This window comes from Thalassospira alkalitolerans (assembly GCF_002115745.1).
Classification (GTDB): domain Bacteria; phylum Pseudomonadota; class Alphaproteobacteria; order Rhodospirillales; family Thalassospiraceae; genus Thalassospira; species Thalassospira alkalitolerans.
Genome location: NZ_JFKB01000006.1, coordinates 57,672 through 115,342, shown reverse-complemented (window position 1 = coordinate 115,342; position 57,671 = coordinate 57,672). Strand labels below are relative to the sequence as shown.

The following is a 57,671-nucleotide window of genomic DNA, read 5'->3' as shown; positions in this document are numbered from 1 at the left end:
TTGCAGATGTTCCGACATTGCCTTTTCCGAAGCATCCGGGTCGCGCGCGGCAATGGCTTCGACAATCGCGTAATGATGTTCCTGCACCATCCGATCAAATGACGGGCCGGACAGGTTATTGAACCGGATTTCGGTCAGGGCGGCCTGCAAGACATCATGAAGCATTTTCATGACGTGGTAATAGATGATCGATCCGCTGGCGCGTCCGATCATCATATGCAGGCGATGGTCATCATCGGCACGGTATTTCGGCGCGCGCCTTGGGTCATGTGCCTGACGATAGGCAATGCGCAGAAGTTCGATATCTTCATCGCTGGCATTGATTGCGGCGCGTCTGGCGGCCCAGGTTTCCAGCGTGCAGCGGATTTCCTGAAGATCGCGCAGATTGTTTAGTGAATCGCGCACCAAATCGGTCATGGCGGTGTCCATTTCGATCCCGGTCGAGGATAAAACCTCTGTCCCGCCACCCTGTACAGCGCGCAAATATCCACGTGTTTTAAGTTTTTGCAAGGCCGCACGGATTGATACGCGGCTGACTTTCATATCCTCGGCCAGCTGGCGTTCACCGGGCAGGCGATCACCGGGCAGGAATACGCCAGCCGTGATCATGTCGAGCAGCTTGTCGGCAACCTGATCGGCAATCCGTTTTGGGCGGTTTGCATCGACTGCGTCCGAAGACGGTACAGGTTTGGCAGGCTGCATGTTTTTGACACTCCTGTGGCCATATTTCACGACCGGAAAATGCGTTTGATTATTATTGGTCATACCACTTTACGGGATGTTGGGGCTTCCTGCAAAGTGTCCGTTCAATTCTTGTGCCCCGGGCTTTGGCTGTGCTTGTCAGTTTGGCAATAAGTTGTTAGTTCAACAGGAGCCAATGTTGCCGGTGCGCCGCCGGTTTTAGAGCTTAAACGATCATATCGCCCCAATCTCAGGAGAATTCGCGTGAGCCACCATACCGGGTCGCTGCTGGACCATAATGATCCCGCACCGTTTGAGGTTTTGAATGAAAACGGCAAGGGGCATTCGCTTTTTGTCTGCGATCATGCTTCGCGCGAAATTCCCAAAAGCCTTGGTACGCTGGGCCTGCCCGAGGAAGAACGCAAACGCCATATCGGTTGGGATATCGGCGCGCGCAAGGTGACCGAAATTCTGGTTGATCGGTTTGATTGTCCGGCTGTTCTGGGCGGGTATTCACGATTGGTGATTGATTGCAACCGCCAGCTTTGGGACCCGACCGGTATGCCCGAAATCGCCGATCAGACGGTGGTGCCGGGCAACAGAAATGTTTCCCCGATCGAGCGTATGAAACGTATCCGCGAGATTTTCCTGCCCTATCACTGGGCGATAGAAGAACGCATTGCCAATTTTCATGCCCACAAGATTGTGCCTGCATTGCTGGCGATCCACAGCTTTACCCCGGTTTTTCAAGGGTATGAACGCCCTTGGGAAATCGGCATTTTGTGGGATCAGGATGATCGTATTCCGGTGCCGTTGCTTTCCAAGTTGCGCGAACAGAACCCGGATTTGACGATTGGTGATAACGAACCCTATTCCGGGCAGCATATGGCCGATTATACCATTGATCATCACGGCGAAGCGGCTGGTTTGCCTTGTGTGTCGATTGAAATTCGTCAGGATCTGATTGATACTGATGCGGGATGTGAAAAATGGGCAAAAATCCTTGGCGATGCCTTTGCCGACATTCTTGCCGACCCGAACCTTTATAAAATCAGGAGAGACTGATTTGGCGGTGCTTCTTTCGCGTGAACCGGGTTTTTCCATCGGGATTGAAGAAGAATTCTGGCTGGTTGACCGCGAAAGCCGCGATCTTGCGACGGACCCGGCGGCGGGCTTCCTTGCGGATTGTAAGGTCGAGCTGGGCGATCAGGTTTCAAGCGAATTCATGCGGTGCCAGATCGAAACCGGGACACGGGTTTGCCACAGTGCCGATGACGCCCGCCAGCAATTGACCCATATGCGCACAACGCTTGCCGATATTGCCGGACGTTATGATATGGCGTTGCTTGCGGCATCGACCCATCCGTTTGCGCAATGGGACAGTCAGAAACATACTGAAGGTGAACGCTATAGCACTATCGCGCGTGATTTGCGCACGGTGGTGGACCGGTTATTGATTTGTGGCATGCATGTTCATGTCGGGATCGAGGATGACGACCTTCGGATTGAATTGATGGCGCAGGCCAGTTACTTTTTGCCCCATCTTCTGGCACTGACGACCAGTTCACCGTTTTGGCGCGGCCGCGATACCGGGCTTCAGACATTCCGGCTTTCGGTGTTTGATAATTTGCCGCGCACCGGCCTGCCGGAAATCTTTGGGTCTTGGGCGGAATATCGTCGCCATGTTGATATGTTGATCCAGGCGGGCGTGATCGAAGACGGTACCAAGCTTTGGTGGGATTTGCGGCCCAGTGATCGCTGGCCGACGCTTGAAATGCGGATTGCCGATGTTTGCACCGATGTCGAAGATGCAATTTGTGTGGCATCCATTACCCGGTGCCTGATGCGGATGTTATATCGCCTGCGCCGCAATAATCAGCGCTGGCGCATTTATGCCAATATGCTGGTGCGGGAAAACCGCTGGCGGGCGTGCCGATATGGCAGTGATCCGGGTGAAAAGACCGGGTTGATTGATTTCGGGCGGGGGGAAATCGTTCCTTATGCCGATCTGCTTGAAGAAATTATTGAATTGATCCGTCCCGATGCCGAATATTTCGGCTGTGTGGCGGAAATCGAACATGCGCGCAGGATCATTACGCGGGGCACCAGTGCCCGCCAACAGCGCGAAGTCTTTGCCAATGCGGTGGAAAATGGTGCAAGCCCAAGGGATGCCTTGGTTGCGGTGGCGGACCATCTGATCGCGCAAACCGTGCCGGGTGAAAAATCGGCGCTCTAACGGGTCTTGTCATGGCAAAGCGCATTGAGTATCGTCGCGCCGCATTGATATTCCGCGCACCGGTTTCCGCTGCGCAAACATGATCGGAGAATACCAAAAATGACCGAAGTCGGTGGAATCGCAGCCGATCAGCTTGCGAGCTATGTTGAACGCATCGAACGCCTTGAAGAAGAAAAAGCCAACCTGATGGCTGATATCAAGGAAGTCTATGGTGAAGCCAAGGCCCTTGGCTATGACGTGAAAATCCTGCGCCAGATTGTTCGTCTGCGCAAAATGGAAGACCACGAACGCACCGAACAGGAAGAAATTCTTGAAGTCTACAAACGTGCACTGGGCATGAGCTAGACTTGGTTTGTAAGTAGTTGAAAGGGGTCGCATCGTGCGGCCCCTTTCAGGTTTCAGTATCGGTTTCCGATTATTCTGCGGCTTTAAGGTGTTCTGGTGGGCTGCGGAATTGGTCAAGAAGTTCGGCTTCGCGCTTTTTAACCTTGTCGATATTGGCGTCTTTGATGTGTCCGTAACCGCGGATCTTTTCGGGCAAGGACAACAAGGCATTGGCAATCCGGGCATTGTCGTGGTTAAGCCCGCTTAAGATTTCGCCCACCAGTGTTTCATATTCTGCAATCAACTGGCGTTCCATTTTGCGTTCATGGGTGCGACCAAACGGGTCCATCGCGGTGCCGCGCAGGAATTTCAGCTTTGCCAAGACACCAAACGCACGCATCATCCATGGGCCAAAGACCTGTTTTTTCAGATGACCGGTTTCAAGATCCCTGTCGGCAAAGGCCGGGGGGGCCAGATGGAATTTGATCTTGTAATCGCCGGTAAAGTTCTTGGCGACCTTGGCGATGAAAGCCGGATCGGTATAAAGGCGGGCAACTTCGTATTCGTCCTTATAGGCCATCAGTTTGAAGTAATATTTCGCTACTGTTCGCGCCAGATCATCACCATCGTTAAGGCGTTTTTCAGCACTTGCAACCTGATTGACCAAGGCTTCATATCGGTTGGCATAGACCGCGTTCTGGTAGTTGGTCAGGAAGTCCTTGCGCTTGGCAATGATGTCAGAAAGTGTGGTTGCAATCGGGTGGGCTTGGGCCTCGTTCGGGCCGATCACATCAAAAACACGTTTTGGATCATGGGCAAACAGGCGTCCCCAATGGAAGGACTGCTTGTTCATATCAATCGCGACACCGTTCAGGTCAATGGTCTGCATCAGGGCTTCTTCTGTGACGGGGATCAGGCCGCGCTGCCATGCAACGCCCAGCATGAACAGGTTGGTGGCGATTGAATTGCCCATCAGGCGGGTTGCGATATCGCTGCCTTCAACAAAATTGACTGCATCCGCGCCACAGGTATCGGAAATAACTTTCATATGTTCGTTTGATTTCAATTCGAAATCGGGATTGCGGGTAAAGGCACCGGTGACGGTTTCATGGGTGTTGATCACGGCCTGGGTAAAGTTACGGCGCATTTTGGCCAAGCCTTCGTAACTTGCCGCAACCAAAAGATCACAGCCCAGAACCACATTGGCTTCGCCCGCGGGAATGCGGGCGGCATGCAGTTTGTCCTGTTGATCGGCAAACCGGATATGGCTAACCACGGCGCCGCCTTTTTGGGCCAAGCCCGCCATATCAAGCCCGACAATACCTTTGCCTTCGATATGGGCGGCCATGCCAAGTAACGCACCAATGGTGACGACACCCGTGCCGCCCACCCCGGTAATCAGAACCGACCAAGGTTCGGTGATATCGGGAAGTGTTGGGCGCGGCAGGCTGGCAAAGGTTGCATTGTCGCTTTTATCGCTTTTTGCGGCGGCTTCGGGTTTGCGCAATGAACCGCCTTCGATGGTCACAAAGCTTGGGCAAAACCCGTTCAGGCACGAGAAATCCTTGTTACATGCGGATTGGTCAATCGCGCGTTTGCGGCCAAATTCGGTTTCGACCGGGACAATTGCCAGACAGTTGGATTTTTCACCACAATCGCCGCAACCTTCGCAGACCAGATCATTGATGAAGACCCGTTTGGCCGGATCAACCATCAATTTGCGTTTGCGACGGCGGCGTTTTTCAGCCGCACAGGTTTGATCAAAGATCAGGATGGTGACGCCTTCGATGTCACGCAGTTCTTTTTGGGTGCTGTCGAGTTCGTCTCGATGGCGGATATCAACCCCATTGGCGAAATGCGCATCAATCGGATATTTGCCGGGTTCGTCCGACAGGACGACGATGCGTTTAACCCCTTCATCGGCCATCTGGCGGGTGATTTGCGGCACGGTCAGCGGGCCGTCAACCGGCTGTCCGCCGGTCATGGCAACCGCATCGTTAAACAGGATTTTATAGGTGATGTTGACACCGGCGGCGACGGCGGCACGCACGGCTAGCGATCCGGAATGGTAATAGGTGCCATCGCCAAGGTTTTGGAAAACGTGCTTTTCATTGGTGAAGGGGGCCTGACCGATCCAGGTTGCACCTTCGCCGCCCATATGGGTGAATGTTTCGGTGGATCGATCCATCCAGTTGACCATGTAATGGCATCCGATACCGGCCATTGCGCGGCTGCCGTCGGGCACCTTGGTTGAACTGTTATGCGGGCATCCCGGGCAGAACCATGGAATACGGGCTGCATCGGGGCGCGGTTCGGCGATTTCAAGTTCCTTTTGTGCCAGCCACTCGATGCGTTCATGGATTTTAGGACTGTCATAAAACCGTTTGATGCGGGCCGCCAGAACGACGGCAATCCGTGCGGGGGTCAGTTCGTCCATCGATGGCAGGATCCATTCGCCTTTTTCGTCGAACTTGCCGATTACTTGCGGGCGGACATCTTCGCGCCAATTATAAAGCTGTTCCTTGACCTGATTTTCCATCACCGCGCGCTTTTCTTCGACGACGATGATTTCCTCGAGCCCCATGGCGAATTCGCGCACATCGTCTCGGTTCAATGGCCAGCTCATACCAACCTTAAGCACGCGGATACCGATCTTGGCGGCGTCGGACTCGGAAATGCCAAGGTCATCAAATGCCTGCATGACATCCAGATAGGCCTTGCCGGTGGTGATGATACCAAGGCGGGGATTGGGGCTGTCGATGACGGTTTTGTTCAGTTTGTTTACGCGTGCATATGCCAGCGCGGCATAGAGTTTGTATTTCATCAGGCGGTGTTCTTGTTCCTTTGGCGTATCAGGCCAACGGATATGTAAACCGCCTTCGGGCATGGCGAAATTATCGGGAATGATCGGGATGATACGATCGGGCGCCACATCGGCGGCGGCCGAACTTTCCACCGTTTCAGCGATGGTTTTCATCGCGACCCAGCACCCGGAATAGCGGCTCATGGCCCAGCCATGGATACCGAAATCAAGGATATCCTGAACACCCGACGGGTTCAGAACCGGAATTTGGGCATCAATAAAGGCATATTCGGTTTGATGGGGCAGGGTGGATGATTTGCAACTGTGATCATCCCCGGCCAGAACCAGAACCCCGCCATGTTCGGACGTTCCGGCATGGTTGGCATGTTTGAAAACATCGCCCGACCGGTCAACACCGGGGCCTTTGCCGTACCACATGCCAAAAACGCCATCATATTTGGCATCCTTGTACATATTGACCTGCTGGCTGCCCCAGACGACGGTAGCAGCAAGGTCTTCGTTAACGCCCGGCTGGAATTCGATCTGTTGTTTGGTCAGGAACTTTTGAGCGCGCCAAAGCTGTTGATCAAGCCCGCCCAGTGGCGATCCGCGATAACCGGAAATACAGCCTGCTGTATTTAGCCCCGCGCGCGCATCAAGTTGTCGCTGCATCAGGGGCAATCGAACCAACGCCTGAATGCCGGTCATATAGACCCGGCCTTCTTCAAGCGAATATTTGTCATCAAGGCTAATTGCCGCCAATTGTGCCATGACCAAGTCTCCCTCGGGATCTCTCTCTGATTGCGGGGTCGTATGGGCCGTCTGCACTGCTTTTATGAGTCTTAGTTTACGCGCAGGTTTTTGGTATGGCCCGTAAAATTCTTTGGTTTGTCATTGGCAGTCTGGGTGGCGTGTCTGATCGGGAAGATTGATCGGAACCGACTGCTGGCTGACATAATAATGGTAATGAATACTGACCTTTTTTCAAATCAACTCGCAGTGCAATGTGTAAAACGCCTGATTGCGCTGGTTGACGTTGGGTCAACTTATTATTTACTTATTCCGGTACCGATTTACGCGCAATATAATTGCGTGTCTGCTGCGGTGCGAAATTGCCGCGTCATCCGAGTCTGGTCTCGGCGCCTGTAAAAATGGGTGCTATCTTTGTTCCGGGTTTTGGGTGCGCAATGCGCAGGAGACTAAAATGGATCAACGCGTATCTTTGATTACGCTGGGCGTGGCAGATCTTGATCGGGCACGGCGTTTTTACGAAGATGGTCTGGGCTGGAAAGTAACTCAGTTGGTCGAAGGGCAGGTGGTTTTCTATCAACTGTCCAATGGCTTGGCGCTTGGCCTGTTTGGCCGGGATGATCTGGTTAAGGATGGCCGGTTTGATGATGACACAGGGGCCCGTTTCGCCGGATTGACATTGGCGTTTAACGCGCGCAGCGAGGTCGAAGTTGACGCGGTGATGGCCGAGGCCGAGAAAGCCGGGGCGGTAATTCAAAAATCGGCCGAAAAGGTTTTCTGGGGCGGGTATTCTGGCTATTTCCGTGACCCGGACGGGCATGCTTGGGAAGTTGCCTTTAACCCGTTTTGGCAACTTGACCCGCAGGGGAACCTTACCATCCCTGAACCACCCGCATCCTAGCACTGGTCCCATACCAACTGATAACGGCAGATTACAGTAAACTGTGGATGGGCTTAGCCGAAATACGGGCTTGCATTCCCGAACGTGAGCGGATTCAATTACATTGAAAAAAATGTAATTAAGATCGCGTCGATCCGATGTGTTGCCACAGTCCGGATATGGCGGGTCATCAAGGGGGTGTCATTGTGTCTTGGGTTGATCAGTTTCCGGGATTGTCCCAGCTTCCGGCACCAGTTCGCGACCATCTGATTTCGGGCAGTACGGTGGTCACTGTTCCCGAGGGGACGGTAATTTTCGGTCCGGGAAAACCACCGGCAAACTTGTTGTTGCTGATTGATGGCACCGTGCGCGTTCAGCAGACATCGGATTCCGGCCGAGAGATCGTGCTGTATCGGGTTCACGCCGGGGAAAGTTGCGTTCTGACCACGGCCTGTCTTTTGGCGTATGAAGATTATTCTGCCGAAGGCATTGCTGAAACTGCCGTGCGGGCAGCGGCGATCCCGCGTGAGATTTTCGACAGGCTTGTTGCAGAATCAGTAGATTTCAGGCGGTTTGTCTTTACGGCCTATTCCAAGCGGATTACCGATTTGTTTCTGGTGATCGACGAAATTGCCTTTCGGCGTATGGACATCAGATTGGCGCAAAAACTGTTGGAGCTTGCCGACGTGGATGGAAGCATTGCTGCCACACATCGGAAACTGGCGACAGAGTTGGGAACCGCACGCGAAGTTGTTTCGCGGCAATTGCAGGAATTTCAACGCCGCAACTGGATCATGCAATCGCGCGGGATAATTCAGATTTTGGAACGAGATCCTTTGGTCAAGCTGGCGACGGGCTGAAACATCGTCGGTTATAAAATCTTGTTTGGTTGATCGGACCAATGCCCCCGATTTTGGCAGGTTTGAGGTCTTTTTGATTTAATTAATTAAATAATTAGAATATTTTAATGTTGCGGGCGATGTTTGGTGACAAGGTCACCGAACCTAGTTTCCTTAATTGGTACAATTCCAGATCAGATATCGATTGCCGTCCCGGAAAAATGTACTGCGCGGGGCGAAATGCCAAGTCGATCCCGCGAATTTCGTGTGCCGGATGAGTGTAATTGATCCTTGCAATATCGAACCACGCGGACAGATCGGAACAACAATAAGGCGGGAACCCCCGCAATCAGGAGGAAAGCATGCCCAGTTACCCGATTGATATGAATGTAAAACCCGATGTGAAAGCGTTCTTCGATCCGATGACGAATACCATCAGTTATGTGGTCAAAGACCCGCAGAGTGCGTCGTGCGCCGTCATTGATTCCGTGATGGATATTGACTATGCCGCCGGGCGGATCAGCTATACGCATGCTGACGAGATCATTGCCTATGTTAAAAAATCCAAGCTTGATCTTGAATGGATTATTGAAACCCATGTTCATGCCGATCATTTGTCGGCGGCCCCCTATATCAAGGAAAAGCTGGGCGGCAAGCTGGGGATTGGCAGCAAGATCAAGGTTGTTCAGGATACCTTTGGCAAGATTTTCAACGAGGGTACCGAGTTCCAGCGTGATGGCAGCCAGTTTGATGCGCTGTTTGAAGACGGAGATACCTATCAGGTTGGGACGATGACCTGTGTTGCGATCTATACGCCGGGGCATACACCGGCTTGTATGGTGCATGTCATGGGTAATGCGGCCTTTACCGGTGATACCTTGTTCATGCCTGATGGTGGTTCGGCACGTGCCGATTTCCCGGGCGGGGACGCTGGGACGCTTTATGACAGCATTCAAAAAGTGCTGGCACTTCCCGATGATATGCGGCTTTTCATGTGCCACGATTATGGCCCAAATGGTCGTGATATCCGTTGGGAAACCACGGTCGGAGATGAAAAGAAGCTCAACATCCATGTGGGCCAAGGCAAGACCCGCGACGATTTCATCGCGTTTCGCACAGAACGGGATGCGCAATTGGATATGCCGCGTCTGATCATCCCGTCATTGCAAGTCAATATGCGCGCCGGTGATGTGCCCAAAGATCCGTTTGGGCGCAAGATGCTCAAAGTCCCCGTCGATAGCTTGTGATCGGAGCAGTCAAATGGAACCCAGAAAAATTTCAGAAGCACTTTCGGTCAGCCCGCAGATTGCAATCGCAGATGTTGCCGAAATCAAGCGGCTTGGCTTTCGTTCCGTGATTTGTAATCGGCCGGATGGCGAGGGCGCAGATCAGCCGTCCTTTGATGAGATCAAAGCCGAGGCCGAAGCCGCAGGACTGGCAACGCGCTATATCCCGATTGTTGCGGGCAAGGTCCGTGATGAAGATGCTGCCGATTTTGGCCGCGCACTTGATGAATTGCCCAAACCGGTTTTCGGCTATTGCCGGACCGGTACGCGGTCGGCGACCCTGTGGTCGCTTAGTCAGGCGTCAATTCTTGACACCAGCGAAATCCTGCGGGCGACCAAAAGTGCCGGTTATGACATGGCCGGTGTGGTGCGCCGTATTGTCAACGGGGGTAAAACCCCGACCGATCTGGCCGATGCGACCTATGATATTGTCATTGTGGGTGGCGGGGCCGCCGGGATTGCTGTGGCCTCCAGCCTTAAGACCCGGCGTAGCGATCTGGAGATTGCCCTGATTGATCCGGCTGATATCCACTATTACCAACCGGGCTGGACGATGGTTGGCGGCGGGATTTTTGATGCCAGTACGACAGCAAAAACGATGGGGTCGCTGATCCCCAAAGGTGTCACCTGGATCAAATCCGCCGTGGCGGCGTTTGAGCCGGGCGATGATGCTGTCATTCTTGATGGCTGTCGGGTTGTTAAATACAAACGCCTGATTGTGTGTCCGGGGCTTAAGCTTGATTGGCACAAGGTCGATGGGCTGGTGGATACGCTGGGCCGCAATGGTGTGACGTCGAATTATCGATATGACCTTGCGCCATATACCTGGGAACTGGTCAGGGGGATGCGCGAAGGCAAGGCCGTGTTTACACAGCCGCCGATGCCGATCAAATGCGCCGGTGCGCCGCAAAAGGCGATGTATCTTTCTGCTGATCATTGGCGTCGTCAGGGCGTTCTCGATCAGATGGATATCGGTTTTTACAATGCCGGTGGCGTGTTGTTCGGGGTTAAGGATTATGTTCCCGCCCTTGAAAGCTATGTCGAGCGTTACGGCGCCAAACTGAACTTCTTCCACAATCTGGTGGCGATTGACGGACCGGCGAAAAAGGCCTGGTTCGACGTGATTGAACCGGAAAAGGAAGTGCGCCGGATTTCTACAGACTTTGACATGATCCATGTCTGTCCGCCGCAAACGGCCCCTGATTTTATCCGTGTTTCACCATTGGCCGATGCGGGGGGGTGGATCGATGTTGATCAATCATCACTGCGCCATAAGACGCATACCAACATTTGGTCGCTTGGCGATGTGATGAATGCGCCTAATGCCAAAACTGCGGCTGCGGCCCGCATGCAGGCACCGGTCGTTGCGGCCAATTTGATTGCCGATATCGATGGCAAGTCACCGGTCGCGCAATATGACGGATATGGATCGTGCCCGTTAACCGTGGAACGCGGCAAGATCGTTCTGGCCGAGTTTGGTTATGGCGGGGCGCTTAAACCGTCCTTCCCGACATGGTTGATTGATGGCACCAAGCCATCGCGTCTGGCGTGGCTGCTTAAGGAAAAACTGCTGCCGCCGATTTATTGGAAGGCCATGTTGCGCGGTAAGGAATGGTTGGCTTCGCCGGAAAAAGTGTCCGCCAGCCGCAAGGTTTAGTCCCGCAAAACTGTGATTTTATGCAAGTGCAAAGCGAGAGACTTGGTTTTCGCTTTGCACCTTATCCTGACGAAAGTTTGCAAAGGTTCCGATCTTGATGATGAAATACATTCCCATTCTTGATTGGGGTAAATCCTATAACCGGGATGCCTTGACAAACGATTTGATCGCGGCGGTGATTGTGACAATCATGCTGATCCCGCAATCATTGGCCTATGCCCTTTTGGCGGGCTTACCACCCGAGGCGGGGTTATATGCTTCGATCGCACCGATTATTCTTTATGCCATTTTTGGAACCAGCCGTGCCCTTGCGGTCGGGCCGGTGGCGGTTGTATCGCTGATGACGGCGGCGGCCATTGGCAATATTGCCGAAACCGGCACGATGGGCTATGCGCTGGCAGCCCTAACATTGGCGGCCATGTCCGGGGCTATTTTATTGCTGATGGGGGTGTTCAAGCTTGGTTTTCTGGCCAACTTCCTATCGCATCCGGTAATTGCCGGTTTTATCACTGCATCGGGCATTATCATCGCCGCCAGCCAGCTTAAGCATATTCTTGGCATTGATGCATCGGGTCATAATCTTTTTGATATTGTCGTATCGCTGGTAACTCATCTGCCTGAAACCAATCCGGTGACCCTGACCATTGGTGTTTTGGCGACCGGGTTTTTGTTCTGGGTGCGAAAGGGGCTGAAACCGGCATTACGTAAAATGGGACTTGGCCCGCGGATGGCGGATGTCTTGACCAAGGCCGGGCCGGTTGTTGCCGTGATGGCGACCACTTTTGCGGTTTGGGGACTTGATCTGGCCGGATCGGGGGTCAGAATTGTTGGCGCAGTACCACAAAGCTTGCCGCCGTTGACCATGCCGGATTTTTCGCCCGGATTGCTTAAGGAATTGCTGATCCCGGCGATTTTGATTTCAGTGATTGGTTTTGTGGAATCGATTTCTGTTGCACAGACCCTTGCGGCCAAACGTCGCCAGCGGGTCAACCCGGATCAGGAACTGATCGGTTTGGGGGCTGCCAATATTGGGGCGGCATTTACCGGTGGTTATCCGGTAACCGGCGGCTTTGCCCGGTCTGTTGTGAATTACGATGCCGGTGCGGAAACCCCGGCGGCCGGTGCCTTTACCGCCGTTGGGTTGGCGATTGCCGCCCTTGCCCTGACACCGCTTGTTTATTTTCTTCCAAATGCGACGCTGGCGGCCACCATTATCGTGGCCGTACTATCGTTGGTCGATTTCAAGATTTTGCGGACCAGCTGGGATTATTCCAAGGCCGATTTTATTGCCGTGTTAGCAACCATTTTGCTGACCCTTGGTCTTGGGGTGGAAGTTGGTGTTTCGGCTGGTGTGATCCTGTCGATTGGGTTGTTCCTGTTTCGAACCTCGCGCCCGCATATTGCCGAGGTCGGGCTGGTACCAAACACCCAGCATTTTCGCAATATCAACCGCCACAAAGTGATCACCGATCCAGCCGTTCTGACCATCCGGATTGATGAAAGCCTGTATTTTGCAAATGCCCGTTATCTTGAAGATTACGTCTTTGGACGGGTGGTGTCGGTCTGCGAGATCAAGCATGTCATCATGATGTGTTCAGCGATCAACGAGATTGATCTAAGCGCGCTTGAATCGCTTGAGGCGATTAATCATCGTCTTCATGAAATGGGGATCAAACTTCATCTGTCCGAGGTCAAAGGCCCGGTCATGGACCGCTTGAAACAGGGGCATTTTCTAGACGATCTGTCAGGACGTGTCTTTTTGTCGCAATACGAAGCGATGGAGCAGTTATCCTCGTTGGACAGTTTCCATCCGGTGACGAGGACACGCAAACAGGTGAAATAGGTCGACTAGGTGCTGCGGGTCCTCTTTAGCTTTGGTTTTTTTGACGCTATTTTCTGTTGGGCCAGCGCGATAGAAAATAGACTGCCATTCCGGCCAAAAGACCCCAAAATGCACCTGAGATGCCAAAAAATGACAATCCGGCTGCGGTGACAAGGAAGGTCACAGCAGCGGCTTCGCGGGCGGTTTCGTCCTTGAAGGCGGCAACGACCGAGCCTGAAAATGCACCGATCAGGGCAAGTCCGGCGACGGCTTCGATCAGGATTGACGGGGCCAGACTGACAAAGGCGGTTACAAGCCCGGCCAGCAATCCAAACAGGATGTAAAACACACCGCCAAAGGCCGCAGCCCAGTAACGCTTTTTCGGATCGGGGTGGGCGTCTTCCCCTGCACAAAGGGCTGCGATGATGGCGGCAAGGTTAACCGCATGTCCCCCGAACGGTGCTGCCAACAGTGAAAATACGCCGGTCACGGCAAAAAGCGGGCCGGGGGGCGTGTCATAATTATTGGCCCGCAGGACAGCTGTTCCGGGGATATTCTGGGATGCCATGGTGACGATAAACAATGGCAGGCCAATACCAACCAGTCCGGCGAATGTGAATTGCGGGATGACGAATTCGACCGGTGGAATGATTGAAGCGCTTAGGCTTGAAAACGCATTGTCGGGAAACTCGACCCCGATCACCATCACAATGATGAACGCCAAAAGGGCGGCGGGCACGGCAAAAAGCCGATTAATTCGCCCGACCACCAGCCAGGCGATGACAATTGGCAAGCCAAGCAATGGATCAAATGCCACTGCCTTGATCGGGGCCAGACACAGGCCAAGCAACACACCGGCCAGCATCGCATTGGCAAGCGGTGCTGGGATGGCGGCAACGGCACGACCAAGTGGTTTCCATATGCCGCAGATAATGATCAGTATTGCACAGATGATAAAGGCTCCGACGGCAACGGGAAACCCACCTTCGATTGCACCGGACGTTGCCAGCAATGCCGCACCGGGGGTGGACCATGCAATGCTGATTGGCATACGTGTGCGTAGCGACAGCAAAATCGAACAAAGTCCCATTGCAATCGATAGGGCCATCAATCCCGATGCTGCCTGATCCGGTGTTGCACCAACGGCACTTAACCCTTGAAGAACCACGGCAAAAGAACTGGCCGACCCGACAAAGGCCGCAAGGATACCCATGAACAGGTTTTGGGCTGAGATATCGCGCAGCATGGGAACTCCGTGGAACACATTGATGATGAAAGTCGTGCAAGTCGTCGGGTAAGGCGCAAAGTTTGCCGACCTTAGCGGGCAGATGTTTGGTGAACCAGAAAAAACAAAACACCCCGCCGCGAAAACGCAAGCGGGGTGAATGACATGAAACAGAAACGCCAGTTGCCAAAACGGTTACGAGACGGCCGTCCACGAAGCGTTTAACCTATGATGTAAGGTTGAATTTTATTTCACGCTTTTGTGCATCAAAGCCACTGCCTGTTGTTTTTCCGTCAGGTTTTTTCTGCCAAATGCCGGTAGCGGAAAGGCCGTTTTCACAGGTAAATTTCCATCTGCCTGTTGATTTGGATGACGTTGCGGTGACGGATGTTCCTTCGCAATCAGTATCTTGCTCGTTAATGTGGAACTTGAAGCTGCTTTGCGCGGCACCTTTTTGTTCGACATCACCGGAAATGTTGTCGGAAACACCATCCCAAGAGGCGTTGAAATGCAATTCGGGTGCGGGTTTTTTTGACAAGGAAATCGCCGAAAGTGGACCTATTTTTGCATATTTTTGTGCAAGCTCGGCTTTTTCCGTTTTGGTGATCAGATCGATCTTTTGGGCAATGGTTTCTGCCGATGCGATAAGGTGGCTGCAAGTTCCAAATTGAACGACAGAATCAGATAATCCGCGATCATTGTCATATGCGGAAAGCCCCTTCATCCGTTTGGCAAATCGGCCAATAGAACAATCCCCTTTTGATGCGATCCATCCTTTGATACGCGGCGACACCTGATCTATTTCAGTGAAGTTGGATTCTGGAATGCCAAATTTGTTGGCAAGCTTAATGAACTGCGATTTATCGAGCATTCTGGCTTCGGTTGATTGTGCGTACCAGGCGTCGGTATTGAGCTGTATGTCAAAGAAAGAATATTTCCCATCCCAAGCGATGACTTCTGACCATGCCCGACCATTATCGCGCTCATATGCATCGGTGCTATAATCCTTGGATGGTTCAAGAAATACGAAGGCGTTGAAGCGGCTGTCAGCAGGCGAGAAAGGGCCTTTTGCTTCCAGACTCATCGAACGACCACCGGCATCGGTCAATCCCTGATTCGTTACACAACCGGTCACAATGGTCGCAAGACTGATGGCAAATATTTGTCTGATCAAAAAACTATCCCCTTGAACGTGTAATCGATCAGTTTTAATTTTGCAAAAAGTAACATTAAGTTCTACTTAAAATGGTGGTAGGCGACAAAAAAAGAGCCCGTTAGATGGGGCTCTTTTTAGAAATGTTTTTCTGGAACTTATCGTTCGGTGATCTTGAATTCGATACGGCGGTTGCGGCGGTACGCGATTTCGTCGTCGCGGTTATCAAGTGGCTGGTATTCGCCAAAGCCAGCGGCAACCAATCGATTTGGCGGGACTCCACGTTCGATCAGGAATTTGACAACCGAAATTGCACGTGCCGATGACAGTTCCCAGTTCGAGGCGAATTTCAGATTGCGGATTGGCACCTTGTCGGTATGGCCATCAACACGCATCACCCAATCAATGTCATCGGGAATTTCCGATGCAATGGTCGTAAGCGTATCGCCAAGCTTGGCCAATTGTTCCTGTCCTTCAAGGCCAAGATCAGACGAGCCAGAGCCAAACAGAACTTCGGATTGGAAGACAAAGCGGTCCCCGACGACCCGGATATCCTGGCGATCACCCAGAACTTCGCGAAGCCGGCCAAAGAATTCCGACCGATAACGCTGCAATTCGGCAACCTTGGTCGCCAGTGCTGCGTTCAGGCGTTGACCAAGATTGACGATCTGGGCCTGTTTGTCAGAATTTTCGCGTTCGGATGCTTCAAGCGCGGCTTCGATTTTCTGAAGCTGCTGACGCAGGGCGAGCATTTGCTGATTAAGGGCCGCGACCTGTGCCTGTGCTTCGGTACTTAGCTTTTTCTCGTCGTCAAGTTCGGCAGCGCGGGATGCCAGCAGGGCGGCAAGGTCGTTGATGCGGGTTTCCTGATCGGCAATCTGATCATTGGCCTTTTCGCGTGCAGTACTTAGCTCAGCTTCTTTGTCCTCAAGCGAGGCGACGGCTGCCAATAGCTTTTTCTCAAGCTCGTCGGTGGACATTTCGGCATTTGCAAGCTGGCTTGCCAGTGCGGCGGCCCGGTTTTTCAGGTCGTCACGCTGATCACTGGTGTTGGAAAGCTCGGTGCTCAGCTGGGTCAGTTCAAGTTCCATGCGCTGATTGTTGGTGCGTTCAAGCGACAAAAGATTGGTCAACTCGTTCACCTGTGCAGTCAGATCGCTTAATGCCTGATCGCGACCCGAAAGGGCTGCGCCCAGATAAACCTGCGCGACAACAAAAATCATCAGCAGGAAAATGATCACCATCAACAGCGTGGCCAAGGCATCTACAAAGCCCGGCCAGGTGTTGACGTCGCGATTGCGGCGGCGTGACAACCCGGACATACGATCAGCCCTCCTCGGCGATCGCGGCGATGGTCCGGGCTAGAAGCTTGATTTCGCTTCTGATTTCCTGGGTCGATTGTTGGCGGCCCAGTGTCAATTCTTCGCCAACCCGGCCAAGGGTGTTGTCAAGTGACCGGATATGGGCACGTGTATTGTCATCAATGCCAAAGCTGCCGATTTTCATCGAATCGGAAAGCTGATCAAGTACTGGCTTCAGATGCATCTGATTTTCCGCCAGCTTGACCATCAATTGCTGTTCGGCCTTCATCTGATCGGTCAGGGTCGAAAGCTTGTCCGCAAGATCAATCAGAGTGTTGTGTGATTTGATCTGGGATGTTTCGGATCGCTGGATCGAGTTTTGCAACCCTTCCATATTGTCAGCCATCTGTTCGATCAGAGCCGAAAGATAAGCTGGAACCGATTGTTCGCCATCCGAAATCGGACCACCCGATGACAGGCGGGTAAAGCCAGAAAGCCATTCTTCAAGTTCGTTAAAGAACCGGTTCTGTGCCTGACCGGCCTGCATATCAATCAGGCCAAGAGATAGCGACCCGGCAAGACCGAACAGGGATGACGAAAACGCCGTTCCCATGCCGCCAAGCGGTTCTGCCAGACCTTGTTTTAGTTCGTTGAACCACAGATCGATGTTCTGGCCCGACCCGACATTGACGTCACCAATCACATTGGCGACCGAGTTTACGGTCTGAAGCAGCCCCCAGAAGGTACCAAGCAGGCCAAGGAAAACCAGAAGCCCGACGACATAGCGCGATAATTCGCGGCTTTCATCCAGACGTGACCGGATCGAATCCAGAATGGTACGGGTCGCCATGGTCGACAGTTGCGGGCGGTCACGACGCTGTTCGGCCATCATGCGTGCCATCGGCAACAGAAGTTTCGGCGGAACCTGTGATGTCAGGCCCGGACGATTACGTCGGAAATCCTCGATCCAGGTGACTTCCGACGATAGGGCTGCAACCATACGGAAAGTATAAATCACGCCAACCACAAACACGCCAAGGATCAGACCGTTCAGGACGGCATTGGCCATGAACGCATCAGACAACGCCGGAAACAGCAATGCGCCAACACCAACAATGATGGCGGTAAAAATCGCCATACGCGTCAGATAGCTTCCCGGTTTGGTAATGGCAGGAAGGTTTGCCATGCCATTGGCCGAATTATTGCTCATGACGGATTAATCCTAGCGTTGAACGGTTTTGATATCGACACGGTCAGCCGGACCGGACTGCACATTCGCGCCCAGCGCCCGGACATCAATGCGGGTGGACCGCACACCTTTATCGATTAGATAGGAACGGACCTGCAATGCACGCGAAAGCGAAAGTCGGCGTGCCTTGCTGGCGTTGTTTGAATCGCCTTCGGCATAGGCCTGAAGCTGAATGCGCAGGCTGTCATCGCTGCCCATAGCTTTGACGATGTTGTCAAGCTGGCTGCGGGCTGCGTTGTTCAATTCGAAACTGCCCGAACCAAATGCCAGACTGTATTCGCCACTGCCCGATGGGACAGATGTAACCGGGTCCTTGGTCGCAGGCGGAACCGATGCGGTTTCAGCCACCGGTTTTGGTGCCGGAGCAACAGGTGCCGGGGCAGCTGGTACCGCGTTCGATTGCTGTTCAAGCATCTTTTGCGGCGATGTGGTGGTATCGGGTGCCGGGCTTGGTGCCACGGGCACGTTCGATTTATTCGGAATTACCTGGGTTGGTGCCGGGGGCGGCGGTGCCGGTTTGGTTTCCTTGGCCGGAAGTGGCGGTGCCTTTGGTGGTTCTACCGGTGCCGGTTTGGTTTCTACCTTTGGGGCGGTCGGAGCCGGTTCGGCCATTGGTGCTTCGGCCAATTCAGCTGCCGGTTTCGGCGCGGGTTTGGCAAGAGGCATCGGCGCATTGCCGGTGTTTTGGGATGTTGCAATTTGCGCAGCCGGAGCGGCCTGTTTGGTTGGCTTGGCCCGAGGTGCAGCAGTTGGTGTTGGTTGATGCAGGGTGATGATCTGGTTTGCGCCATCATCAAACGGCTGTGCGGTTGCAATACCCGGAACGCCATAGAACTGTGATTGGGACGGGATACCATTTTCGCCCGAACCGTCAATTACCACGGTTTCGAATCCGTCATCATAAGACGTGCCACCGACATTCTGCGCAAAGCGATCTGCGGCAAGGAATTCGGAATGCGGACGGGTTTGCGGAAAGATCAGATCGCTGCCGGGCACCGAAATATGATCACGCGAAACCGAGGGTGAAAGATAGTTAGGTACGGTTGGCTGCCCGCCAAATCCATCCGCAACGTCCCAGTTTACCTGAACGCTGTCATTGACAGAAACGGGGGTGTATTGCTGCGCAGATGCGCTGCCGCTGGCAATCAGGTTGCCACCCAGTGCTGTCATTAATGCCAGCACCGAAATCTTGGAATACCCCATCATCAAATCGCAGGCCCCTTAATACCCTGTGTTTGAACACATTATTTTATAATGCACAGTTTTGTGTCGATCTTTTGGCACAGTGTTCTTTGTTCATTGTGCCATCCCTGTTGGTCAGGCCCGATATTTTGATCAGAAGACCCCAAGCACCATAGCTTAGAGCAACATAATGAACAACCGCTTTGACCTTGTCTGTGAGCCTGAATGTAAAAAGGGCATCCGTGCCAATGCAGGGATGCCCTTTTAAAAAAACGGTAACAAAAGCTGATACTTACTCGGTAACAGCCTTTTTCAGTGCTTTGGCCAGAACCGGTTGGATATAGTCGTTGGCGGCAACGACGCTTCCGGTGCCAAGCATGTTGGTGCCACCTTTGGCGTCACGGACATAACCACCGGCCTCGGTGATCATAAGCAGGCCTGCTGCAATGTCCCATGAATTGATATGCGATTCCCAGTAACCATCAAAGCGACCGGCCGCAACATAGGCCAGATCAAGCGATGCGGCACCCATACGGCGAACACCGGCACAACGATCCATGATGGAATGCAGTTGCTTTTCGAATACGGCGTGATCGCCATGTCCGATATGGGGCACACCACAGGCCAGAACGCATTCGCTTAGGCGGCGACGGCCCGAAACGCGCAGGCGACGGTTATCAAGATAGGCGCCAACGCCTTTCTCAGCCCAGAAGAACTCATCTTTGGCGACATCATAAATGATGCCAGCGATGATTTCGTCACCCTTTTGCAGGGCCACGGAAATCGCAAAATGCGGAATGCCGTGCAGGAAGTTGGTGGTGCCATCAAGCGGATCGATGATCCAGCGATGCTCCGGATCGGAGCCCTTGATTTCGCCGCCTTCTTCCAGAAGGAAACCATAGCCCGGACGCGCACGTTCAAGTTCTTCGCGCAGGCGTTTTTCTGCTCGCAGATCGGCCGACGATACGAAATCTGCCGGGCCTTTCATTGAGACCTGAAGGTTTTCGACTTCACCGAAGTCGCGTTTAAGTCCATAGGCTGCCTTTTCGACGGCCTTGAACATGACATTGATATTTGCTGAACGACGGGCGGCACCACGCACGGTTCGTCTCCCGGTGTTTAAAAGTGAAAAGTGTCGGCCAGATTAATCTTTGGCGCGCTCGACATAGGTGCCTTCGACGGTGTTCACGACGATGCGCGTACCGGATTCAATATGCGGCGGCACCATAACGCGAACGCCATTCTCAAGAACGGCTGGCTTGAACGAAGAAGATTGGGTTTGACCTTTGACGACGGCATCGGCTTCGACGATCTGGAAAACAACCTGTTCCGGAAGCGTCACCGCAAGCGGTTCGTCGTCGAAAGATTCGATTGTAACAACCATGCCATCCTGAAGATATACAACCGGTTCGCCAACAAGTTCGGAATTAACTGTGATCTGGTCATAGGTTTCGCTGTCCATGAAGGTGATCATGTCACCATCGGCAAACAGATAGCTGTATTCTTTCTGTTCCAGACGAACGCGTTCGACGGTTTCCGTTGCACGGAAACGTTCGTTCAGCTTGGTGCCGCTACGAATGTCTTTGAGCTCAACCTGGTTAAACGCACCGCCTTTACCCGGCTTCACAGCCTGGCATTTTACCGCACGCCACAGGGCACCTTTATGTTCGATAAGGTTACCCGGACGGATTTCGTTGCCGTTGATTTTCATGGCACCAACCGTTCTTTCAGATCACAGATTCACGATGTAAGCAGGGTACATGCCCCATTAAAGTCGCGCCTAACTACCAGTTTGGTGAATTTGCTGCAAGCAGATTGATCAGGATTTGCGCGCATGGCAAACCGTCATTCGCGCATGGCTGGTGTCAAATTGTCCAAGAAAAAAGCCGTTAAGGCGCCAAAATACGCGATCGCTTACAGATCGTCAAAGGCCGTTGCAATTGCGAGTTTGATTGCTTTTGCCCCGGCTTCCGGACCATCTGGATGGTTCCAGACACCGGCGGTTACCGCAATGAAATCGGCACCTGCGGCTACGATCGGGCCAAGGTTTTCGGCGGTGATGCCACCAATGGCAACACAGGGAACGGTGGTAAAGGTCGTCCAGATTTCAAGAATTTCCGGGGTGACGCTGGTTTTGGCTTCTTTGGTTTCGGTTGGATAGAACGCCCCGAAAGCAACGTAATCAGCACCCTTTTCGCCCAGTTCCATCGCGCGATGGCGACTGTCATAGCAAGATACGCCAACGATATGCTCGTCGCCCATGATGGCGCGGGCTTCGTCGTAACCGGTGTCGTCTTCACCAATGTGAACCCCGTCGCAGCCCGATTTTTTTGCAATATCGGGACGGTCATTCAGGATCAGCGGAATATCGCGATCCGAGCAAAGCGGCAGGATTGCATCAATGGCCTTGCGGACATCGTCATCGGAAATGTCTTTCAGGCGCAGCTGCAAACAATCAATTGCCCCGGTATCGAGTACGGATTTCAAGCGGTCTGAAAACACAGCCAGATCGATTTTCGGCGGGGTCAAAAGATAAAGGCCAGTTTGGTCGTCAGCGTTCACAATGGTTATTCCTGATCAAAAACTGCGTATCATGTAACCCTTGGTCACGCTTTTGGCAATCACCGAGCCAAAAATGCCGCCAACCGCCGATCTAGTTCCTGTGCTGGCAGGTAATCATCGCCGGTTTCATAAACATGTTCTGTTGCGGGCAGGTCGCGCATAACCGTGCATCCCGATTTCGCGCCAAGGCTTTCGATCTGTGCCATCAAATCATGCGAACCGGCGTCGATCAGAACGGCATCAATGCCGGTTTCCATTGCCGCCAGTGCAGAGGAAAGGCGCCCCCGGCAGTCAAGGGTGCCGTGGATATCGCACGTTGGAAAAGCTTTGCGCAAATTGGTCAGGATCGTTGCAAACCACTGTGCACCAAGTGCAATTCCGGCGTTTTCTGGCGACAGGAATTTGATTTTTCCATTCTCGATGACCCGGCAGGCCGATTGCCCCCCGGCCATGCCGTGAATGCGGATAAGCAAATGGTTGTCTGACATCATTTTGCAAAAATTATCATGATGGGTACCGCATACAAGTGCGATGATCCGTGATGTGTAATCCGTTCCGCTTATGCGGCTTTGCGGGCGACATAAACCGTATTGATATCTTCGCGGTCCAGAACCGGATGCTTAAAGGTAATAACATCGGACCGATAGGTGGCAAAGGCCGTTGCGAGCTTGGCCTCGAACGCCGGGTCAGGCAGTTCGGTTGACCACAGGGCAAAAATCCCCCCCGGGGTCAGATGGCTTGCAAGTTGTTTTAGGCCATCTTCGGTATAAAGCCGTGCATGATCGGGATGCAGGACATTTGCCGGGGAATGATCAATATCAAGCAGGATCGCATCGTGGCGGGTATCGGGCCGGGCCGGATCCATACCAAGCGTTTGCGCCAGCGATGCAGCAAAAAAGTCGCCATGTACGAGTGAACAGCGCGGATCACCTGAAAGCTGTGGTCCAAGGGGCAGTAATCCGTTTTGATGCCATTCAATGACTTCGGCCAAGGTATCAATGACGGCCAGTTTGCCAACCGCCGGATTATCAAGGGCCGCCTTGGCGGTGTAGCCAAGACCAAGTCCGCCGACCACGACGTCAAGATTGTCGCCTGAAAGTTCGGCAAGGCCAAGATCGGCCAGCGCAATTTCGGCATCTGTAAACAGGCTCGACATCAGATATTCGTCATCAAGCTTGATTTCATAGACGTCGATATCAAGGGTCAATTCACGCCGCCTGCGCAGACTGAGAACCCCCATTGCCGTCGGCCGATAGTCGAGTTCTTTAAACAACAGGCTCATGGGCGGGGTCCTTTCGGGCGGGTGGGCAGAAACGAAAATGCCCGAAGCAGTCACGACTTCGGGCATTTCCAATCAGATCATCTGCCGGAAGATTAAAGGAACTTCGCCATGGCGACAGCGGTGTCGCTCATACGGTTCGAGAAGCCCCATTCGTTGTCATACCAAGACAGGATGCGAACAAAGTTGCCACCGATAACCTGGGTCTGGGTCGCATCAAAGGTCGAGCTGTTCGGGTTGTGATTGAAATCAATCGAAACCAGCGGCGCTTCATTGACGCCCAGAACGCCTTTAAGCGGGCCATTGGCAGCGGTTTTGATCGCAGCATTGATTTCATCAACCGTGGTATCGCGACCGGCAACAAAGGTCAGATCGATCATCGAGACATTCGGGGTCGGAACGCGGACCGAGGTGCCATCAAGTTTGCCGTTCAGTTCCGGCAAAACCAGACCAACAGCCTTGGCAGCACCGGTCGAGGTCGGGATCATCGAAAGCGATGCCGCACGCGCACGGCGCATATCCTTGTGCAGGCTATCGACCGTGTTCTGATCGCCAGTAAAGGCGTGAACGGTGGTCATAAAGCCCTTGGTGATACCAACGGTCTTGTTCAGAACGTCTGCAACCGGCGCAAGGCAGTTGGTGGTGCAGGAAGCGTTTGAAACGATGATGTCCGATGCGGTCAGGCTGTCGCTGTTGACACCGTAAACAACAGTTTTGATATCGCCTTTGGCCGGGGCAGAAATCAGAACGCGTTTTGCACCTGCGGTCAGGTGTTTACCAGCGCCGGCTTCGTCAAGGAAGATACCGGTGCATTCAAATGCGATATCAACTTTCAGTTCGGCCCAGGGAAGGTTCGCCGGATCACGTTCCGAGCACACCTTGATGGCTTTGCCGTCGATCACAAGGTCATTGCCTTCGGCTTTGACGTCGTTGGCCAGAACACCGTGTACGGAATCGTATTTCAGAAGATGTGCATTGGTATTGACATCGCCAAGGTCGTTGATGGCAACGACTTCAACATCGGTGCGGCCGCTTTCAACGATGGAACGCAGAACCAGACGGCCAATACGGCCAAAACCATTAATCGCTACGCGAATAGCCATTCATTCCTCCAAAATTATAGTGATTGCTACCATGAGTGTATCAATCACGACTTAGGGTTCAAACCCAAAGGAAAAAAGGCCAGATCAGTAAATCGCTGATCCGGCCCTTTGAATTAAACGAGTTCTTTGGCCGCTTTGACCAGCGCCTCGGCGGTGATACCGAAATGCTCGTAAAGGACAGGGGCAGGGGCCGATGCACCAAAGCCGTGCATGCCGATCACCTTGCCGGTGTCGCCAACGTATTTTTCCCAGCCAAAGACCGAAAGGGCCTCGATGGCGATACGCGGGACGCTGCCAAGGACTTCTTTGCGATATTCCGGCGATTGTGCGTCGAACAGTTCCCAGCTTGGCAGGGAAACAACAACCGCATTGATGCCTTGGGCTTTGAGTTTGGCCTGCGCATCAACCGCAATTTCGACTTCGGAACCGGTCGCGATCAGGGTGACCTGACGATCACCATCGCAATCGGAAATCACATAGCCACCGCGTGCGACAAGGTTGTCATCGCGATATTCGGTACGAAGTGTTGGCAGGTTCTGACGGGTTAGTGCCAAAACGGTCGGGCCGGTTTCATTGGTGATGGCCATGGCCCATGCTTCGGCGGTTTCAACCGCATCGGCGGGGCGGATCACGGTGACATTTGGCATCGCACGCAGGGCGGCGACATGTTCGACCGGCTGATGGGTCGGGCCGTCTTCGCCAAGACCGATGGAATCGTGGGTCATGACATAGACAACGCGCTGGTTCATCAGGGCCGACAAGCGAATGGCCGGGCGGCAATAATCGGTAAAGACCAGGAACGTGCCGCCGTATGGCAGAATACCGCCATGCAGCGCCAAACCGTTCATTGCAGCAGCCATACCGTGTTCACGGATGCCGTAATAGATATAGGCCCCTTTATAACCGCCTTCGGCGGTGATCGGAGCCTGTACGGCGGTTTTGGTGTTGTTCGACCCGGTCAAATCGGCAGAGCCGCCGATCATTTCCGGAATTGCCTTGGTCAGGATTTCCAGAACGTTCTGGGATGCTTTGCGAGTCGCGATTTTCGGCAGGTCGGCTGTGATCTGCTTTTTATAGTCGGTGAACGCGTCGATCCAGTTTTCCGGCAGTTTGCCTTCAATACGACGTTCGAATTCGTCTTTCAGCGATGCTTCAAGACCTTCGAAACGCGAACCCCATGCGCTGAAATCAGCTTGGCTGCGTGAACCGGCAGCTTTCCATGCGTCTTTCACATCAGCCGGGATTTCAAACGGCGCTGCTGTCCAGCCGAGTTTTTCACGTGCACCGGCCAGCTCAGCCGCGCCAAGTGGCGAACCATGCGTTGCCGAGGTGCCACCCTTGGTCGGGGCGCCAAAACCGATTTCGGTTTTGCAGGCGATCATCGACGGGGTTTTGGTGGTTTTTGCCTTGGCGATTGCAGCTTCGATCGCAACCGGATCGTGACCGTCAATTTCCTGAACGTCCCAGCCAGCGGCCTCGAAACGTTTTTTGTGGTCTTCCGAGGTCGAAAGCGAGGTCGGACCATCAATCGAAATGCCGTTGTCGTCAAACAGGACGATCAGTTTCGACAGTTTCAAGTGGCCAGCCATCGAAATGGCTTCCTGGGAAATACCTTCCATCAGGCAGCCATCACCCGCAATCACATAGGTAAAGTGATCGACAACATCATCGCCAAAGCGCGCATTCATGATGCGTTCGCCCAGTGCGAAACCGACCGAGGTCGCAATACCCTGACCCAGCGGGCCGGTGGTGGTTTCGATACCCTGGCCGTGGCCATATTCCGGATGGCCTGCCGTGCGCGAACCCATCTGACGGAAATTCTTGATCTGATCCAGATCGAAATCTTCGTAACCGGTCAGGTGTAAAAGCGAATAAAGCAACATCGAACCGTGACCTGCGGACAGGATAAAACGGTCGCGGTCCGGCCAGTTCGGGTGCTTCGGATCGAATTTCAAGAATTTGGAGTAAAGAACAGTCGCGACGTCTGCCATGCCCATCGGCATGCCGGGATGTCCGGAATTGGCTTTTTCGACTGCGTCGGCCGAAAGGAAGCGGATGGCATTGGCCATGCGGTTGTGTTCTGCTTGCGTCGTCATGTGATGCGGTTCCTGGGGGTTTCGCGGTCGGGCGATGAAAACACTTTTAAGACGGGTATTTCATATAAACGGAATTCGCGCGGAACATGCCCGCAACAAGGGGTATTCGTCAACCGCTTCTGTCGAAAAATTGCGCCGGTTGCTGCAATTGCAGTTAACGTAATCGACAAACACCTTGTAGGGTATCGGTGCATGTTGACGCATTGGGATGTCAGCCCCTATGTTGCCAGACGGTGCTGCACGTCTGGTATCGGATCGGTCCAAGGGGGCGGCAGATAGGTGCCTTTCTTGTCATGATGCGGGTTTCCAAACGGGTTTCGGGGATCCATTGTGCCGGGTGATCTATCGGACGATGGTGTTTTGATCCGCTATAAATCGGCCTTTTTCGTGACAAAGTCGGTTGGCAGGATCACCCGTCTTGTGATCGGGTACGGGGTTTATGCCCGTGCCAATTGGGTAATTTAACAAAGCTGGATATTGAATATGTCGCGTTTGCTAGAAGCGAGTGAACGACTGAAAGCGGCCATTAACAGCCTTGAAGCCGTTGCGGAGTCGCGTTTGGTGCAGGAAAGCGGAAATCAGTCCGCCGCATCCGACGAAGTCGACGCCCTGCGGGGGCAATTGGCCGCCTTGCGTCAGGATTATGATAAGCTCGCCTCGACGACCCAGACTGTATCCGCCCGCCTTGATGGCGCGGTCGGGCAATTGCGTTTGGTTCTTGAAGATGATCGCGAACAAAAGCAGGCATAAATCCCATGGCACAGGTTTCAGTACGAATTAACGGGCGCAGCTATGACGTCGCTTGTGACGATGGTCAGGAAGAGCGTCTGACAAATCTGGCGCAATATGTTGATGAACGGGTGCGTGAGATCGCCGGGTCGGTCGGCCAGATCGGTGAACAGCGACTTTTGGTGATGACCAGTCTTTTGATTGCTGATGAACTCAGTGACATGCATGAAAAACAGCGTAAAGCTCCGACGCCAGCCGTGGTGGAAACCACGCCCGAACCGGGCAGTATTGCCGCCGCCGAGGGTGATTTGTTGGCAGAAAACATGGAAAGCATGGCTAACCGTATCGAAGCTATTGCGCAAAAGCTTTCTCAGGACTAAGTTCCGGATGCTGACTGTTTTCGATGCGTCGTTCGCGATGATCGGGTGCAGCGGCACATTCGGGGGCTGCCCTGTTCGTCAGGTTCGCTAATTCCCGGGGCCGATGCTCATTTCTCTAGGGAGCTGTCCCTGGCGAGGCCGTGGTCTCGTTATACGGTGCCCACCTGCACACGCAGGTCACGAGGAATTACAACATGGCCAACGGCAGTGGTGGCTCCCACTTGATTTATTGAATATCCCTTCGATTTTACGTAATGCATTATGCGGTGCGTCTGCAGGGACCATCGTTTAAAGTCATGTCTGGATTTCGGTCATGACGCGGAACAGGAATTACAATGCGCTTACTCCATCTCGGCGACGTCCTTGGCCAATCCGGTCGCAAGGCAGCACTCGATACTTTACCGATGCTGCGTGATCGTCTTTCGGTCGATATCGCTGTGGTGAATGTGGAAAACTCGGCGCATGGTTTTGGTGTTACCGCCAAAATCTGCAAGGAATTCTATGATGCCGGGGCGGATGTTCTGACCACCGGCAATCATATTTGGGATCAGCGCGAAATCATCGCCTATATCGATGAAGACGAAAAATTGCTGCGTCCATGGAACTTCCCCGATGGCACGCCGGGCAAGGGCGATTATGTTTTCAAAACCCGTTCAGGCAAGAAAGTCTGCGTCGTTAACATGATGGGGCGTCTGTATATGGATCCGCTTGCCTGCCCGTTTCAGGGGGCGAACAAGCTGTTTTCCAAGTACAGGCTTGGCAAGAACGTCGATGCCATGATCATTGATTTTCACGCTGAAACCACATCGGAAAAGATGGCGTTTGGCCATCATTGTGATGGTCGAGCTTCGCTTGTTGTCGGCACGCATACTCATGTGCCAACGGCGGATGCCCAAATTTTGCCGGGTGGAACAGGCTATCAGACCGATGTCGGTATGTGTGGTGATTTCGATTCTGTCATCGGGATGAAAAAAGAAAATTCGATCCGTAAATTCCTGACAAAAATGCCTGCGGGCCGGTTTGAACCTGCCGAAGGGACCGCAACCGTCTGTGGTGTTTTTGTCGAAACTGATGATGCCACTGGTCTGGCCAAACGGATCGAACCGGTTCGTATTGGTGGTCGTCTTAAAGGCAGCTGGCCTAGCGCCTGATTATCGAAATTTGGATTGCCGGTTCTTGTTAATGAAGGGGCCGGAAAACGAAAAGGCCCGCCAATTGACGGGCCTTTTGGTATTTTATCAGGGGCAATCAGGCCGCGCGATCGCGAGCCTGTTGACGCAGGTCTTCCAGAATTCCACCGATCCGGGATCGCAATGCTTCGACCTTGTGCGATGCATCCTGTGCCGTTGTCAGGACTTCACCTGACAACTGACCGGTTTTACCGGTTTCACTGGCCACATCATTGATCGATGACGACACCGCCCGGGTTCGATCGGCAGCCCCGCGAACGTTGCGGGTGATTTCGTCGGTTGCCGCACCCTGTTCCTCGACCGCGGCCGAGATCGTGGTGGCAATTTCATTGATGTTTTCAATGATCTTGCCGATATCCTCGATCGCGGTGACCGATGCTCCGGTTGCTTTCTGGATGCCGGAAATCTGACCGGAAATTTCCTCGGTCGCTTTTTCCGTCTGATTGGCAAGGTTCTTGACCTCGGCGGCAACAACGGCAAAGCCTTTGCCAGCGTCACCGGCACGTGCGGCCTCGATGGTTGCATTCAGTGCCAGAAGGTTGGTCTGCTCGGCGATATCGGTGATCAATGCGATCACTTCACCGATGCGGTTTGCCGATTGCGACAGACTGACAACCAGTTCATTGGTTTGTTGGGCCTTGTCGGCGGCATTGTTGGAAATGCGGGTCGATTCCGCCATTTGGCGATTGATTTCCGCATTTGATGCCGAAAGCTGTTCGGTTGCGGCAGCAACGGTTTCCACATTGCCGGTCGCTTCCTGTGCAGACGATGCGACGTCTTCGGTCTGACCTGATACCAATTCGGCACTCTGGCTCATTTGGCCCGATACGCCCTGAAGCTGTTCGGCAAGGGTGGCTATTTCACCCACGGCACTTTCAACTTCACCTTGCAGGGTATCGGCAAGGCCAAGAAGTTCGTCCCGCAATGCTTCGTTGCGTTCACGGTTCAGGCGTTCTTCTTCTGCCTGAAGTTCGCGAACCTTTACGGCGTTTTCCTTGAAGATTTCCACCGCACGGCCCATGGCCGTGATTTCATCATTGCCTTTGACCGGTATATCGATATCCAGATTACCATCGGCCAATGTGACCATTGTTTCCTGCAAACCGGCCAGACGTTGCAACAGGTTGCCACGGACATAAATAATATAGATCAGAAGCGAAATCAGGATTGCGGCCCCGGCGACGCCATACATGATCTGTGAGCTTTGTGTATTCAATGTCTGGGCGGACCCGGCAGCCTGATCAACATCTGATTGCAGGCTTTCGACCAAGGCCTTTACGCCGTTTTCCATATCAAGGGCATATTGCGCGCTTTGAGCGACAATTTCCTGCTGGGCGGCGGCGACTTCAAGGTCCTTGATGCGAAGTGACGGCAGACTGTTATCGCCAATCGACAATTCCAGCATATCGCTGATTAGTTTGGTGTAAAACTTTTTGAGTTTCTGGTTCTCTAGTCCTTCGACCAGTTTTTGCAGCGAGGTAAAGCTGCCACGGACCTGCATGCTGACCACTTTAAGACGGGTTGGATCGTCAAGCGTGGTCGCGGACAGGATCGTATTAACGATATCGCTGCCCATGCGGCTCAGTTGTTGAACGGGCCCGCGCGAAGTAACCGCATCGTTAAGGTCAAACAAAAGTTTGGCCGCACGTGTCTGATCGTCATAGGACAGGGGCTCGCCCGATTTTTGCAGATCCTTGACCGTTGCATCGATCCCCGAGATCGTCGTCTGGGTGAAGGACAAAAGTGGGGTGATCATGCTGCTATAGCGCCCGCTTAGCTGCTGAAACTTGTTCAACTTGTCAGCGATTTCCTCGGTGATGGCGAATCGGCTTAATGTGCTTTCGTGCAAGCGTTGCAGGGCATCACGCAAATTCGCACTGTTAGCATCAATGCCATCAAGGATTTCTGGTTGCAGTTTGCTTTCGCGCAGTTGCGCGACATTATCATCAAGCCCGGTCAAAAGCGCATCGAGTTCCGTATTGATGGCTTGTTCGGCGTCCGGTGTTTTCGATGCGATGATACGTGGTGCAATTGCCACGATCTTTGCACTGTCCGTTGCCAATTGCTGGGCCGAAAACATCGGCGGCAATTTGCTGTGTGTGATATCGGCAAGGCCGTTACCAAATTTGTCGAATGATATGACAGCCACAGCCGCAGCCGCAACAGCCATCAGTCCAACCAGCGCAAATGATGCTGCCAGTTTCCCCTGAACGCCAAAGCCTTTTGCGGTCTTCCTGACCGGCTTTTGGCGGTTCTCAGATTTGATCGTCTTTCCCATTACTCACCTAATTCCGATTACGCATAACCAGCGCCCCGGCAATCTACCATACCGGTAACGCGCGTTCGTTCGGCTTTCTTGGATGAAATCTTCCCATAGTTTCCGCATTCGAGGGCCCATCATATCGAACTGGTGGCGCGACAGATGAGCCTTCTGAAAGGCAGAAATTATTATTATTTTTAAAGTATTCAATCATATAGCACAGCGATGCACGTATTCTAATTTAATTATTTCTCATTTCGCACACTGGGTGTATTGCGCGGAATTCCTGCCATCACCGGCGCATGCGATTTTGATGGTTGTGGCGTCCTAAAAACGTCAACGTATTTCAGGACGTGACAAGGACGGGACAGGTCAAATAAAAAGGCCCGCCGAAGGGGCGGGCCTTTCATACAAGAAGACAGTTCAGTGCGATCAGGAAGCCCGGTCACGTGCCTGCTGACGCAGGTCTTCAAGGATACCGTTAATCCGTGAACGCAGATGCTCGACTTTTTCGGATGCGATCTGTGCTGTTGACAGGACCTGACCGGAAAGTTCGCCGGTTTTACCGGTTTCACTGGCCACATCATTGATCGATGACGACACCGCCCGTGTTCGATCGGCAGCCCCGCGAACGTTGCGGGTGATTTCGTCGGTTGCCGCACCCTGTTCCTCGACCGCAGCCGAGATTGTGGTAGCAATTTCATTGATGTTTTCAATGATCTTGCCGATATCCTCGATCGCGGTGACCGATGCTCCTGTTGCTTTCTGGATGCCGGAAATCTGACCGGAAATTTCCTCGGTCGCTTTTTCCGTCTGATTGGCAAGGTTCTTGACCTCGGCGGCAACAACGGCAAAGCCTTTGCCAGCGTCACCGGCACGTGCGGCCTCGATGGTTGCGTTCAGTGCCAGAAGGTTGGTCTGCTCGGCGATATCGGTAATCAATGCGATCACTTCACCGATGCGGTTTGCCGATTGCGACAGGCTGACAACCAGATCGTTGGTCTGTTTGGCCTTGTCGGCGGCACTGTTGGAAATGCGGGTCGATTCCGCCATCTGGCGATTGATTTCCGCATTTGACGCTGAAAGCTGTTCGGTTGCGGCAGCAACGGTTTCCACATTGCCGGTCGCTTCCTGTGCAGACGATGCGACGTCTTCGGTCTGACCTGATACCAATTCGGCACTATGGGTCATCTGGCCTGATACGCCCTGAAGCTGTTCGGCAAGGGCGGCAATTTCACCCACGGCGCTTTCAACTTCATTCTGCAAGGTGTCGGCAAGGGTAAGAAGCTCGTCACGAAGCGCCTCGTTACGTTCGCGATTCAGGCGTTCTTCTTCTGCCTGAAGTTCACGAACCTTGATGGCGTTTTCCTTGAAGATTTCCACCGCACGGCCCATGGCCGTGATTTCATCATTGCCTTTGACCGGCACTTCGACATCCAGATTGCCATCGGCCAATGTGACCATGGTGTTCTGCAAGCCCGCCAGACGGCGCAACAGATTGCCCCGGACATAGATGATATAGATCAGAAGCGAAATCAGAAGTGCCGCAGCGGCAACAACAGCCAAAGCGGTCAGGCTCTGTTTTTCGACGACTTTTGCTTGGGCGGCGGCCTGATCGACTTCATCATTCAGGGCCGCAACAACTTCGGCAACACCATTACGCATGGCGTTGGCAAATTCCGCACTCTGGATCACCAGACGCTGACTTTCCTCGGCGGCGGCCAACTCACGCTTGCGCAATTCTGGCAGACTGCCTTCGCCCATAGAAAGCTTGGTCATTTTGTCGATCAATTCGACATAGAAATTTTTCAAACGGTCATTGGCAATGGAATCTAGTGCGGCAACAGCATCGGCATAGGTGCCGCGAATACGCACCGGAATGATTGACAGGCGAACAGCTTGGGTTTCTGTCGTTGACGCGATGATCATGTTCGCTGCTGATGAACCAAGGCGCTCAATCTCAAGCACGGGCGCGCGCGAGGCAATCGCATCGTTCATTTTCAGGAAGTTGGCCATCACTTCTTCTTTGTCGGCCGTATATTGGGCCGACGGATCGTCTTTTAGCGATTTCGCATAGGCATTGCCCTGTGCGATGTCGTTCTGTGTATAGGACAGAACCGGTTTCAGGGTGTCGCCATAGCGTTTGGCAAGATCCTGGAATTCGCTAAGCTTTTCGGCTTTTTCCGTCGAAATCGTAAAGCGTTCCTGGGTGACAGCGTGAAGCTTCCCAAGGTTTTCCTGAAGCTGGACACGATTGTCATTAATTGTCGCAATAACTTCTGGCATGAAGCCGGTTGCTTCGATTTCGCCAATTTTGTTGACCAGTTCCAGCAGGCGGAAATCAAGTTCCTCCTTGATTGCCAGTTCTTCGTCTGTCGAACTGGCAGCCACAATACGCGGTGCAATTGCAACGATTTCCGCGCTTTCGGTTGCCAGTTGCTGGGCCGCGGCAATTGGCGGCAATTTTTCTTCGGTGATAGTGGTAAGAGCTTCGCCAAACTTATTGAAAGAGACTGCACCGACAACAGCCGAAACCACGGCCATTAATCCGACCAAAGCAAACGATATCAAAAGCTTGCTTTGGACCCCGAACTTAGTTCCCATTCTGTCCTACCTTCTTGTGCTGTTTTCCCCGATCGGCTTCTGCGTCCAATCGGATTTCTTGGATCAGGCAACATTGTGACTGTTGTTTTTTGTCGCCCGGTTCGTTAACCCCAGAGAGCTATACTTTAGAGGTACTTTTTCTTATTAAGTGACATTATTGAAATATTATTTGCAGAACTGCAACATGTAAGCAGTTTTGTGAATGAAATTCCGCCTTAAATCCTTGGGTTGCATAAGCTACGGTGGAAACCATTGTGAGTTCGGCGCGTTCTGGTTTGCTGCGGAGGGCAAATTGATGGATGGCTGGACCTTGAGCCGCAAACAGGATATAGCAGCGGTCGAAATTTCTGCCTGTCAATCGGTCCGGGTCGTTTCGGTTCAATCGATTGGCGCGCAATACATCGCGAGATCGGCCTGTCTGGGAATATCCCGCAGTCACCGGCACGGTGCCCGATTTGCACTGATTGACAACACGCAAGAATACAGGTTTCAGGTTATGGCCGGCCATTCCCAATTTAAGAACATTATGCATCGCAAAGGCGCGCAGGATAAAAAGCGCGCCAAAATCTTCACCAAACTCGCCCGTGAAATCACGGTTTCAGCGAAAATCAGTGATGATATCAGCAGTAACCCGCGTTTGCGTGCGGCCATCGTTGCCGCACGCGGCCAGAATATGCCCAAAGACAACATCGATCGCGCGATTAAAAAGGCGACCGGTGCTGGCGAGGGCGATAATTTTGAAGAAGTCCGTTACGAAGGTTATGGCACCGCCGGGGTCGCCGTCGTGGTCGAAGCTTTGACCGATAACCGCAACCGCACTGCATCCGAAGTGCGCGCCGCCTTTGCCAAAAGCGGTGGCAATCTTGGTGAAACCGGTTCGGTCGGCTTTATGTTTAACCGTTTGGGTGAAATCGTTTACCCGGCTGATAAAGCCAGTGCCGACGAGATGTTTGAAGCTGCGCTTGAAGCCGGTGCGGCCAATGCGGAATCGGACGATGAAAACCACGTTATCGAAACCGAGATCGAAGAGCTTAACAACGTGCGTGAAGCTTTGACCGAAAAATTCGGCGATCCAGAAAGCGCCAAATTGGTATTCCGTGCTGTGACCGAAGCCGACGTTAGTGTTGAGCAAGGCCAAAGCGTCATGAAGCTTGTTGATGCGCTTGAAGATAACGATGATGTCCAGAACGTCTGGACCAATGTTAATTGGACCGACGAAATCATCGCGGCCCTTGATAACTAAATTTGATTACGCTTGCTTACGCCCGTCATTGCCTTTTGAATGACGGGCGTATTTTATTTGGATCGTTATAATTAAAGTGGGGCAATGTGGTCAGGGTTCTTGGCATCGATCCCGGTCTTCAACGGACAGGCTGGGGGATAATTGACCTTACGGATAACCACATGCGTCACGTTGCCAACGGGGTTGTGACCTCGACACAATCGTTGACGTTGGCTGAACGGCTGGATCAACTGCATACCGGTTTGATGGAAGTCATTGAAACCTGGACGCCTGACGAAGCCGCAGTCGAGGAAACCTTTGTTAACAAGAACCCTGTTTCGACACTGAAACTTGGTCAGGCGCGCGGTGTTGCGCTGCTTGCGCCGGCACGATCTGGTATTCCGGTAACGGAATATACACCCAATGCCGTCAAAAAGACGGTGGTGGGGGCTGGTCATGCCGGCAAGCAACAGGTTGAAATGATGGTATCCACTTTGCTGCCGGGATGTCAGATTCATGGCGCAGATGCGGCCGATGCCTTAGCCGTTGCAATTTGTCACGCACAACATGCCGGAACCCGTGCTCTGGGTCTAATTGGGGCCGGGATTACTGCCGGACCGGGGAGAAAATACAGGTGATCGCAAAACTTCGCGGAATTGTCGATTTCATTGGCGAGGACAGTGTTATCATCGATGTGAACGGGGTTGGCTACCTTGTATTTGCATCGCGCAGAACGCTTTCGATGCTGCCGCAAAAGGGCGGCGAGGCGGGGCTGATGATCGAAACTCATGTCCGCGAAGATCACATTCATCTTTATGGCTTTGCTGATAATGCCGAAAAACAGTGGTTTGCTCTTTTAACCACCGTGCAGGGCGTTGGCGCCAAGGTCGCCCTTGCCCTGTTGTCGGTTTTAAGCCCAACCGATCTTTTGCGTGCGTTGGCAGCACAGGATACGACGGCCCTTTGTCGTGCGCCGGGTATTGGTCCGAAGGTTGCCACACGTATTGTCGGTGAATTGAAAGACAAGGCGGCCAAGCTTAACCTTGGCCCGGTCGCCGCACCGGTTGCGACGGGTGCCCCGACTGCCACAACGTCGTCAAAAAAATCTGCGAAACAGGCAAAGGGTGACGGCATCGACGCTGTGGGCATGGAGCCGGTTGTGGATGATGGTGTCGTTTTGGCCGATGCGGTTTCGGCATTGGTTAATTTGGGCTATGGCCGGTCCGAGGCCTTCGGTGCCGTTGGCAAGGCCGCCCAGCAAGCCGGTGATGACAAGACACTTGATACCTTGATCCGTCTGGGACTGAAGGAGCTTAGCGCGTGAGCGAGGACGAGGAAGAAGATCGTTTACTTAGCGGTGAACGCCGCGAAGAGGATCGGCAGGACGGCTCATTGCGCCCGCGTCGATTGGACGATTTCACCGGCCAGAAAGAAGTGCGTGAAAATCTTGATGTTTTCATCCAGGCCGCACGTGGCCGCGAAGAGGCCATGGACCATGTCCTGTTTTTTGGTCCTCCCGGTCTTGGTAAAACGACCCTGTCGCAAATTGTTGCCAGTGAACTGGGTGTCGGTTTTCGTGCAACATCTGGCCCGGTGATTGCCAAGGCGGGTGATCTGGCAGCACTTTTGACCAATCTTCAGCCGCGTGACGTTTTGTTTATCGATGAAATTCACCGTTTGAACCCGGCGGTTGAAGAAATTCTTTATCCGGCGATGGAAGACTTCCAGCTTGACCTGATCATTGGCGAAGGCCCGGCCGCGCGTTCTGTACGTATTGATTTGCCGCCCTTTACCCTTGTCGGGGCAACAACCCGTTCGGGGCTTTTGACCACACCACTTCGCGATCGTTTTGGTATTCCGCTGCGTCTGCGGTTTTATGAACCCGAAGAATTGGTTGAAATTGTTGCACGCGGGGCCCGCTTGCTAAGTTTCGATATGACCCGCGAAGGGGCAATGGAAATTGCTCACCGGTCGCGTGGAACACCGCGTATCGCCGGGCGTTTGTTACGTCGTGTGCGTGATTTTGCGGTGGTTGCCGGGAAATCCCCGGTCGATAAATTCATTGCGGATGCGGCGCTGACGCGGCTCGAAGTCGATAAAATGGGGCTGGATAGTCAGGATCGTCGTTATCTGACGTGCATTGCCGGGAATTATGGCGGCGGGCCGGTCGGTGTTGATACGCTTGCCGCTGCCCTGTCCGAAGAACGCGATACCATCGAAGACGTGATCGAACCCTATTTGCTGCAACAGGGCCTTGTGCAACGGACCCCGCGTGGTCGGATGCTTGGGATCAAGGGCTATAAACATCTTGGTCTGATGCCGCCACGCGAAGGCAATGGTGTGCCGTTGGCCGATTTGTTTGAACAACGCGTGCCGGGAACTGCTGATGGAACCGATGAATGAATGACGTAGTTGAAAACAACCTGCTGGGTTACATCGACGGCAATCGGCATATTTTCCCCCTGATGGTGTTTTACGAGGACACCGATGCAGGCGGGATTGTGTATCACGCCCAATATCTTGCTTTTGCCGAGCGCGCCCGTTCAGCGATGCTTAACTTGTTGGGCTTTACCAATCGTAGTGTTGCAGAACGCCACAAAGTTGCCATAGCCGTTAGACACTGTACGCTCGATTTTCGCCGGGCGGCCCTGCTTGAAGACAGACTGACTGTACAAAGTCGCCTGATCAAGCTGGGGGGCGCGTCGCTGGGATTCGAGCAGAAAGTCATGCGGAACGACGAGGAACTCGTGGTGATCGAGATATATCTCGCCTGCATGTCATTGCAAGAGTTGCGGGCGCAAAGGTTGCCTGACGATTTGAGAACGGTGTTCAGTAACTATCTGGATGTGAACGAGGACTGAAGAGAATATGGAAAATCAGGTGGTCGACGCGGTAACGCTGGGGCAGTCGGTCATGGCCCATGACATGTCTATGTGGGGCCTGTTCTTGCAGGCCGGGATTGTCGTCAAAATGGTGATGATCGGTCTTATGCTGGCATCCGTTTGGGTCTGGGCAATTGTTATTGAAAAACTGCTGCGGTTGCGCAAGCTGCGCGCTCAGGCAAACACGTTTGAAGAAGCTTTTTGGTCGGGCGGGTCGCTTGAAGACCTTTATGATCGCATAGCCGATCAGCCACGCGATCCGATGTCAGCGATTTTCGTTTCTGCGATGCGCGAATGGCGCCGCTCGAATGCGCGTGGCGTCAAGGGTGAGACGATGCGTGCGCGCTTGCAGCAGCGTCTGGAACGGTCGATGGAAATCACGCTTGGCCGTGAAATGGACCGGGTCGAACGGTATATGACCTTCTTGGCGTCGGTTGGTTCGACAGCACCTTTTGTCGGTTTGTTCGGAACGGTTTGGGGGATCATGGTATCTTTCCAGTCAATTGCCGCATCGAAAAATACCTCGCTTGCCGTTGTCGCACCGGGGATTGCCGAGGCACTGCTTGCGACCGCGATGGGCCTTGTTGCCGCAATTCCGGCGGTGGTGGCCTATAACAAGATTTCCAGCGATTTGAACCGTTATGGCAACCGTCTTGAGGCGTTTGTCGACGAGTTTACGTCGATCCTGTCGCGCCAACTTGACGACGCGAGAGACTGATATGGGCGCACAACTCGCATCAGGATCTGGCGGGGGACGCCGTCGCGGCCGTCGCAACAGTCGTCGCAAAGCCATGAGCGACATCAACGTCACGCCAATGGTTGACGTGATGTTGGTTCTGTTGGTGATATTTATGGTAACCGCGCCATTGATGACAGTTGGCGTCGAAGTTGACTTGCCAGAAACGGCTGCCGCCCCGATGACGGGCCAGGACGAGCCGCTGGTTGTGTCCATCTCGCGTGAGGGCACCATCTATATAATGGATAGTGAAATCGCTCAGGACACCCTGACAGAAAAACTTTCCGCCATCACCGAGAACAAGCGCGATACCCGTATTTTCGTGCGTGGTGACCGGGCAATTGATTATGGCCGTGTGATGGAAGTCATGGGCCTGATCAATGATGCCGGGTTTACCAAGGTCGCGCTGATTGCGGAGCTGCCCGACAAGGGCAAGTAAACCAAGATGTTACGCAGTGTTCTTATTTCTCTGGCAGCCCATCTGGTGATCTTTTTGATCGCCTGGCTCGGCTTGCCGGAATTGTTCGAGGAAACGCCGCTGGAACTGCAATCGATTTCGGTCGAGGTGGTGACTGTCGATGAATTCTCGGCAGCTCCGACCAAGGCACTGCCAAAGCCAAAGGCCGAGGAAAAACCAAAGCCCAAACCGGTCGCAAAGCCCGAGCCAAAACCTGTGCCGCAACCGGACCCCAAGCCGGTTCCCAAGCCAGAACCAAAGCCTGAGCCCAAACCCGAGCCCAAGCCGGAAGCTAAACCGCAGCCAAAGCCGGAACCAACGCCCGAGCCGGTTCCGACACCGGAAGTAAAGAAAGCACCGGAGCCAAAACCCGAAGTGGTTGAGGCCAAGCCGCGCCCGAAACCGGAGACGCCAAAAGAAACTCCGGTCGAAGCAAAGAAACCCGAGCCCAAGCCAGAACCAAAGCCCGAGCCTAAAAAACAGCCCGAGCCAAAGCCTGAGCCGAAGCGCACATTGGCCGATATTTTAAAGGACGTCCGCAAGACCGAACCAAGCGCACAGCCGACCCCGCAGGAAACACCGGACGAAACGCCCGATGACAACGCCAGCGAAGTGGTTGCCACCCGTTTGGATGCACGTTTGACAATGAGCGAACTTGACGCGGTCAAAAGACAGATCGAACGCTGCTGGAGCCCGCCTGCCGGGGCCAAGGAAGCCGGGAACTTTGCGGTTGAAATTCATGTTAGTGCCAACCCGGACGGAACCGTGCGTCAGGCACGAATCAGCAACTCAAACGAGATCGGCGGGGATTCATCACGCCGTACAATTGCAGAAAGTGCTCTTCGAGCTGTGCTAAATCCGCAATGCAGTCCTCTGAAACTGCCGCTGGATAAATACGAAATGTGGCGCACATTCACGTTCAATTTTGACATGCGTGAAATGTTGGGTCTGTAATGAATAAAATCATAAGTCCCTCAAAACGCGTGAAAAATAGCGAGGCAGGATGACCATCAAGACCAACGCATTAAAACGACATTGGGTAACACGCAGTCTGGCCGGACTGTGTGCCTTGGCCGTTGTCGCTGGCCTGGCCGTTGTATCCTCGGCACCGGCGCATGCTGAACTTCGTATCGACATTACCCGTGGTGAACTTAAACCGATGCCGATTGCCATTGCCCGTTTCCCGGGCGAGGGTGTTGCGGAAACCGAAGTCGGTCAGAATATGACTGCGGTGATCAGTGACGATTTGGCACGATCGGGTCTGTTTGCACCAATCGACGAAAAAGCCTTTATCCAGAGCGCCAGTTCGCTGGCGGTCAATCCGAACTTTGCCGAGTGGCGTGCAATCAATGCGCAGGCACTTGTCAATGGACGCGTCGTGACCGAACCGAACGGGCTTCTGCGCGTAGAATTCCGTCTTTGGGATGTTTTGGCCGAAACCCAGATGACGGGTGTTGCATATCGTACCCAGCCGAACAACTGGCGGCGTATCGCACATAAAATCGCCGACGAGATCTATAAACGCATTACCGGGGAATCGGGTTATTTCGATACCCGTATCGTTTATGTTTCCGAATCGGGCCCGGCTGACAAACGAATCAAGCGACTTGCCATCATGGATCAGGATGGTGCCAACCACCGTTTCCTGTCTGACGGTAAGTTTATTGTTCTGAACCCGCGTTTTTCGCCGACGGCCCAAGAAGTGGTTTATATGTCGTATTTTAACGACAAACCACGTGTCTATGTTCTTGATATCGATACTGGCGAGCTTGAATTGCTTGGTGATTTCCCAGGCATGACGTTTGCCCCGCGCTTTTCGCCTGATGGCAATTCCGTGGCAATGTCCCAAGCTTTGGACGGGAATAGTGAAATCTATCAGCTGGATCTGCGTACGCGTGAAAAACGTCAGTTGACGCGGCACCCAGCAGTTGATACATCGCCGTCATATTCTCCTGATGGTTCGCGAATCACGTTCAACTCGGACCGCAGTGGATCACAGCAAATTTACGTGATGAGTGCGGATGGTAGCGGTGTCCAGCGAATTAGTTTCGGTGGTGGTCTTTATGCCACACCGGTCTGGTCGCCACGCGGTGACCTGATAGCATTCACCAAGTCACAAGGAGGTCGGTTCTATATCGGTGTGATGCGTCCCGATGGCAGTGGAGAGCGGCTTTTGGCCGAAGGCTTCCTTGTCGAAGGTCCGACATGGGCACCGAATGGCAGAGTGTTGATGTATTACCGCCAGCACCCGTCCAGGGACGGGACCAAGGATCGATACCGTTTGTATTCGATTGATTTGACCGGTTATAACGAGCGCGAGATCGTGACCCCGGCCGATGGATCGGATCCAGCATGGTCGCCCTTGATTCCCTGATTTCTCAAGAGTATAGTCATCGCGAAGCACTGAATGCGATTCGCATTAATCGCGGGCATTTTCGGTGTCGCGAGACATGGAAAACACCAACTCGGGCGAATGCGTCCGGTGTTAAGGGGAAAACTTAAATGAAACTTCGGATTCTGAGTGTTTTTGCTGCCGCTGCACTTTTGGCTGCATGTGAAACCGCACCTGATAGCTCGGCTAACTCTGCCGGCGAAGGTGTATCGACCACCAACCAGCCGGCTGCCACCTCGAGCGCGCTTTCTGAAAGCAGCCCGGAATGGTTCGCTGTTAATGTTGGCGATCGCGTCTTCTTTGGCTTCGACAAATATGACCTGTCGGGCGAAGCTCGTCGCACGCTTGAACTTCAGTCAGCTTGGCTGAAGAAATATCCGCAGTACAAAGTCGTTGTCGAAGGCCATGCCGACGAACGTGGTACGCGCGAATACAACCTTGCACTGGGTGAGCGTCGCGCGAACTCTGTGAAAGACTACCTCGTTGCTCTGGGCATCGATCCGTCGCGTGTCGAAACCATTTCTTATGGTAAAGAACGCCCGGTCGCACTTGGCCATGACGAAGAAAGCTGGTCGAAAAACCGCCGCTCTGTTTCGGTTATCCGTTAAGCGCGTGCAGGTGTAAGCCTGAATTTCAAGGCGCCTGTCCCTTTTGGGGCAGGCGCCTTATTTTTGCCGCCTGAAAATGTTGCAACATTAGATATTCCTTGATGATATCCGGAAGCTGATGTTTAAAATTACGACGAAGGACCCGAAAATGATCCGAGTTGGCCCAAGAAACGGTTATCGAAAAGACGTCCTGCCGATTGATCAACCGGCCGTTACGCTTTCATTGGCTGATGCGGGAAAACAGGCCGCGCGCAGACGCGGACCGATCGGTTATTTGTCGGTGTTTGCCGTCACCGCTCTGATGGGGATGACTGTTCTGTCCAGCAAACCTGTGTTTGCACAGGATGCCAACATGACCCGTCAGGTCGATCAGCTGCGTAAGGATCTTGATCTGCTGCAGCGTTATGTCTACCGCGAAGGTGTTCCGGCCGGTGGTGTGCCTGATGCCGGTGACACAACTGGAAGCCCGGCGGCTGCACGCCAGCAAGTCCAGATTAATGGCATCGAACGGACCGTCACCCAATTGACCGGCCAGATCGAGGAATTCGATTTTCGTATTCGCAAGATTGAAGACCGTCTTGAACGGCTTGTCGGCGATGTTGATTTCCGCCTTAGCCAGCTTGAAGGTGGCGCGTCGGCCAATGGCACGACCGGGGGCAATGCCCAATCCGGTGTTGCTGGTGCCGCGGTTGGTGCTGTCGCAGGGGCCAATGCCAATACGAATGCGCCAAATGCTCAGCCGAATACATCGGGTACGGGGCAACGTGTTGATGGTCGCGGGACTAAATTATTTGGTGTGATCGAAAACGAAGGCTCACCGCCCGCCGTGCCGTCCGGTTCGGCTAACGCGGCATCAAGCCAGACAGCAAATGTATCGTCGGACAGCGTCCTTCCTGCGGGCACGCCCGAGGAACAGTATCGTTACGCTTTTGATCTTTTGCGTCGTCAGGATTTCGCCCAAGCCGAAACCGCACTGACTGCCTTTGTCAAAAACCATCCCGATAATGCCTTGGCGGGAAATGCGCAATATTGGCTTGGCGAAACGTTTTACGTGCGCGAACAGTTTGATCAGGCCGCCATTGCCTTTACCGAAGGTTTCCAAACCTATCCTGACAGCACCAAGGCACCGGATAACTTGCTGAAGCTTGGCATGTCGCTTGGCAATCTTGGTAAGAAGGATGATGCCTGTACGACCTTTGGCCATCTGATCGCCAACTTCCCGAATGCATCGGCGGTGGTTCTTGACCGTGCGCGTCAGGAACGCAAAAACCGCGGTTGTTCGTAACTGGCTCGGCAAATGGCAGACCAACTTAAAGACATGATCAATTCTGATCCGGCGTCCTATGGAAACCCATTGGACGCCGTTGTCTTTTCGCGCCTGATGGATTGCTTGGCCCCGTTTGAAGATCGTCCGAAAATCGCCGTTGCCGTTTCGGGTGGTGCGGATAGCATGGCACTTTCCCTGCTGGCGCGTGATTGGTGCCGGTCCAAGGGGGGTGAAATGATCGCGATCACCGTTGATCATGCCCTGCGTTCTGATTCCGCGGGCGAGGCCGCGTGGGTTGGAAAACAACTTCGAATGCATGATATCGCGCATCGTATTTTGCGTTGGGATGGGGCGAAGCCACAAAGCGGTGTACAGGACGCTGCGCGCAAGGCGCGCTATGAATTGCTGGATCGTGAATTGGCGTCACTGGGTATCTTGCATTTGCTGATTGCCCATCATAATGGTGATCAGTCCGAAACCATCGCGATGCGCCAAAATCGCGAAAGTGGTGTTCTTGGCCGGGCGGGGATGTCTGCGCGTCGTTTTTTGCGCCATGCCCGAGTATTGCGGCCCCTTTTACCGGTTGCGAAGGCCGATCTGGTGGCAACACTGCGTGCCGCCGGGCAAGAGTGGATCGAAGACCCATCAAATAGAAACGCAAATTTTGAACGGGTCCGCATTCGTCAGTCCGCCGCAACACAAACTGCGGCGCAACTGGGGGCCGCAGTGTCAGCCGATGGAAAAATTGCACAAACGGCAGAAAGCCAACATCGCCTGATGGCCGAGGCTGCCATTGCGACGTTGTTGGCTGATGCCGTTCAGATTGCGGCTTGTGGTGTTGGGCGGATCGACTTTGCGCGCTGGCATGATCGCCAGCCTGAAACTGACATTGCCTGTTACGCAATTGGGCAAATTGTTCGGGTTGTGGGTGGATCGGATTACATGCCGGCATTCGATGCGTTGGCAGCGGCATTAACGCAATTGGGCGAACAGAGCGATGCACGGATCAGTCTTGGGGGCTGTGTCTTGCATCGGCGCAATGCTGTTATTTTGGTTTATCGCGAGATCGGCCGCATGGATATTACCCCCAAACCGGTTGATCCGGGGCATGCTTGTAATCCATATGGCCAGCGATGGGATAACCGGTTCGAATTGATTTTTGACAATGACCGGCACGCCGTAACCGCAGATAATCTTGATTTCGGGCGTCTTGCGATTGCGCCGTTGGCGGCTTGTGATGCGTTTCACACACGGGCGTTTCGGGCTGCTATTGGCAAAATAACGCCATTTATTGATGATTTGCCACGCGCGGCCCTTGCATCGATGCCCGCACTTTATGATAAAGAAGCACTGCTTTCCGTTGGCGGGCTTGAGGTTTCAGGCATTTCCGACGTATTATCCGCCGCCGGTTGCAATATGGTCCCCATTGGGGCCGGAATGGCAATTGGTGTGCGATGGCGGTTTGCACCCCCGACACCTTTATGGGAAAGTGGGTTTAAATCGTTGCCGAACCCCGATGCGCTACTTGCGTAAGGGCACCTTATCATTATCTGATGATCAAGGCCCTGCGCAGAAGATCAAAGGGAAACACGTATAATGGCAAAACCAGAGCGAGATGACATGACACAAGACTCTATGATGATCAAAGCTGTGCCGGTCAAAGGCCGGGTTCGCGGTGTCGCGACATCCTGTGTCATCTCATCTTGCTTTAATTGCGACCAGTAGCTTGGAATGAATATGGGAAAAAATCTCGCACTGTGGGTTATCATCGCCATCCTTTTGGTGGCTTTGTTTAACCTGTTTCAGTCGCCCTCGGGACGCACCGGCCAATCGTCGTTGGCGTTCTCGGACTTCTTGGCGGAAGTTGATTCCGGCCAGATTTCAGAAGTCACGATCCAGGGCAACAACCTAAATGCGGAAACGCGCGACGGTCGCTCTGTCATTGTTTATACTCCGGACTATCCTAATCTTGTTGATCGTTTGAATGACAAGGGCGTTCGCATTATTGCTCAGCCCGAAGAAAGTCTTTCGCCGCTGATGAGCGCGCTGATCAGTTGGTTCCCGATGCTGCTGATTATCGGGGTGTGGATATTCTTCATGCGCCAGATGCAGGGCGGCGGTGGCAAAGCCATGGGCTTTGGCAAATCAAAGGCCAAGATGCTGACCGAAAAATCCGGTCGTGTAACCTTTGAAGATGTCGCCGGGATCGAAGAAGCAAAAGCTGAACTTGAAGAAGTCGTCGACTTCCTGCGTGATCCGCAGAAGTTCCAGCGTCTTGGCGGTAAAATCCCCAAAGGCATGTTGCTGGTTGGCCCTCCGGGTACCGGTAAAACGCTTTTGGCACGTGCGATTGCTGGCGAAGCCAACGTTCCGTTCTTTACGATTTCGGGTTCCGATTTCGTTGAAATGTTTGTTGGTGTCGGTGCATCGCGTGTGCGTGATATGTTCGAACAGGGCAAGAAAAACGCACCTTGCATCATCTTCATCGATGAAATTGATGCGGTTGGTCGTCATCGTGGTGCCGGTCTTGGCGGCGGGAATGATGAACGTGAACAGACGCTGAACCAGCTTCTGGTCGAAATGGACGGTTTCGAAGCCAATGAGGGTGTTATCCTTGTTGCGGCGACCAACCGTCCTGATGTTCTTGATCCGGCATTGCTGCGCCCGGGCCGTTTCGACCGTCAGGTTGTTGTGCCAAACCCGGATTTGGAAGGTCGCGAACATATTCTTGGTGTTCATGCCCGCAAGGTTCCATTGGGGCCGGATGTTGACTTGCGCACGGTCGCACGTGGCACGCCGGGCTTTTCGGGTGCGGATTTGGCAAACCTTGTCAACGAAGCAGCCCTTTTGGCAGCCCGTCTTGGCAAGCGCGTTGTCACCATGGCCGATTTTGAAAATGCCAAGGACAAGGTAATGATGGGGGCGGAGCGCCGTTCCATGATCATGACCGATGACGAGAAAAAGCTGACCGCCTATCACGAAGCCGGTCATGCACTTGTCGCCATTCATACTCCGGCATCCGATCCGATCCACAAGGCCACTATCATTCCGCGCGGTCGTGCGTTGGGGATGGTTATGCGTCTGCCGGAACGGGATCAGATTTCCAAATCCTATGAACAGTTGACCTCTGATCTGGCTGTTGCCATGGGGGGCCGTGTTGCCGAGGAAATCATCTTTGGCAAGGAAAAGGTCACTACCGGGGCTTCGTCGGACATCAGTATGGTGACGCAATATGCGCGCAAGATGGTGACTGAATGGGGCTTCTCGGATCTGCTTGGTAACGTTAAGTATGTCGATAATCAGGAAGAAGTCTTCCTGGGGCATAGCGTTGCACAGCACAAGAATGTTTCGGAAAAAACCGCACAACTGATTGATGAAGAAGTTCGTCGTTATTCCGACGAGGCTTATGTCTTCGCCAAGCGCGTTTTGACCGAATATCTTGATGATCTGCACATTCTTGCCAAGGGGCTTTTGGAATACGAAACCCTGTCGGGCAAGGAAATCGATGCGCTTCTGCGTGGCGAGGAACTTAATCGCGCCGGTCATTCGAATGGCGGTGGCAAGGATACGGGCGGCGGACGTCGTTCGACGGTTCCGACCACCGGTGGCGCGCGCAAGGAAAACCCCGACGAAGGCACTGGGGATTTATCCCCGGAACCGCAACCGGGTAGTTAACTGAAAGAGACTGATGGACAAGATCGAAGGATCGGTCCTGCGAAGCCCCGCCGATGTGCGGGGCTTCGCCGATTTTGACGGACCGTTATATTACGTACCTACCGGTTTCATCGACCATGCCGATGATCCCAATACATTGCCGTTGGCTGGCTCGCGCCGTGGTTTTTCTGCGCTTGAAATCATCCGCCGTCGTGATGGTGGCGGGGCCGAAAGCATGATCTTGCCGTTGCTGGCCCTCGAAGGTTGGGTCCAGAACAGCGGGCGTGTTGATGAAATCAACAATGTGCTTGATCATTTGACGACCAAACGCCCTGATTTTGCCGGGCTTGATATGGCATCATGCCATGTCATGGGCATTGTCAATGTCACCCCCGACAGCTTTTCCGATGGCGGGGATTACAATTCACCTGATCAGGCGATTGTTCATGCGCGCGCATTGGCCGCACAGGGCGCATCGATCTTGGACATTGGTGGGGAATCAACCCGTCCGGGGGCGGAAACCGTTTCCGAGGCCGACGAGATTGCCCGTGTTGTGCCGGTAATTCGTGCGCTTGCCGAAGACGGACATTGCGTTTCCATCGATACCCGCCACGCTGCGGTGATGGAGGCCGCGATTGAAGCCGGTGCTGCCATCATCAATGATGTTACCGGGCTCGAAGGCGATGAGCGGTCGATGGAAGTTGCCGTGACATCGGGCAAACCGGTGATGCTGATGCATATGCAGGGCGAACCGGGCACGATGCAGGAAAAACCGCATTATGATTGTGTGGTTCTTGATGTGTATGATTATCTGCTTGATCGCATCGAAAGTTGTGAACGGGCCGGGATTCCGCGGGATCGTATTTGTGTCGATCCGGGAATAGGCTTTGGCAAGTCGCTGTCACATAATCTGGAACTTCTGTCACGGCTGGCAATTTTCCATGGCTTGGGCTGTTCGATTTTGCTGGGGACATCACGGAAATCATTCATCGGTAAAATCGATCCGGCGGCGACACCAAAGGAACGTATCGGTGGTTCGATTGCGTCTGCTATCAATGGCTGGCGTCACGGGGTTCAGATGATCCGTGTGCATGATGTTCGCGAAACGGTTCAGTCAATCTCGATCGCGACGGCGACTTCAATGGTATAAGGTAAATTTCGATATCAACCTTTGGATGTAAGGTTGGCCATTGATATGACTGAGTCATAAGAGGTCTGTGATATGCGTTTTGGTTTCAACCGCGCAGATCGCAGGCCTTTTTTGGTATTGGTGTAAATCTGGCAATTTCTGACAGAACCTGCTTGGGGGTTGCGGATGTTCTTCATTCCCTACATACCGTTAGGAGTGAATTCATACGCGGTGGAAACGTTGTGCCATTTTTTGGCTGCGAATGTACGGTAAAGGCATAGTTGAATGAATGTTTGCAGCGGGCGCGCGCTCGTTGAGGAAACGGAACCGACGACAGGTCAGGATGCGATGGCGATTTGTGTTTTCGTGGTCGAGGATAACGTCGACCTTAATCGGGATTTGTGCGAGTACCTTGAAATCTGTGGTTTTGAGGTTGTCGGTTGCGAAACCGGCGCGGCATTTTACCGTGCACTCGATACTCATACGCCGTCGGCGGTGATTCTTGATATTATGCTGCCTGACACGGATGGCTACGAATTGGCCAAATATGCGCGCAGGAATATCGATTGCGGCATCATGATGCTGACCTCGCTTTCGGGGATGGACCACCATCTGACCGGGTATAAATCCGGTGCCGATGTCTATCTGACCAAAGACAGCCCGCTTTCGGTTATCGAAGCTGCCTTGCGGCCATTGTTGCGTCGTGTTGCCAAGGTTGTTGAAGGGGATGCTACCGTCGACGATCAGGTTCAGGAAGATCACTGGATGCTTGATATGTTGAACTGGACGCTCAGCAACCCAGATGGCAGTTCGGCAACCTTGACGGCAACCGAACGCACGATTATCCGCCTGCTTGTCGAAGCCAATGGTGCCTGGTTGACGCGCCCGGAAATTGTTATGGCGCTGGGTAAGGCAGATACGGCTGAAAACTGCCGTAACCTTGACACCGCGATCCGACGTGTTCGTCAAAAAGTCCTGCGTGAGATCGGGGATGAATTGCCGATCCGTACGGCATATGGGCGCGGTTATGCTTTTGTCAGTTCTGCGGTGATTGTCGGCGCATCCGAACAGGTTTGATGCGTTAATCAACTTAGCCATCCTAGCCTAGTTGATATAGGCCTCGTCGATTTCATCACTTGGCAATAACAGGCAAAGTTCGACACCTTCGGTGCCCTTGTCACGAAGTTTGATCGATCCGCCATGTGCATCGACGATACGTTGCGATATATGCAGCCCCAGCGCACTTTGCAGTGATGCGGCTTCGGTGTCCCGGCGGAACAGTGCATCTTTGATGCGCTGGACTTCATCATCGTTCAGATCTGCCCCTTGACAGGGGATATCAATTTCCACCAACCAATCGTTATTGGGGCGAACTGTCATATGAATAGGCGTACCATGCGCATAACGACGTGCGGTTTCAATCAGGTTGGTGATAGCCAGACTGACCAAGGTGATATCGACATAGGTCTCGAACCGTTTTGTCCCGATGCATTCAAGGATAATTTCAGCATCCTTGCGTGATGCGCCGGATACAAAATCGGTCAACAGGCGATCAACCATCACCATTTCCCGTGCAAGGGCAAAGTCGCTGTTGTCAATGCCATCCTTGTTCAGAAAAATATCGACCAGACGTGAAAGTTTGCGCGATTGGTCCTGAATGCGTTGCAATCGATCTGTGACGTCGCGGCCTGCTTCGCGCAGACGCAACATCAGCATTTCCGACGATCTTTGAATAACGGCAAGTGGTGTTCTGAATTCATGCGATAGCATGGAAATCAGTTTGCGCTGTTCCCCGACAAGCGATGTCGTTGCTGCCGTGACCTTGATCGTTGCAAGGCGGTCCTTTTCGATCCGTGATAACCGAAATCCCATGATCAAGCCCATCGCGCATATATGGAAAAGCAACGTGTATTGATGCAATCCAAGCCCGAATGGCGTTGCGGTAATCAGGCCGGCATGAGTGAGTTGCAGCATGATAGCGGCACCGGTTGGTAATGCGATCACGACAAAATAGATCCACAGAATCCATTCCCGGGGCGACCGTAAAATTCGATAGGCCAAAATAACGCAGAATGATGCAAGCACGGCGGCGTGCATCGGCACAACATAGGCACCGTAAACCGCATAAAGGTCTGTGGCGGCCGTGAACATGCAGGCGACTGAAAAGCCGCAATAGATTTTGACGATCCGCGCAATTACGACATTGTGCTTTCCTAGGTCCAGAATGTTGAGCCACAGAAAAATCGTCGCGGCCGCGCTTAATGCATTGGTTGCCCCCACGACCAGATCATTGGTGTATGGCCATTCGGGTTGAATAATTGACAGAACAATCCCATTAACCGACGATGCCAGCGTTCCAACCAAAAGTACGCAAATCCCATAGGTCACAACGGTGCGATCACCTGCCAGCCTGCCAAGCAGGGTATAGACCAGACCCAGCATCAGAATTGTCCCGAAATAGATGCTAATTCCCGCATCGCGCAGGGTCAGGCTCGAAACAAGTTGTTCGGTCGGCCATAACTTCGCAATCAGCAACTGGGCGCTGTTTGATTGGGTGCGGATGTAAAGCGTGTAGTCACCCGGATCGAGATTGGGAAAATGATCGATATGGTTGCTGCCATGTGTTGGCCGCTGCCTTGCGGGAACGTGATCCCCCATATGGCTTTGCCATTGATGCAGGTTGGTTCCCCGCTTGAACAGATAGATATCAATGAAATTCAGATAACTTGGCTGAATTTCAATATGTAGCGATTCGTTTAGACCCTTGGGAACAGAAAGCTGTAGCCGGTACCAAATCGTATCGTCGGAATAACCGAAACTCGGTATGCCATGACTGGGACTGAATTCATTCGCCGGTATGCGCAGAACATCGCCAAGCGTCAGATCATTTGTTTCATCCTTAAGCCATCTGACATGTTCATGCAGGTTTATCGGCGTCAAGATACCGGGCAATAGCGTAAATTGTTCCGATTCCACTGGTTTTCCGGCACATTTTTCTACCGGAAATACGGTCATCATTGCCAACAGAACCAGAACAGGGAGCAAAATTCTGATCGCCAAAGGGGATTGGAAAATCCGAAACATCAGGAAAGGCTGCCGGGGGCTCATGACGGTATACTGCCTTTAGAAGCCGTCGCAGGTGGCGGATTGATATCGGTATGGGCCGCTGCAATTGTGTTGTTGGTCAATGTGCGGTCATAGGGCAGGCGGATCAGGATTGTTGTCCCGCCTTTTTCACCGACGCTGACACTCATCCGGCCCTGGTGGGCGGCAACAATCCGGTTGGTGATATGCAACCCCAGGCCGACGCCATGTGTGGTGCCTGATGTGGTGCCACGATAAAATGCGTCGGACACCATTGCCAGATCATCTGGGGGAATGCCGGGGCCATTATCAACCACCCGAATATAAACGAAACCGTCGCTGCGATGATTGAAACCAATGCGGACATAGGCCTTTGGTGCATATTTTCGGGCGTTTTCAATCAAATTGCTCAGTGCGCGCTCAATCAGGGTCCGGTCGATGTTGATGATGGTTATACCTGTGTCTGTCAGGCCGATATCGTGGTTGGGAAATTCGCGCTGGCGCCGTTTGATGAAATCGCTAAGGAACGGGGCCAAAATGGTCGATTTGGGGGCAATGACGAAGTTGGTGCTATCAAGCGTATCCTTGGTCAGGAACACATTGACAAGTTCGGAAAGCTGGGATGCGTGAACGCGAATGGTGGAAATGCGGTTCTTAACCGCATCGGGGGCATCTTGCATATGCAAGGACGTCATTTCGGCAGCCCGTTGAATGATGGCAAGAGGCGTTCTGAATTCATGTGACAGCATCGTGATGAATTCGCGTTGGTCGTCGGCCAACTGGTTGGTCCATGTGCTGTGACGATTTGCTGCAACGCGCCGTCGGGTTAATTCATGGGTTCGATATGCCATCGCAATGCCCAGCAGGAACAAATGGACAAGTGACGCCACCTGATAGCAATTGCGTGTAAACGTGTTTATCGGGGCAAGGCCAAGCAACATTAGCAAATGGATAATCGAGGCGACTGCCGGGACGCCAAGTGCGATGACATAAAGATAATATTTTCGCCTGTCGGTGTTTTTCCCGCCGAGATATAAAAGATACCCTAGAATAAGCAACGTTACCCCGATTTGGGGCAGGAAAAAGCCAAGTGTGAAATAGATATAAATATCACTGGTTGCGCTGATCCCGCAAAGGCACGTGATAATTGCATAGGCTATCAAACAGCGAAATAGCGTCGGTTTGTGGCGGTCAAGTTCGATAATATAGGACCACATCGCAACACTGGTGCCGATTGAAAGTGCCGTGCCAGCCCCGGTTAACGCGTCGCTTGACAATATCCAGAAGTCGGAAAGCAGCAGATGGGCATACCCCGAAATACCCGCTGTCAACATGAACAGCGCTAGAATATGAAACCCATACCACAGGATCGCCCGGTCGCGGATCAGCAGCCCCAGCGTGAAATAGACCAAAAAGCCGATCAGTGAAATGCCAAGATACAAACCATACAGGAAGGTATCCTGCATGTTTTCATCGATCAGGACGCTTTCGCTTTTGATCCGGGCTGTCAAGATTTGTGCGCTGTTGGTGGTGATGCCGATCACCAGCCAGTATTTCCCCGTCGCAAGCCTTGGCCATTCCCGAATGTGTTTCCGGCCGTGAATATGGGCTTGATCACGGGCAATATGGTCGCCGACTTCATTGTGCCAGATCGGTATCAGGCTACTGGCATCAACAATTGTCAGGTCGACCGTATTTAAAAAAGTCGGGGCGATTTCAAGGTAGAGTTTCTGGTCAATCGGTTCTGCGCTGACTTCGGTCACGATGATCGGCATCCGGTACCATACGGTATCAAGCGTATAACCGTTGCCGACGGCGCCGATGATCGGTTTGAAGTCATCCTGGGGCATTCGCACAAGGTCAGACGGCGCGTTGACGGGCCTTTGGGTTGCAAGGCGTTCAATCAGCGGGGCAAGGTCCACGTCCATTCGATCAACGGAATATTGTCCGATGACCAAGTCATGGGGGTAGGGATGTGACAGGGCAGGGCGGATCAAACAAAGCACCGAAACGATGACAAGCATCGTGATCCCTGCCAACAGATATCCCATGCGGCAACCGACTTTCCGCAAATGACCCCCAAATTCAGACGGTTTAAACGCTTCCCGTTCTAGATAGCGACTTTTGAATACAAGGTCATGGCTTTTATAAGCGAAACATAAAGGTCAGGATTAATAGATCGGTTGCCTCTGATGGATATAATCTGGCACTTGCCGGTGGCATTGCTCAGACACTTTGATATAACCGGCAGTCAGGAAAAAATATCCGGCGTGGCCAAGCGTCGGGATGGAAGCAAAGAAGACAAGCATGAGCCGTAAATATTTCGGGACCGACGGCATTCGCGGAACCGCCAATACCGCCCCTATGACAGCCGAAATCGCGCTAAAGGTCGGGATGGCCGCAGGGCATTATTTTACCCGCGGTGATCACCGTCATCGTGTTGTCATCGGTAAGGATACCCGTTTGTCAGGCTATATGCTTGAACCTGCTTTGGTGGCCGGTTTTACGTCGATGGGGATGGATGTGATGTTGGTTGGTCCAATGCCAACCCCGGCGGTTGCCATGCTGACCAAATCAATGCGGGCTGATATCGGTGTCATGATTTCGGCTTCGCACAATCCTTATCAGGATAACGGGATCAAGTTGTTTGGCCCGGATGGTTTTAAACTGTCTGACGATGTCGAACTTGAAATCGAAGTCATGATGGAAAGCGACATGTCGGCTCTTCTGGTCAGTGCTGACAAGCTTGGTCGGGCACAGCGTATTGATGATGCCCCGGGCCGCTATATCGAGGCGGTTAAATCTTCGCTGCCATCTTCGGTCACGCTCGAAGGTCTCAAGATCGTTCTTGATTGTGCAAATGGTGCGGCTTATTCGGTGGCGCCAAAGGTTCTGCGCGAACTGGGTGCCGATGTGATTGAAATCGGGACCAAGCCAAATGGCCTGAACATCAATGCCGAATGCGGGTCGACTCATACCAAAACCATGTGCGACCGTGTTCTGGCCGAAATGGCCGATGTGGGGATTGCCCTTGATGGTGATGCTGATCGTGTTCAGATGTGTGATGAAAAAGGCCAGTTGATTGATGGTGATCAGTTGATGGGGCTTGTGACCACCCATTGGAAACGCACGGGCCAGTTGCGCGGCAATGCGCTGGTGGCGACCGTAATGTCGAATTTGGGGCTTGAACGTTATCTTGAAAGCAACGGTCTGCGCCTGATCCGTACCAAGGTCGGCGACCGTTATGTCGTTGAACAGATGCGGGCCCTTGGTTGCAATGTTGGCGGCGAACAGTCCGGGCATATCGTTTTGTCCGACTTTGCCTCGACCGGCGATGGTTTGCTGGCCTCGCTTCAGGTCTTGGCCGTTCTGGCCGATCGCGATGGGCCGGTTTCCGAAATGAGCCGCGTTTTTGAACCCTTGCCGCAGATCCTTAAAAACGTGCGCTATGCGGTGGGTTCCGATCCATTGTCACACAGTAGCGTGGTCGATGCGATTTCCCGTGCCGAGCGTGCCTTTAACGGCGATGGTCGTGTTCTGATCCGTAAATCGGGCACCGAGCCGCTGATCCGTGTGATGGCCGAAGGTGATGACGCGATCAAGGTCGAACAAATCGTTGATCGTATTGTTGCTGAAATCATAGCTGTCGCAGGCTGATCAGGCCAAACAAGCCGAACTGCTTTCGTTATCCAAGACCAAAGATCACAAGTACTGGGAGTTTGATCATGATGGGTCGCGTATTGATCATTGCCGGGTCGGATTGTTCCGGTGGTGCCGGGATTCAGGCCGATATCAAATCCGTGACCGTTCTGGGCGGTTATGCCGCAACCGCGATTACGGCATTGACGGTGCAAAACACAACAGGTGTGTTTGATGTTCTGGGTATTGATCCGAAATTGATTGTGCATCAGGCCGAAGTCACCATTGATGATATCGGTGCCGATGCGATCAAGACCGGCATGCTTCATAGCGCCCCCGTGATCGAGGCCGTAGCAGAATTCATCCGCGCCAAAGCCAAGGGGATTCCGGTGGTGGTCGATCCGGTCATGGTATCGCAAAGCGGATCGCGATTGTTAAATGAAGACGCGGTTGATGCCCTGATCAAACATATGGTGCCGCTTGCCACCGTCCTGACGCCTAATATCCCCGAGGCCGAAGTGCTTTCGGGCCTAAAAATCGACGGCGAGGCCGACATGATCGAAGCCGCCTATAAAATCGGTGATCTTGGCGCCGAGGCTGTTTTGATCAAAGGTGGTCACGCCAAGGGGGATAAGATCGTCGATATTCTGTGGCGTCGCGATGGTGACGTTGAAGGTTTCGAAGGCGATCGTATTCCGTCGGAAAATAATCACGGCACGGGCTGTTCACTGGCCAGTGCAATTGCCACCGGGTTGGCACAGGGCATGGACCTTAGCGATGCTGTGGCACGTGCGCGCGCCTTTGTCCGCGAAGCCATCAGGACCGCGCCAAATTATGGCAAGGGCAACGGCCCGTTAAATCACGCCCATCCCGTCACCGGCGAATAGCAAAAGGGGGCGGGGCTACCATGCAAGGACACAGTGCCATGCCGGGAACCGCATTCTTTCATCAGGCACGCAACAATGCCTGGTCCAATCATCGATTGCTGGCGGTCTGTTCCAGATTGTCGGGTGATGAATTGAAGGCCAAACGCACGTCGTTCTTTCCGACGATCCTGCAAACGCTTAATCACATTCTGATTGTCGATTGGTATTATATTGATACCCTTCTGGCGGGGGGCCGCGGTCGGGATTGCTTTGTCGATAAAAATCCATTTTCCGATATGGCGGCACTTTCCGATGCCCAAAGCCAAAGCGATCATACCTTGCTGGCGTTTTGTGAAAACCTGTCGGAAAGCGATGCCATGCGTCCGGTTGAACTGGATCGTGGCAAGGGCGTGATCGCGCGTGAAACGGTATCGGCGGTGTTGTCACATCTTTTTGTGCATCAAATCCATCATCGCGGACAAGTCCACGCCATGTTGTGTGGCACATCGCAAAATCCGCCGCAACTTGACGAATATCACCTTGATTGTGACGCGGAATTTCGCGGAACGGATTTCCATGACCTTGGCTGGAACGGCGTATGAAATTCAACCTGACCCGACGGACCAAACGCCGTTTGATGTGGGCGTCCTTGCTGGCTCTTATCATTGCCACGGCACTTGATGGTTCCAAGCGCACCATTGCCGATTTGATTTGGCCCGATGATGCCGCCCCTTGGGAAAAGGTTACGGCGGTTTATTATCCGGATCGGGAAAAATTGATAGTTTTTGAGTTTGCGGGTGAAAGCCTAAATAGCGTTGCAGAATGTCGTGACGTTGTATTCGCACGGGCGCTTCAGAACGGTGATCCCGATCTGAAGCGTGGAAGTTATGAATGTGCAATAGGGTTTTATCGGCAGTATGGTGACATTGGTGTTTATCGTCTAACGGTGCAATAGGTGCCCTGATCGGTGTTGTCACCATCAGGGAAACTTTACAGAATATACCAAAGCAAGCCGGGCAGGGCGATGGCAGCAAGAAGGCTGGAACTGATAACCACACCTGCCACTTCTTCGGGTTCGCGATTATAAAGCTGCGCAAACAAGTAACAGAACACCGCAACCGGCATTGAACATTGCAAGATCACAACCCCGCGTTCGATCCCGGTCAACCCCATGACTTCCGACAATCCAAGGCCAACCCCAAATCCCATGCAAAGCCTCAAAAAGCTAAGGGCGGTGCTGCGCGCAAGGCTGACCGGGCGTAAACGCGCCAGCGAGACACCCAATGTAAACAGCATTAACGGAATGGTCAGTTGCCCGATCAGATTGGTGGTGTTGTAAAGCCATGCTGGAACGGCTGTGTCGGTCGCGAGAAAGACCGTGGCAATCAGAGTTGCCGGAATGATCGGCATCCTTGCGATGGATCGAAGCGAGAAACTGCCCGAAACAAAAGCCACCCCGATGGTCAGTTGCAAGACAACATAGGTGGCAAAAAACGCAACCGATAATGCCAAACCATCTTGACCATAGGCCAGCATGCAAAGCGGTAAACCGACATTGCCGACATTTGGCCAGGTCAGGGATTGCAGATAGGTCCGAGGCGACAGTTTGAAAATTTTAAGGACCGGCCAGCCGATCAACACGAAGATGATATTGGCAGCTAAGGCGGCAGTCCCCATTGAAAGCAATGCATCCGCGCCAAGATCAACAGTCGCCAATGCCGCAAAGGTCAGACACGGGGTCGCGAAATAGGTGACGATGGATGTCACAAGTGCTGTATCGAAATGTTTGCCGGATCGCGCCCAGATATAACCTAATCCCGCTGTGATAAAAACGGGTGCAAGAATGGCAAAGATATCGGCAAACATGAAACTCAGCGTCCCCAGTGGATTGATCCCAAACGATCTTGGGCGAAATTGTCATGACCGGCAGTCACGAGGCAAGTGAATAATGGTAATACCAGTTGGTTTTCCGCATCGCGGTACGACTTTATGGCTTTATGCGGCGAAAGCTTGTCATCATCAATCGTCATAGGGCATGTTAGGCGAAATTGTTATCAGCACAGGATTGGGCATGCCTGCCAAGGAATACGATTTCGTTCACCGTCATTTCATTGATCCGGCCCCGCGCTGGCGTGATCTGCGCC

Annotated in this window: 51 protein-coding genes and 1 other RNA gene (2 of these 52 cut by a window edge); 33 read left to right on the top strand and 19 right to left on the bottom strand. The window is 53.2% G+C overall.

Features of this window, described 5'->3' with window-relative positions:
* A protein-coding gene (locus TALK_RS10205; RefSeq protein WP_085618818.1) for a FadR/GntR family transcriptional regulator crosses the window boundary here: on the bottom strand, positions 1 to 702 show its 5' portion. 48 nt of this gene lie to the left of the window's left edge; 702 of the gene's 750 nt are visible here — the first part of the coding sequence; the start codon lies at positions 700 to 702; its stop codon lies off the left edge, out of view.
* A 243-nt stretch (positions 703 to 945) separates the two neighbouring features.
* On the opposite strand from TALK_RS10205, the gene TALK_RS10200 reads away from it, so the two are divergent.
* From TALK_RS10200 to TALK_RS10190, 3 genes are all read left to right on the top strand, one after another.
* Positions 946 to 1,746 (top strand): N-formylglutamate amidohydrolase, encoded by an 801-nt coding sequence (locus TALK_RS10200; RefSeq protein ID WP_085618474.1) that lies wholly within the window; start codon positions 946 to 948, stop codon positions 1,744 to 1,746.
* 1 nt (position 1,747) lies between these two features.
* A complete protein-coding gene (locus TALK_RS10195) occupies positions 1,748 to 2,917 on the top strand; it encodes a carboxylate-amine ligase (RefSeq protein WP_085618472.1) in 1,170 nt (389 codons plus the stop codon).
* 99 nt (positions 2,918 to 3,016) lie between these two features.
* Complete coding sequence (locus TALK_RS10190; RefSeq protein ID WP_085618470.1) at positions 3,017 to 3,262, top strand: DUF2312 domain-containing protein; 246 nt, start codon at positions 3,017 to 3,019, stop codon at positions 3,260 to 3,262.
* 70 nt (positions 3,263 to 3,332) lie between these two features.
* On the opposite strand, the gene TALK_RS10185 is transcribed toward TALK_RS10190, so the two are convergent.
* Complete coding sequence (locus tag TALK_RS10185; RefSeq protein WP_085618468.1) at positions 3,333 to 6,815, bottom strand: indolepyruvate ferredoxin oxidoreductase family protein; 3,483 nt, start codon at positions 6,813 to 6,815, stop codon at positions 3,333 to 3,335.
* Positions 6,816 to 7,248: 433 nt separating this feature from the next.
* Between TALK_RS10185 and TALK_RS10180 the strand changes: the two genes are divergently transcribed.
* The 5 genes from TALK_RS10180 to TALK_RS10160 all read left to right on the top strand — a co-directional run bounded on the left by TALK_RS10180 (position 7,249) and on the right by TALK_RS10160 (position 13,299).
* Positions 7,249 to 7,695 carry a VOC family protein gene (locus TALK_RS10180; protein ID WP_085618466.1) on the top strand — a complete coding sequence of 149 codons (447 nt, stop codon included), beginning with the start codon at positions 7,249 to 7,251 and terminating at the stop codon, positions 7,693 to 7,695.
* Positions 7,696 to 7,880: 185 nt separating this feature from the next.
* The gene (locus TALK_RS10175) at positions 7,881 to 8,534 is read left to right on the top strand and encodes a Crp/Fnr family transcriptional regulator (protein WP_211274801.1); all 654 of its coding nucleotides are present in this window, start codon (positions 7,881 to 7,883) and stop codon (positions 8,532 to 8,534) included.
* A 341-nt stretch (positions 8,535 to 8,875) separates the two neighbouring features.
* Positions 8,876 to 9,760 (top strand): MBL fold metallo-hydrolase, encoded by an 885-nt coding sequence (locus TALK_RS10170; protein WP_085618462.1) that lies wholly within the window; start codon positions 8,876 to 8,878, stop codon positions 9,758 to 9,760.
* A gap of 13 nt (positions 9,761 to 9,773) precedes the next feature.
* Positions 9,774 to 11,456, top strand: coding sequence for a bifunctional protein tyrosine phosphatase family protein/NAD(P)/FAD-dependent oxidoreductase (locus tag TALK_RS10165; protein ID WP_085618460.1), 1,683 nt, complete (start codon positions 9,774 to 9,776; stop codon positions 11,454 to 11,456).
* Positions 11,457 to 11,553: 97 nt separating this feature from the next.
* Positions 11,554 to 13,299: a SulP family inorganic anion transporter gene (locus tag TALK_RS10160; protein ID WP_085618459.1), complete on the top strand. Its 1,746-nt coding sequence runs from the start codon at positions 11,554 to 11,556 to the stop codon at positions 13,297 to 13,299.
* Positions 13,300 to 13,345: 46 nt separating this feature from the next.
* On the opposite strand, the gene TALK_RS10155 is transcribed toward TALK_RS10160, so the two are convergent.
* From TALK_RS10155 to tkt, 12 genes are all read right to left on the bottom strand, one after another.
* Positions 13,346 to 14,524 carry a benzoate/H(+) symporter BenE family transporter gene (locus tag TALK_RS10155; RefSeq protein ID WP_085618457.1) on the bottom strand — a complete coding sequence of 393 codons (1,179 nt, stop codon included), beginning with the start codon at positions 14,522 to 14,524 and terminating at the stop codon, positions 13,346 to 13,348.
* Between the two features lie 205 nt (positions 14,525 to 14,729).
* Complete coding sequence (locus tag TALK_RS10150) at positions 14,730 to 15,677, bottom strand: hypothetical protein (protein WP_085618455.1); 948 nt, start codon at positions 15,675 to 15,677, stop codon at positions 14,730 to 14,732.
* A 137-nt stretch (positions 15,678 to 15,814) separates the two neighbouring features.
* Positions 15,815 to 16,978 (bottom strand): peptidoglycan -binding protein, encoded by a 1,164-nt coding sequence (locus tag TALK_RS10145; protein ID WP_085618453.1) that lies wholly within the window; start codon positions 16,976 to 16,978, stop codon positions 15,815 to 15,817.
* A gap of 4 nt (positions 16,979 to 16,982) precedes the next feature.
* Entirely contained in the window at positions 16,983 to 18,167 is a 1,185-nt protein-coding gene (locus tag TALK_RS10140) for a flagellar motor protein MotA (RefSeq protein WP_085618451.1), read from the bottom strand.
* Between the two features lie 12 nt (positions 18,168 to 18,179).
* Entirely contained in the window at positions 18,180 to 19,412 is a 1,233-nt protein-coding gene (locus TALK_RS22345) for an OmpA family protein (RefSeq protein WP_085618449.1), read from the bottom strand.
* Between the two features lie 268 nt (positions 19,413 to 19,680).
* Positions 19,681 to 20,490: an inositol monophosphatase family protein gene (locus TALK_RS10130; protein WP_211274800.1), complete on the bottom strand. Its 810-nt coding sequence runs from the start codon at positions 20,488 to 20,490 to the stop codon at positions 19,681 to 19,683.
* Positions 20,491 to 20,532: 42 nt separating this feature from the next.
* Entirely contained in the window at positions 20,533 to 21,099 is a 567-nt protein-coding gene (efp, locus tag TALK_RS10125; protein ID WP_085618447.1) for an elongation factor P, read from the bottom strand.
* A gap of 203 nt (positions 21,100 to 21,302) precedes the next feature.
* The gene (gene thiE / locus TALK_RS10120) at positions 21,303 to 21,959 is read right to left on the bottom strand and encodes a thiamine phosphate synthase (RefSeq protein ID WP_085618445.1); all 657 of its coding nucleotides are present in this window, start codon (positions 21,957 to 21,959) and stop codon (positions 21,303 to 21,305) included.
* Positions 21,960 to 22,009: 50 nt separating this feature from the next.
* On the bottom strand, positions 22,010 to 22,441 hold the full coding sequence (locus TALK_RS10115) for a hypothetical protein (protein WP_085618443.1): 432 nt from the start codon (positions 22,439 to 22,441) through the stop codon (positions 22,010 to 22,012).
* Between the two features lie 68 nt (positions 22,442 to 22,509).
* Complete coding sequence (locus TALK_RS10110) at positions 22,510 to 23,232, bottom strand: polyamine aminopropyltransferase (protein ID WP_085618441.1); 723 nt, start codon at positions 23,230 to 23,232, stop codon at positions 22,510 to 22,512.
* 92 nt (positions 23,233 to 23,324) lie between these two features.
* Positions 23,325 to 24,332 carry a type I glyceraldehyde-3-phosphate dehydrogenase gene (gene gap / locus TALK_RS10105; RefSeq protein ID WP_085618439.1) on the bottom strand — a complete coding sequence of 336 codons (1,008 nt, stop codon included), beginning with the start codon at positions 24,330 to 24,332 and terminating at the stop codon, positions 23,325 to 23,327.
* A gap of 113 nt (positions 24,333 to 24,445) precedes the next feature.
* Positions 24,446 to 26,428, bottom strand: a complete 1,983-nt coding sequence (tkt, locus tag TALK_RS10100) for a transketolase (protein WP_085618437.1) — start codon at positions 26,426 to 26,428, stop codon at positions 24,446 to 24,448.
* A 330-nt stretch (positions 26,429 to 26,758) separates the two neighbouring features.
* On the opposite strand from tkt, the gene TALK_RS22340 reads away from it, so the two are divergent.
* The 5 genes from TALK_RS22340 to TALK_RS10080 all read left to right on the top strand — a co-directional run bounded on the left by TALK_RS22340 (position 26,759) and on the right by TALK_RS10080 (position 28,688).
* Complete coding sequence (locus tag TALK_RS22340) at positions 26,759 to 26,893, top strand: hypothetical protein (protein WP_281251294.1); 135 nt, start codon at positions 26,759 to 26,761, stop codon at positions 26,891 to 26,893.
* 18 nt (positions 26,894 to 26,911) lie between these two features.
* A complete protein-coding gene (locus tag TALK_RS10095; protein ID WP_085618436.1) occupies positions 26,912 to 27,178 on the top strand; it encodes a hypothetical protein in 267 nt (88 codons plus the stop codon).
* Positions 27,179 to 27,183: 5 nt separating this feature from the next.
* Positions 27,184 to 27,537: a cell division protein ZapA gene (locus tag TALK_RS10090; RefSeq protein ID WP_085618434.1), complete on the top strand. Its 354-nt coding sequence runs from the start codon at positions 27,184 to 27,186 to the stop codon at positions 27,535 to 27,537.
* 60 nt (positions 27,538 to 27,597) lie between these two features.
* Positions 27,598 to 27,758, top strand: a non-coding RNA gene (ssrS, locus tag TALK_RS10085) — 6S RNA.
* Positions 27,759 to 27,872: 114 nt separating this feature from the next.
* Positions 27,873 to 28,688: a TIGR00282 family metallophosphoesterase gene (locus TALK_RS10080; RefSeq protein ID WP_085618432.1), complete on the top strand. Its 816-nt coding sequence runs from the start codon at positions 27,873 to 27,875 to the stop codon at positions 28,686 to 28,688.
* Positions 28,689 to 28,785: 97 nt separating this feature from the next.
* On the opposite strand, the gene TALK_RS10075 is transcribed toward TALK_RS10080, so the two are convergent.
* Both TALK_RS10075 and TALK_RS10070 read right to left on the bottom strand, forming a co-directional pair.
* Positions 28,786 to 31,005, bottom strand: a complete 2,220-nt coding sequence (locus TALK_RS10075; RefSeq protein WP_085618430.1) for a methyl-accepting chemotaxis protein — start codon at positions 31,003 to 31,005, stop codon at positions 28,786 to 28,788.
* 414 nt (positions 31,006 to 31,419) lie between these two features.
* Entirely contained in the window at positions 31,420 to 33,591 is a 2,172-nt protein-coding gene (locus TALK_RS10070; RefSeq protein WP_085618428.1) for a methyl-accepting chemotaxis protein, read from the bottom strand.
* A 496-nt stretch (positions 33,592 to 34,087) separates the two neighbouring features.
* Between TALK_RS10070 and TALK_RS10065 the strand changes: the two genes are divergently transcribed.
* The 15 genes from TALK_RS10065 (at position 34,088) to TALK_RS09995 (ending at position 49,015) form a co-directional block, all read left to right on the top strand.
* Positions 34,088 to 34,834 carry a YebC/PmpR family DNA-binding transcriptional regulator gene (locus tag TALK_RS10065; RefSeq protein WP_085618814.1) on the top strand — a complete coding sequence of 249 codons (747 nt, stop codon included), beginning with the start codon at positions 34,088 to 34,090 and terminating at the stop codon, positions 34,832 to 34,834.
* 86 nt (positions 34,835 to 34,920) lie between these two features.
* Positions 34,921 to 35,451, top strand: coding sequence for a crossover junction endodeoxyribonuclease RuvC (gene ruvC, locus TALK_RS10060; protein ID WP_085618426.1), 531 nt, complete (start codon positions 34,921 to 34,923; stop codon positions 35,449 to 35,451).
* Positions 35,448 to 36,137 (top strand): Holliday junction branch migration protein RuvA, encoded by a 690-nt coding sequence (ruvA, locus tag TALK_RS10055; RefSeq protein WP_085618424.1) that lies wholly within the window; start codon positions 35,448 to 35,450, stop codon positions 36,135 to 36,137. Before ruvC ends, ruvA begins: the two co-directional genes overlap by 4 nt.
* Positions 36,134 to 37,216, top strand: a complete 1,083-nt coding sequence (gene ruvB, locus TALK_RS10050) for a Holliday junction branch migration DNA helicase RuvB (RefSeq protein ID WP_085618422.1) — start codon at positions 36,134 to 36,136, stop codon at positions 37,214 to 37,216. Before ruvA ends, ruvB begins: the two co-directional genes overlap by 4 nt.
* Positions 37,213 to 37,674, top strand: a complete 462-nt coding sequence (locus TALK_RS10045) for a YbgC/FadM family acyl-CoA thioesterase (protein WP_085618420.1) — start codon at positions 37,213 to 37,215, stop codon at positions 37,672 to 37,674. Before ruvB ends, TALK_RS10045 begins: the two co-directional genes overlap by 4 nt.
* A gap of 7 nt (positions 37,675 to 37,681) precedes the next feature.
* Positions 37,682 to 38,413, top strand: coding sequence for a protein TolQ (gene tolQ, locus TALK_RS10040; protein ID WP_085618418.1), 732 nt, complete (start codon positions 37,682 to 37,684; stop codon positions 38,411 to 38,413).
* 1 nt (position 38,414) lies between these two features.
* Positions 38,415 to 38,870 carry a protein TolR gene (tolR, locus tag TALK_RS10035; protein ID WP_085618416.1) on the top strand — a complete coding sequence of 152 codons (456 nt, stop codon included), beginning with the start codon at positions 38,415 to 38,417 and terminating at the stop codon, positions 38,868 to 38,870.
* A gap of 6 nt (positions 38,871 to 38,876) precedes the next feature.
* Entirely contained in the window at positions 38,877 to 39,842 is a 966-nt protein-coding gene (locus tag TALK_RS10030) for an energy transducer TonB (RefSeq protein WP_085618414.1), read from the top strand.
* Between the two features lie 49 nt (positions 39,843 to 39,891).
* Positions 39,892 to 41,262 (top strand): Tol-Pal system beta propeller repeat protein TolB, encoded by a 1,371-nt coding sequence (tolB, locus tag TALK_RS10025; RefSeq protein ID WP_085618412.1) that lies wholly within the window; start codon positions 39,892 to 39,894, stop codon positions 41,260 to 41,262.
* 128 nt (positions 41,263 to 41,390) lie between these two features.
* Positions 41,391 to 41,888: a peptidoglycan-associated lipoprotein Pal gene (gene pal, locus TALK_RS10020; protein WP_085618410.1), complete on the top strand. Its 498-nt coding sequence runs from the start codon at positions 41,391 to 41,393 to the stop codon at positions 41,886 to 41,888.
* Positions 41,889 to 42,036: 148 nt separating this feature from the next.
* On the top strand, positions 42,037 to 43,173 hold the full coding sequence (ybgF, locus tag TALK_RS10015) for a tol-pal system protein YbgF (protein WP_245829826.1): 1,137 nt from the start codon (positions 42,037 to 42,039) through the stop codon (positions 43,171 to 43,173).
* Between the two features lie 12 nt (positions 43,174 to 43,185).
* Positions 43,186 to 44,688: a tRNA lysidine(34) synthetase TilS gene (tilS, locus tag TALK_RS10010; protein WP_085618406.1), complete on the top strand. Its 1,503-nt coding sequence runs from the start codon at positions 43,186 to 43,188 to the stop codon at positions 44,686 to 44,688.
* Positions 44,689 to 44,886: 198 nt separating this feature from the next.
* Positions 44,887 to 46,830 (top strand): ATP-dependent zinc metalloprotease FtsH, encoded by a 1,944-nt coding sequence (gene ftsH / locus TALK_RS10005; protein ID WP_085618404.1) that lies wholly within the window; start codon positions 44,887 to 44,889, stop codon positions 46,828 to 46,830.
* A gap of 13 nt (positions 46,831 to 46,843) precedes the next feature.
* Entirely contained in the window at positions 46,844 to 47,959 is a 1,116-nt protein-coding gene (folP, locus tag TALK_RS10000; protein ID WP_085618402.1) for a dihydropteroate synthase, read from the top strand.
* A 264-nt stretch (positions 47,960 to 48,223) separates the two neighbouring features.
* Entirely contained in the window at positions 48,224 to 49,015 is a 792-nt protein-coding gene (locus TALK_RS09995; RefSeq protein ID WP_085618400.1) for a response regulator transcription factor, read from the top strand.
* Positions 49,016 to 49,042: 27 nt separating this feature from the next.
* On the opposite strand, the gene TALK_RS09990 is transcribed toward TALK_RS09995, so the two are convergent.
* Positions 49,043 to 50,914 carry a sensor histidine kinase gene (locus TALK_RS09990; protein WP_169714995.1) on the bottom strand — a complete coding sequence of 624 codons (1,872 nt, stop codon included), beginning with the start codon at positions 50,912 to 50,914 and terminating at the stop codon, positions 49,043 to 49,045.
* A gap of 128 nt (positions 50,915 to 51,042) precedes the next feature.
* A complete protein-coding gene (locus TALK_RS09985; protein WP_085618396.1) occupies positions 51,043 to 53,073 on the bottom strand; it encodes a sensor histidine kinase in 2,031 nt (676 codons plus the stop codon).
* 256 nt (positions 53,074 to 53,329) lie between these two features.
* On the opposite strand from TALK_RS09985, the gene glmM reads away from it, so the two are divergent.
* The 4 genes from glmM to TALK_RS09965 all read left to right on the top strand — a co-directional run bounded on the left by glmM (position 53,330) and on the right by TALK_RS09965 (position 56,482).
* Positions 53,330 to 54,679 carry a phosphoglucosamine mutase gene (gene glmM / locus TALK_RS09980; RefSeq protein WP_085618394.1) on the top strand — a complete coding sequence of 450 codons (1,350 nt, stop codon included), beginning with the start codon at positions 53,330 to 53,332 and terminating at the stop codon, positions 54,677 to 54,679.
* A gap of 68 nt (positions 54,680 to 54,747) precedes the next feature.
* Positions 54,748 to 55,548 (top strand): bifunctional hydroxymethylpyrimidine kinase/phosphomethylpyrimidine kinase, encoded by an 801-nt coding sequence (gene thiD / locus TALK_RS09975; protein ID WP_085618392.1) that lies wholly within the window; start codon positions 54,748 to 54,750, stop codon positions 55,546 to 55,548.
* Positions 55,549 to 55,586: 38 nt separating this feature from the next.
* A complete protein-coding gene (locus TALK_RS09970) occupies positions 55,587 to 56,129 on the top strand; it encodes a DinB family protein (protein WP_085618390.1) in 543 nt (180 codons plus the stop codon).
* On the top strand, positions 56,126 to 56,482 hold the full coding sequence (locus tag TALK_RS09965; protein WP_085618388.1) for a hypothetical protein: 357 nt from the start codon (positions 56,126 to 56,128) through the stop codon (positions 56,480 to 56,482). Before TALK_RS09970 ends, TALK_RS09965 begins: the two co-directional genes overlap by 4 nt.
* A gap of 35 nt (positions 56,483 to 56,517) precedes the next feature.
* Here TALK_RS09965 and TALK_RS09960 read toward each other — a convergent pair whose 3' ends face one another.
* Positions 56,518 to 57,393 (bottom strand): AEC family transporter, encoded by an 876-nt coding sequence (locus TALK_RS09960; RefSeq protein WP_085618386.1) that lies wholly within the window; start codon positions 57,391 to 57,393, stop codon positions 56,518 to 56,520.
* Positions 57,394 to 57,598: 205 nt separating this feature from the next.
* On the opposite strand from TALK_RS09960, the gene TALK_RS09955 reads away from it, so the two are divergent.
* Positions 57,599 to 57,671: the beginning of a D-glycero-alpha-D-manno-heptose-1,7-bisphosphate 7-phosphatase gene (locus TALK_RS09955; RefSeq protein ID WP_085618384.1), read on the top strand. It continues 572 nt past the right edge of the window; the window shows 73 of its 645 coding nt (coding positions 1-73); it begins with the start codon at positions 57,599 to 57,601; the stop codon falls past the right edge of the window.

What these genes read in the sequence shown, in the direction of transcription:
- TALK_RS09985 (WP_085618396.1), bottom strand. Translation starts at nt 53,073, where the DNA reads ATGGGATATCTGTTGGCAGGGATCACGATGCTTGTCATCGTTTCGGTG.
- TALK_RS10180 (WP_085618466.1), top strand. Translation starts at nt 7,249, where the DNA reads ATGGATCAACGCGTATCTTTGATTACGCTGGGCGTGGCAGATCTTGAT.
- tolQ (WP_085618418.1), top strand. Translation starts at nt 37,682, where the DNA reads ATGGAAAATCAGGTGGTCGACGCGGTAACGCTGGGGCAGTCGGTCATG.
- TALK_RS10160 (WP_085618459.1), top strand. Translation starts at nt 11,554, where the DNA reads ATGATGAAATACATTCCCATTCTTGATTGGGGTAAATCCTATAACCGG.
- TALK_RS10110 (WP_085618441.1), bottom strand. Translation starts at nt 23,232, where the DNA reads ATGAGCCTGTTGTTTAAAGAACTCGACTATCGGCCGACGGCAATGGGG.
- pal (WP_085618410.1), top strand. Translation starts at nt 41,391, where the DNA reads ATGAAACTTCGGATTCTGAGTGTTTTTGCTGCCGCTGCACTTTTGGCT.
- TALK_RS10080 (WP_085618432.1), top strand. Translation starts at nt 27,873, where the DNA reads ATGCGCTTACTCCATCTCGGCGACGTCCTTGGCCAATCCGGTCGCAAG.
- ftsH (WP_085618404.1), top strand. Translation starts at nt 44,887, where the DNA reads ATGAATATGGGAAAAAATCTCGCACTGTGGGTTATCATCGCCATCCTT.
- TALK_RS10140 (WP_085618451.1), bottom strand. Translation starts at nt 18,167, where the DNA reads ATGAGCAATAATTCGGCCAATGGCATGGCAAACCTTCCTGCCATTACC.
- TALK_RS10065 (WP_085618814.1), top strand. Translation starts at nt 34,088, where the DNA reads ATGGCCGGCCATTCCCAATTTAAGAACATTATGCATCGCAAAGGCGCG.
- TALK_RS09965 (WP_085618388.1), top strand. Translation starts at nt 56,126, where the DNA reads ATGAAATTCAACCTGACCCGACGGACCAAACGCCGTTTGATGTGGGCG.
- TALK_RS10095 (WP_085618436.1), top strand. Translation starts at nt 26,912, where the DNA reads ATGTCGCGTTTGCTAGAAGCGAGTGAACGACTGAAAGCGGCCATTAAC.
- tolR (WP_085618416.1), top strand. Translation starts at nt 38,415, where the DNA reads ATGGGCGCACAACTCGCATCAGGATCTGGCGGGGGACGCCGTCGCGGC.
- TALK_RS10045 (WP_085618420.1), top strand. Translation starts at nt 37,213, where the DNA reads ATGAATGACGTAGTTGAAAACAACCTGCTGGGTTACATCGACGGCAAT.
- efp (WP_085618447.1), bottom strand. Translation starts at nt 21,099, where the DNA reads ATGAAAATCAACGGCAACGAAATCCGTCCGGGTAACCTTATCGAACAT.
- TALK_RS09960 (WP_085618386.1), bottom strand. Translation starts at nt 57,393, where the DNA reads ATGTTTGCCGATATCTTTGCCATTCTTGCACCCGTTTTTATCACAGCG.
- TALK_RS10155 (WP_085618457.1), bottom strand. Translation starts at nt 14,524, where the DNA reads ATGCTGCGCGATATCTCAGCCCAAAACCTGTTCATGGGTATCCTTGCG.
- TALK_RS09970 (WP_085618390.1), top strand. Translation starts at nt 55,587, where the DNA reads ATGCCGGGAACCGCATTCTTTCATCAGGCACGCAACAATGCCTGGTCC.
- TALK_RS09995 (WP_085618400.1), top strand. Translation starts at nt 48,224, where the DNA reads ATGAATGTTTGCAGCGGGCGCGCGCTCGTTGAGGAAACGGAACCGACG.
- TALK_RS10190 (WP_085618470.1), top strand. Translation starts at nt 3,017, where the DNA reads ATGACCGAAGTCGGTGGAATCGCAGCCGATCAGCTTGCGAGCTATGTT.
- TALK_RS10115 (WP_085618443.1), bottom strand. Translation starts at nt 22,441, where the DNA reads ATGATGTCAGACAACCATTTGCTTATCCGCATTCACGGCATGGCCGGG.
- tolB (WP_085618412.1), top strand. Translation starts at nt 39,892, where the DNA reads ATGACCATCAAGACCAACGCATTAAAACGACATTGGGTAACACGCAGT.
- tilS (WP_085618406.1), top strand. Translation starts at nt 43,186, where the DNA reads ATGGCAGACCAACTTAAAGACATGATCAATTCTGATCCGGCGTCCTAT.
- TALK_RS10075 (WP_085618430.1), bottom strand. Translation starts at nt 31,005, where the DNA reads ATGGGAAAGACGATCAAATCTGAGAACCGCCAAAAGCCGGTCAGGAAG.
- tkt (WP_085618437.1), bottom strand. Translation starts at nt 26,428, where the DNA reads ATGACGACGCAAGCAGAACACAACCGCATGGCCAATGCCATCCGCTTC.
- gap (WP_085618439.1), bottom strand. Translation starts at nt 24,332, where the DNA reads ATGGCTATTCGCGTAGCGATTAATGGTTTTGGCCGTATTGGCCGTCTG.
- TALK_RS10165 (WP_085618460.1), top strand. Translation starts at nt 9,774, where the DNA reads ATGGAACCCAGAAAAATTTCAGAAGCACTTTCGGTCAGCCCGCAGATT.
- TALK_RS22345 (WP_085618449.1), bottom strand. Translation starts at nt 19,412, where the DNA reads ATGATGGGGTATTCCAAGATTTCGGTGCTGGCATTAATGACAGCACTG.
- ybgF (WP_245829826.1), top strand. Translation starts at nt 42,037, where the DNA reads ATGATCCGAGTTGGCCCAAGAAACGGTTATCGAAAAGACGTCCTGCCG.
- glmM (WP_085618394.1), top strand. Translation starts at nt 53,330, where the DNA reads ATGAGCCGTAAATATTTCGGGACCGACGGCATTCGCGGAACCGCCAAT.
- TALK_RS10170 (WP_085618462.1), top strand. Translation starts at nt 8,876, where the DNA reads ATGCCCAGTTACCCGATTGATATGAATGTAAAACCCGATGTGAAAGCG.
- TALK_RS10030 (WP_085618414.1), top strand. Translation starts at nt 38,877, where the DNA reads ATGTTACGCAGTGTTCTTATTTCTCTGGCAGCCCATCTGGTGATCTTT.
- TALK_RS10070 (WP_085618428.1), bottom strand. Translation starts at nt 33,591, where the DNA reads ATGGGAACTAAGTTCGGGGTCCAAAGCAAGCTTTTGATATCGTTTGCT.
- TALK_RS10090 (WP_085618434.1), top strand. Translation starts at nt 27,184, where the DNA reads ATGGCACAGGTTTCAGTACGAATTAACGGGCGCAGCTATGACGTCGCT.
- thiD (WP_085618392.1), top strand. Translation starts at nt 54,748, where the DNA reads ATGATGGGTCGCGTATTGATCATTGCCGGGTCGGATTGTTCCGGTGGT.
- folP (WP_085618402.1), top strand. Translation starts at nt 46,844, where the DNA reads ATGGACAAGATCGAAGGATCGGTCCTGCGAAGCCCCGCCGATGTGCGG.
- TALK_RS10185 (WP_085618468.1), bottom strand. Translation starts at nt 6,815, where the DNA reads ATGGCACAATTGGCGGCAATTAGCCTTGATGACAAATATTCGCTTGAA.
- TALK_RS10145 (WP_085618453.1), bottom strand. Translation starts at nt 16,978, where the DNA reads ATGTCCGGGTTGTCACGCCGCCGCAATCGCGACGTCAACACCTGGCCG.